The sequence below is a fragment of the Paenibacillus favisporus genome, from assembly GCF_040545415.1.
Lineage (GTDB): Bacteria > Bacillota > Bacilli > Paenibacillales > Paenibacillaceae > Paenibacillus_AQ > Paenibacillus_AQ favisporus.
Genome location: NZ_JBEPLV010000010.1, coordinates 57258 through 114928 on the forward strand (window position 1 = coordinate 57258; position 57671 = coordinate 114928).

At 54.7% G+C, this 57671-nt stretch carries 50 protein-coding genes and 1 riboswitch (2 of these 51 cut by a window edge); of the genes, 12 read left to right on the forward strand and 38 right to left on the reverse strand.

What is annotated here, in order from left to right:
- Window positions 1-382 carry the end of a virulence factor gene (locus ABID47_RS32235; protein ID WP_076176134.1) on the forward strand. 755 nt of this gene lie to the left of the window's left edge, so 382 of the gene's 1137 nt are visible here — the last part of the coding sequence; its start codon lies off the left edge, out of view; it ends in the stop codon at window positions 380-382.
- 131 nt (window positions 383-513) lie between these two features.
- Window positions 514-717: riboswitch (Lysine riboswitch) on the forward strand.
- 130 nt (window positions 718-847) lie between these two features.
- The gene (locus ABID47_RS32240) at window positions 848-2305 is read left to right on the forward strand and encodes an amino acid permease (protein ID WP_354503182.1); all 1458 of its coding nucleotides are present in this window, start codon (window positions 848-850) and stop codon (window positions 2303-2305) included.
- 162 nt (window positions 2306-2467) lie between these two features.
- Here the strand turns inward: ABID47_RS32240 and ABID47_RS32245 are convergent, their stop codons facing one another.
- Window positions 2468-3610: a transglutaminase domain-containing protein gene (locus ABID47_RS32245; protein ID WP_152400101.1), complete on the reverse strand. Its 1143-nt coding sequence runs from the start codon at window positions 3608-3610 to the stop codon at window positions 2468-2470.
- 263 nt (window positions 3611-3873) lie between these two features.
- Entirely contained in the window at window positions 3874-4524 is a 651-nt protein-coding gene (locus ABID47_RS32250; protein WP_435530692.1) for a bifunctional 4-hydroxy-2-oxoglutarate aldolase/2-dehydro-3-deoxy-phosphogluconate aldolase, read from the reverse strand.
- A gap of 269 nt (window positions 4525-4793) precedes the next feature.
- Here ABID47_RS32250 and ABID47_RS32255 point away from each other — a divergent pair, with 269 nt between their 5' ends.
- A complete protein-coding gene (locus ABID47_RS32255; protein ID WP_076176143.1) occupies window positions 4794-4991 on the forward strand; it encodes a hypothetical protein in 198 nt (65 codons plus the stop codon).
- Between the two features lie 258 nt (window positions 4992-5249).
- Here ABID47_RS32255 and ABID47_RS32260 read toward each other — a convergent pair whose 3' ends face one another.
- The 7 genes from ABID47_RS32260 to ABID47_RS32290 all read right to left on the reverse strand — a co-directional run bounded on the left by ABID47_RS32260 (window position 5250) and on the right by ABID47_RS32290 (window position 13593).
- Window positions 5250-5483 (reverse strand): glutaredoxin family protein, encoded by a 234-nt coding sequence (locus ABID47_RS32260; protein WP_089549838.1) that lies wholly within the window; start codon window positions 5481-5483, stop codon window positions 5250-5252.
- A gap of 85 nt (window positions 5484-5568) precedes the next feature.
- Window positions 5569-6510, reverse strand: a complete 942-nt coding sequence (gene trxB / locus ABID47_RS32265; protein ID WP_145142445.1) for a thioredoxin-disulfide reductase — start codon at window positions 6508-6510, stop codon at window positions 5569-5571.
- 278 nt (window positions 6511-6788) lie between these two features.
- Window positions 6789-8753: a heavy metal translocating P-type ATPase gene (locus tag ABID47_RS32270; protein WP_354503189.1), complete on the reverse strand. Its 1965-nt coding sequence runs from the start codon at window positions 8751-8753 to the stop codon at window positions 6789-6791.
- A gap of 354 nt (window positions 8754-9107) precedes the next feature.
- The gene (locus ABID47_RS32275) at window positions 9108-10409 is read right to left on the reverse strand and encodes a hypothetical protein (protein ID WP_354503192.1); all 1302 of its coding nucleotides are present in this window, start codon (window positions 10407-10409) and stop codon (window positions 9108-9110) included.
- A gap of 339 nt (window positions 10410-10748) precedes the next feature.
- Window positions 10749-12044, reverse strand: coding sequence for a homocysteine synthase (locus ABID47_RS32280; protein WP_354503195.1), 1296 nt, complete (start codon window positions 12042-12044; stop codon window positions 10749-10751).
- Window positions 12045-12253: 209 nt separating this feature from the next.
- Window positions 12254-12844, reverse strand: coding sequence for a permease (locus tag ABID47_RS32285; protein ID WP_354503197.1), 591 nt, complete (start codon window positions 12842-12844; stop codon window positions 12254-12256).
- A gap of 119 nt (window positions 12845-12963) precedes the next feature.
- The gene (locus ABID47_RS32290; protein ID WP_076176159.1) at window positions 12964-13593 is read right to left on the reverse strand and encodes a TetR/AcrR family transcriptional regulator; all 630 of its coding nucleotides are present in this window, start codon (window positions 13591-13593) and stop codon (window positions 12964-12966) included.
- 625 nt (window positions 13594-14218) lie between these two features.
- Here ABID47_RS32290 and ABID47_RS32295 point away from each other — a divergent pair.
- Window positions 14219-14674 (forward strand): MarR family winged helix-turn-helix transcriptional regulator, encoded by a 456-nt coding sequence (locus ABID47_RS32295; RefSeq protein ID WP_116234387.1) that lies wholly within the window; start codon window positions 14219-14221, stop codon window positions 14672-14674.
- A gap of 177 nt (window positions 14675-14851) precedes the next feature.
- Here the strand turns inward: ABID47_RS32295 and pruA are convergent, their stop codons facing one another.
- The 12 genes from pruA to ABID47_RS32355 form a co-directional block, all read right to left on the reverse strand.
- Window positions 14852-16423: an L-glutamate gamma-semialdehyde dehydrogenase gene (pruA, locus tag ABID47_RS32300; protein ID WP_354503200.1), complete on the reverse strand. Its 1572-nt coding sequence runs from the start codon at window positions 16421-16423 to the stop codon at window positions 14852-14854.
- Window positions 16424-16441: 18 nt separating this feature from the next.
- Entirely contained in the window at window positions 16442-17356 is a 915-nt protein-coding gene (locus ABID47_RS32305; protein WP_354503202.1) for a proline dehydrogenase, read from the reverse strand.
- An 18-nt stretch (window positions 17357-17374) separates the two neighbouring features.
- Entirely contained in the window at window positions 17375-18274 is a 900-nt protein-coding gene (gene rocF / locus ABID47_RS32310; protein ID WP_354503205.1) for an arginase, read from the reverse strand.
- 6 nt (window positions 18275-18280) lie between these two features.
- Window positions 18281-19486 (reverse strand): ornithine--oxo-acid transaminase, encoded by a 1206-nt coding sequence (gene rocD, locus ABID47_RS32315; protein WP_354503208.1) that lies wholly within the window; start codon window positions 19484-19486, stop codon window positions 18281-18283.
- 202 nt (window positions 19487-19688) lie between these two features.
- Window positions 19689-20015 (reverse strand): thioredoxin family protein, encoded by a 327-nt coding sequence (locus ABID47_RS32320; protein ID WP_076176171.1) that lies wholly within the window; start codon window positions 20013-20015, stop codon window positions 19689-19691.
- A 141-nt stretch (window positions 20016-20156) separates the two neighbouring features.
- Complete coding sequence (locus ABID47_RS32325; protein WP_354503210.1) at window positions 20157-20774, reverse strand: hypothetical protein; 618 nt, start codon at window positions 20772-20774, stop codon at window positions 20157-20159.
- A gap of 210 nt (window positions 20775-20984) precedes the next feature.
- Complete coding sequence (locus ABID47_RS32330; RefSeq protein ID WP_354503212.1) at window positions 20985-21581, reverse strand: YdeI/OmpD-associated family protein; 597 nt, start codon at window positions 21579-21581, stop codon at window positions 20985-20987.
- A 54-nt stretch (window positions 21582-21635) separates the two neighbouring features.
- Window positions 21636-22553 carry an aldo/keto reductase gene (locus ABID47_RS32335; RefSeq protein ID WP_354503214.1) on the reverse strand — a complete coding sequence of 306 codons (918 nt, stop codon included), beginning with the start codon at window positions 22551-22553 and terminating at the stop codon, window positions 21636-21638.
- 82 nt (window positions 22554-22635) lie between these two features.
- A complete protein-coding gene (locus ABID47_RS32340) occupies window positions 22636-23199 on the reverse strand; it encodes a class I SAM-dependent methyltransferase (protein WP_354503216.1) in 564 nt (187 codons plus the stop codon).
- A 376-nt stretch (window positions 23200-23575) separates the two neighbouring features.
- Window positions 23576-23779, reverse strand: coding sequence for a hypothetical protein (locus ABID47_RS32345; RefSeq protein WP_251679159.1), 204 nt, complete (start codon window positions 23777-23779; stop codon window positions 23576-23578).
- 250 nt (window positions 23780-24029) lie between these two features.
- Window positions 24030-24770: an SDR family NAD(P)-dependent oxidoreductase gene (locus tag ABID47_RS32350; RefSeq protein WP_354503219.1), complete on the reverse strand. Its 741-nt coding sequence runs from the start codon at window positions 24768-24770 to the stop codon at window positions 24030-24032.
- A gap of 67 nt (window positions 24771-24837) precedes the next feature.
- Window positions 24838-25221, reverse strand: coding sequence for a tautomerase family protein (locus tag ABID47_RS32355; RefSeq protein ID WP_354503222.1), 384 nt, complete (start codon window positions 25219-25221; stop codon window positions 24838-24840).
- A 138-nt stretch (window positions 25222-25359) separates the two neighbouring features.
- Here ABID47_RS32355 and ABID47_RS32360 point away from each other — a divergent pair, with 138 nt between their 5' ends.
- On the forward strand, window positions 25360-26283 hold the full coding sequence (locus ABID47_RS32360) for a LysR family transcriptional regulator (RefSeq protein WP_354503223.1): 924 nt from the start codon (window positions 25360-25362) through the stop codon (window positions 26281-26283).
- 79 nt (window positions 26284-26362) lie between these two features.
- Here ABID47_RS32360 and ABID47_RS32365 read toward each other — a convergent pair whose 3' ends face one another.
- Both ABID47_RS32365 and ABID47_RS32370 read right to left on the reverse strand, forming a co-directional pair.
- The gene (locus ABID47_RS32365) at window positions 26363-27085 is read right to left on the reverse strand and encodes an AAA family ATPase (RefSeq protein WP_354503225.1); all 723 of its coding nucleotides are present in this window, start codon (window positions 27083-27085) and stop codon (window positions 26363-26365) included.
- Between the two features lie 28 nt (window positions 27086-27113).
- Window positions 27114-28454, reverse strand: a complete 1341-nt coding sequence (locus tag ABID47_RS32370) for an aminotransferase-like domain-containing protein (RefSeq protein WP_354503227.1) — start codon at window positions 28452-28454, stop codon at window positions 27114-27116.
- Window positions 28455-28596: 142 nt separating this feature from the next.
- Here ABID47_RS32370 and ABID47_RS32375 point away from each other — a divergent pair, with 142 nt between their 5' ends.
- A complete protein-coding gene (locus ABID47_RS32375) occupies window positions 28597-29547 on the forward strand; it encodes a DMT family transporter (protein WP_354503229.1) in 951 nt (316 codons plus the stop codon).
- 262 nt (window positions 29548-29809) lie between these two features.
- Here ABID47_RS32375 and ABID47_RS32380 read toward each other — a convergent pair whose 3' ends face one another.
- From ABID47_RS32380 to ABID47_RS32395, 4 genes are all read right to left on the reverse strand, one after another.
- Window positions 29810-33058 (reverse strand): DEAD/DEAH box helicase, encoded by a 3249-nt coding sequence (locus ABID47_RS32380; protein WP_354503231.1) that lies wholly within the window; start codon window positions 33056-33058, stop codon window positions 29810-29812.
- Entirely contained in the window at window positions 33055-34686 is a 1632-nt protein-coding gene (locus ABID47_RS32385; RefSeq protein WP_354503233.1) for an SWIM zinc finger family protein, read from the reverse strand. Before ABID47_RS32385 ends, ABID47_RS32380 begins: the two co-directional genes overlap by 4 nt.
- A gap of 61 nt (window positions 34687-34747) precedes the next feature.
- Window positions 34748-35950 carry an MFS transporter gene (locus tag ABID47_RS32390; RefSeq protein WP_192717528.1) on the reverse strand — a complete coding sequence of 401 codons (1203 nt, stop codon included), beginning with the start codon at window positions 35948-35950 and terminating at the stop codon, window positions 34748-34750.
- A gap of 104 nt (window positions 35951-36054) precedes the next feature.
- Complete coding sequence (locus ABID47_RS32395; protein WP_244879526.1) at window positions 36055-36483, reverse strand: DnaJ family domain-containing protein; 429 nt, start codon at window positions 36481-36483, stop codon at window positions 36055-36057.
- A 203-nt stretch (window positions 36484-36686) separates the two neighbouring features.
- Here ABID47_RS32395 and ABID47_RS32400 point away from each other — a divergent pair, with 203 nt between their 5' ends.
- Window positions 36687-37547, forward strand: a complete 861-nt coding sequence (locus ABID47_RS32400; RefSeq protein ID WP_354503236.1) for a CPBP family intramembrane glutamic endopeptidase — start codon at window positions 36687-36689, stop codon at window positions 37545-37547.
- A gap of 124 nt (window positions 37548-37671) precedes the next feature.
- Here ABID47_RS32400 and ABID47_RS32405 read toward each other — a convergent pair whose 3' ends face one another.
- On the reverse strand, window positions 37672-39132 hold the full coding sequence (locus tag ABID47_RS32405) for an MFS transporter (RefSeq protein WP_354503238.1): 1461 nt from the start codon (window positions 39130-39132) through the stop codon (window positions 37672-37674).
- 174 nt (window positions 39133-39306) lie between these two features.
- On the opposite strand from ABID47_RS32405, the gene ABID47_RS32410 reads away from it, so the two are divergent.
- Entirely contained in the window at window positions 39307-39735 is a 429-nt protein-coding gene (locus tag ABID47_RS32410) for a MarR family winged helix-turn-helix transcriptional regulator (protein WP_089549820.1), read from the forward strand.
- 123 nt (window positions 39736-39858) lie between these two features.
- On the opposite strand, the gene ABID47_RS32415 is transcribed toward ABID47_RS32410, so the two are convergent.
- Together ABID47_RS32415 and ABID47_RS32420 are read right to left on the reverse strand one after the other, a co-directional pair.
- Window positions 39859-41577 carry an ABC transporter ATP-binding protein gene (locus ABID47_RS32415; RefSeq protein WP_354503241.1) on the reverse strand — a complete coding sequence of 573 codons (1719 nt, stop codon included), beginning with the start codon at window positions 41575-41577 and terminating at the stop codon, window positions 39859-39861.
- 28 nt (window positions 41578-41605) lie between these two features.
- Window positions 41606-41959, reverse strand: a complete 354-nt coding sequence (locus ABID47_RS32420; RefSeq protein ID WP_354503242.1) for a VOC family protein — start codon at window positions 41957-41959, stop codon at window positions 41606-41608.
- Between the two features lie 274 nt (window positions 41960-42233).
- On the opposite strand from ABID47_RS32420, the gene ABID47_RS32425 reads away from it, so the two are divergent.
- The 3 genes from ABID47_RS32425 (at window position 42234) to ABID47_RS32435 (ending at window position 45787) form a co-directional block, all read left to right on the forward strand.
- A complete protein-coding gene (locus tag ABID47_RS32425; RefSeq protein WP_354503244.1) occupies window positions 42234-43376 on the forward strand; it encodes a tyrosine-protein phosphatase in 1143 nt (380 codons plus the stop codon).
- Window positions 43377-43603: 227 nt separating this feature from the next.
- Complete coding sequence (locus ABID47_RS32430) at window positions 43604-44677, forward strand: SPFH domain-containing protein (protein ID WP_354503246.1); 1074 nt, start codon at window positions 43604-43606, stop codon at window positions 44675-44677.
- 12 nt (window positions 44678-44689) lie between these two features.
- The gene (locus tag ABID47_RS32435) at window positions 44690-45787 is read left to right on the forward strand and encodes a TFIIB-type zinc ribbon-containing protein (RefSeq protein WP_354503248.1); all 1098 of its coding nucleotides are present in this window, start codon (window positions 44690-44692) and stop codon (window positions 45785-45787) included.
- 106 nt (window positions 45788-45893) lie between these two features.
- On the opposite strand, the gene ABID47_RS32440 is transcribed toward ABID47_RS32435, so the two are convergent.
- Window positions 45894-46247, reverse strand: a complete 354-nt coding sequence (locus ABID47_RS32440) for a winged helix-turn-helix transcriptional regulator (RefSeq protein ID WP_354503250.1) — start codon at window positions 46245-46247, stop codon at window positions 45894-45896.
- Window positions 46248-46443: 196 nt separating this feature from the next.
- On the opposite strand from ABID47_RS32440, the gene ABID47_RS32445 reads away from it, so the two are divergent.
- Window positions 46444-47853, forward strand: a complete 1410-nt coding sequence (locus tag ABID47_RS32445; protein WP_354503252.1) for an MFS transporter — start codon at window positions 46444-46446, stop codon at window positions 47851-47853.
- A 100-nt stretch (window positions 47854-47953) separates the two neighbouring features.
- Here ABID47_RS32445 and ABID47_RS32450 read toward each other — a convergent pair whose 3' ends face one another.
- From ABID47_RS32450 to ABID47_RS32480, 7 genes are all read right to left on the reverse strand, one after another.
- Window positions 47954-48166, reverse strand: a complete 213-nt coding sequence (locus tag ABID47_RS32450) for a hypothetical protein (protein ID WP_354503254.1) — start codon at window positions 48164-48166, stop codon at window positions 47954-47956.
- 172 nt (window positions 48167-48338) lie between these two features.
- Window positions 48339-49487, reverse strand: a complete 1149-nt coding sequence (locus tag ABID47_RS32455) for a VanZ family protein (protein WP_354503256.1) — start codon at window positions 49485-49487, stop codon at window positions 48339-48341.
- Between the two features lie 282 nt (window positions 49488-49769).
- On the reverse strand, window positions 49770-51974 hold the full coding sequence (locus ABID47_RS32460) for a M1 family metallopeptidase (protein WP_354503258.1): 2205 nt from the start codon (window positions 51972-51974) through the stop codon (window positions 49770-49772).
- A 69-nt stretch (window positions 51975-52043) separates the two neighbouring features.
- The gene (locus ABID47_RS32465) at window positions 52044-52412 is read right to left on the reverse strand and encodes a YxeA family protein (RefSeq protein WP_354503261.1); all 369 of its coding nucleotides are present in this window, start codon (window positions 52410-52412) and stop codon (window positions 52044-52046) included.
- A gap of 968 nt (window positions 52413-53380) precedes the next feature.
- Window positions 53381-55213: a glutamine--fructose-6-phosphate transaminase (isomerizing) gene (glmS, locus tag ABID47_RS32470; RefSeq protein ID WP_116234366.1), complete on the reverse strand. Its 1833-nt coding sequence runs from the start codon at window positions 55211-55213 to the stop codon at window positions 53381-53383.
- A 602-nt stretch (window positions 55214-55815) separates the two neighbouring features.
- Window positions 55816-57156, reverse strand: coding sequence for a phosphoglucosamine mutase (glmM, locus tag ABID47_RS32475; protein WP_105445344.1), 1341 nt, complete (start codon window positions 57154-57156; stop codon window positions 55816-55818).
- A gap of 52 nt (window positions 57157-57208) precedes the next feature.
- Window positions 57209-57671 carry the end of a CdaR family protein gene (locus tag ABID47_RS32480; RefSeq protein WP_167527169.1) on the reverse strand. The gene runs 971 nt beyond the window's last position, so 463 of the gene's 1434 nt are visible here — the last part of the coding sequence; its start codon lies off the right edge, out of view; the stop codon is at window positions 57209-57211.

Consider the following 57671-nt stretch of genomic DNA (forward strand, 5'->3'; position numbering starts at 1 on the left):
GCAGACCCGCCGCCTGGCGGTCGTCTACCTCGGCGATCTGCGCACGCCGGAAGCGATGGAGCTGCTGTACGAGGCGCTGAAGGACAGTTCGCCGACTGTCCGCCGGACGGCGGGCGACACGCTGTCCGACATCGGCGACCCGGCGGCCACGCCGGCGATGCAGGCGACGCTGAAGGACAGCAGCAAGATCGTCCGCTGGCGTGCCGCCCGCTTCCTGTACGAAGTGGGGACGGAAGAAGCGCGCGATGCCCTGGAGGAAGCGGTGAACGACCCCGAGTTCGAAGTAAGTCTCCAGGCGCGGATGGCCTTGGAACGCATCGAATCCGGCGAGCAGGCGGCAGGCACCGTATGGCAGCAGATGGCCAAGCGGAGCCGCTCCTGAAAGCTGCAGGAAGCGGCTCTTCCGGAGTTCCAGCAATAACCATTGCCTTTTCCCGGCGTAATACGTTACTATGTTACGTGTTCAATACATCAATACAAGGAAATATGTAAAAGATAACCTCATCCGTCCAAAGGTGAGGTAGAGGTTGCGGAAGCGATGAGTAGCTGTTCCGAGGCGTAAGAGCCGCCGGTGACGGACAGTGAAGGGCGCCTTCCGCCGAAGTGTGCAAACCCGCTCTGCGGTTGGCATGCTGGGTCTGTTCTCCGAAAGGGACAGAACTGTCGCGGCGTTCCTTCCTCAGGAAGATCAAGGCGCCGTGATGAGCTATCTTTCATGGAAGCACGGGTGCGGAAGCCATAGCGTCATTTATCGGGACCGCGGGTACTTCATACCTGGGGTCCCTTTTGGTTGTTCCCCTTCCACTCCATGAAGTCATATTCATATTTGAAGGGATGATTTCTTTTTATGCGTTTAAAAACACCGGCAACGGCACTCAAACAGAGCCTGAAATCCCGGCACATGACGATGATCGCCCTCGGCGGCTCTATCGGCACCGGGCTCTTTCTGGCAAGCGGCAGCGCCATCTCCTCCTCCGGACCGGGCGGAGCGATTCTGGCCTATGCCGCCGTCGGCATCATGGTTTATTTTCTGATGACAAGCCTGGGGGAAATGGCTACCTACATGCCGGATTCCGGCTCGTTCAGCACCTACGGCACCCGCTTCGTCAGCCCGGCCTTCGGATTTGCCGTCGGCTGGAACTTCTGGTACAACTGGGCGATCACGATCGCGGCCGAGCTGTCCGCGGCGACGGTCATTATCAAATATTGGTTTCCGGACTCTCCCTCCTTTTTGTGGAGTCTGCTGTTTCTAGCCATTATGTTTGCCCTCAATATTCTATCAGCCAAGGGTTACGGCGAATCCGAATACTGGTTTGCCATTATTAAAATCGCGGTCGTCATTATTTTCCTGATTGTCGGCATTCTGATGATCTTCGGGATCATGGGGGGCAAGCCGGTCGGCTTCGAGAACTTCAACCTGGGAGGCAGCTCCTTCCATGGCGGATTCTTTGCTTTCGTCGGCGTCTTTATGGCGGCGGGCTTTTCATTCCAAGGAACCGAGCTGATCGGGGTGGCCGCAGGGGAGAGCGAAAATCCTCGCCAAAACGTGCCGCGCGCCATCAAGCAGGTATTTTGGCGGATCCTGATCTTCTACATTTTGGCGATCATCGTCATCGGCTTCCTGATTCCTTATACGAATCCGAACCTGCTGAAGACCGATCTGAACAATATCGGCGTCAGCCCGTTCACGCTGGTATTCCAAAAGGCGGGTCTGGCTTTTGCGGCGTCCGTCATGAACGCGGTCATTCTGAGCTCCGTGCTGTCGGCGGGCAACTCCGGCATGTATGCCTCCACCCGCGTGCTGTACGCCATGGCCAAGGACGGCCTGGCACCCAAATTTTTGAGCCGGCTGAACAGCCGCGGCGTTCCCGTGTACGCGCTCCTGATCACCACGGCGATCGGTATGCTGGCGTTTCTGGCCTCCCTGTTCGGCGACGGGGTCGTGTACAACTGGCTGCTGAACGCCTCCGGCATGTGCGGCTTTATCAACTGGCTCGGCATCGCCGTCTGCCACTACCGTTTCCGGCGGGCTTTCCTCGCCCAGGGACATTCTCTGGACGAGCTGCCCTACCGGGCGCGCTGGTTCCCGTTCGGACCGATCTTCGCCTTTATCCTGTGCATCATCGCGATCTTGGGACAGAACACCGGAGCGTTTACCGGCAGTAAAATCGACTGGTACGGCATTCTCGTGACGTACGTCAGCATTCCGCTGTTCCTGGCCGTTTGGTTCGGCTACAAGTGGAAAAAGAAAACCAAACTGACCCCGCTGGAGCAGTGCGACCTGACCACCCACGATCCGCGGTAACGTTAAAAAGGAGACTCACAGATGAACATGTGAGTCTCCTTTTTTTATGTGCTGATGGCTTTCGCCAAACACCAAAAAGCCCCCTCCTGCCAAGCTCCTGGGCTTCGCAGTGAGGGGGCTTTCTGCATTCCGGCGACCTTTGCCCGCCAATACAAGCTTTGCCTATTTCCAAGTGACGTAAATTCTCAAATCCTCCGTCTCATCCAGCGGGCTTTGCGTGTATGAGATCGAGCTCACCCCAAGCCGGTACAAATCCTGCAGGGCGCCGAGCAGCTGCTCCTTGTTCCCGTGGAACCGGAAGAGCAGCGAGTTCCCTCCCGCGGCGACTACCGGTTTGGCCCTGGCGCTGAGCTGGGCGGATGTCGATACGATCTGCGCCGGATCATACAACTGGTATTCGAGCTGTTCCTGCAGCTTCTGGTAAAACGCCAGATGGCTTCCTCCCTGCCGGATCAGGCCGGACAGCGTGTCGCGATACAAGGTCACTGCAGCAGGATAGGTTTTGGTCCATGCATGGTCCTTCCTCATCTGCGCGTCCGTGCGCAGGTAATAGCCCGTACCGACCTCGCCGGCCTTGTCCGGAGCGGGATCATCCCAGGTCGTGTCCAAGTGGTACCATTTGCCGTCAAGAAGCACCAGATTCCAGGCATGCAGCTGACTCACGCCCGTATCCCTCGGAGCGGCGGTGCCTTCCACAATTTTATTCGGAATTCCGGCTTCCTTCAGCATCTTGTACGTCAGCAGCGAATACCCCTGGCAGACCGTGCTGCCCGAGCTGAGTCCATCATAAGCGGTGTATTTCTGAAGGGTCATATCGTATTTCAAATGGAGTATCACCCAGTCATGGATCGCCTTGATCTTCTCATGGTCGTTCATGCCAGGCCGGATCAGGCTGCCGAGTACCGCCTTCACCCGCTGGTCGACGTAAGCCGTCTGCGCGGCCGTTTCCCGGTAGCGGAGCTGCACACTCACCGTTGCCGATTTCGAGCTGCCGCTGTAGGAGTAGCCATAGCTTTCGATCGTGTAATTGATGTAGGGATCGCTCTCCAGCGCCTGTTCGAGGGCGCTCTTCAGCTGGCTCTTGAGGGCTGACGTCTTGCCCTGGTACACAAACTGAATCTTCTCCAGGCGCTGATTCATGGCGGCCAACAGCTTCGCCTGAATCCCGTCCACAGTGGTGACCACATTCGCCGGTGAGGTCGCGGCCGCATATACCCTTTGCCAATCAATGCTCGGGGAAACGGCGGCGGCAACCACCGTTCCAAAGAGCAGCACCGAGACGAGCGAGAAGCGCTTTACAATCATATGGCCCCCTCCCTTCCTGACCATCATGCCGGTCCACACCTTTGCCGCTTTTGTCATCCCATGGCCGAACGAGCCCACCCGTACATGAAAATGGCCCTTCCAAATGACTCTATTCCAGCTATGGGCAAGTTATGACACAACCGCTTCTATGCTGTTTTGCGAACGGCTGCGGCGGCTTGTGACCGGCTAACGAACGATTCCATGCAGCACACCTGCTGCCCCCTGCTGCCTCCTGCTGGCTTAAAGCACCTCTTGCCGCTCCATTACTTGTCCGTTTCTGTTCGGGCAGCCGCCTGCACAAATGCCGCAGTCCGTTCCCGGACGGCCTCGACATTTCCCGACTCCAGCTCCGCCTTCGGCAGCAGCGAGCTGCCGATCCCGACCGCGCACGCCCCTGCTTCGAAATAATCGGCAATATTGCCGATCGTCACCCCGCCTGTAGCCATCAGGGGTATATGATTCAGCGGCGCACGGATCTCTTTCAAATAGCCAATTCCGAGGCTGCCCATCGGGAACAGCTTCACTGCGCTGGCACCGGCCTCATAAGCGGCCACAACCTCTGTCGGCGTCATGGCGCCAGGCCATACGTCGATGCCCTGCTCCAAAGCAAAGGAAATGACGGCTTGATCGACATTGGGCGAGATCAGAAACTGCGCTCCAGCCTGAACCGCCTCCTTGGCCATGGCCAGGTTCAATACGGTTCCGGCGCCTACATAGGCTCGTCCGTCGTATGCCGAGCGCCATCCTTCGATCATGTGCAGCGCCCCATCGGTATTGAGCGTGACTTCCATGAGCCGGACGCCTCCGGCGATCAGTCCCTCACCTGCCGTCCTGGCCTGATCCCGGGTGATCCCCCGGACGATCGCAACCATTCTGGCGGACAGCAGTTCTTGCAGTACCTGTGATGTATGCATGTGTTTCATTCCTTCCGAATCTATTTTTCTAAGTATATTCGGACTTTACAGGCGTTTTCCTTCCCGGACATGTCAATTCGGCAGGATCTCTCATACTTCCGTTTTTTTCGTCCTTTGCACAGGATTTGACGAAAAATCGACGTATTTTTCCCCCGAATCTACGGAAATGCAGGGCGGGTTTCGTATATAATAGGAATGTTGTATAGAAATGATTGTTTGTGGACGTTGGTAATCCTGATGATTTTACCTTAGGAATGGAGAGATTGTCCGTGACTTACGTGGATATTTCCAATATATCGGTCGAGGTATTCGTGACCGTGCTGCTGTTTCTGCTGATTATCGCCCCGCTGTTCAGCCTGGCCATTCTGCGTTTTTTTCAGGGCCGTCCCAAGGCCGGATTCACGCTCATCGCTACGGGCATTATCATCTACTTCGTGCTGCAGCTGGTCGGGAAGCTGTTCTTTTGACAGCGTTTTTAAAATGTAAAAAAGCCTAGGGATACCCCAGTGCGGCCCGGATCGCGGCCATTGGCGGTCATCCCTTATTTTTTGCGCCTACGAAAAAAAGGCCGCCCCGACGGCAGCATCTCTGCTCCAGGGGACGACCTCTAATTTAGCGGTTATAGATAGATTGAACTAAAGTATTGCATTAAATTCCCTGTTATAACAGTCCAATATGACATATAACTTTGATTTCTTTAGTTCATTCTATATAGTACGGACAGATTATTGTTGATTCAAAAACTTCTCGAACTGAGTCGTGTTCATACCCAGCACGCGGTTCTCGCCAATGACGGTCAAAGGAACGGCGCGAACGCCCATGTCCCAGACCTGCTGTGCATACTCATCGTTTTGCTCGATGTTACGTTCTTCGAACTCGATGCCCTTGTCGGCCAGGTATCCTTTCACCTGACGGCAGTGCGGGCAGTTGGTGCTGGTATATACAATCACTTTATCCATCGCTTTAGGTCACCTCATATTGTGAAAATGTCGTGTATGTCAACAGGCTCTTGCGCCGGCCTGATCGGTCCCAATCATGCATCCATTACAGAGCGACTGCGCTGTGCTCCAGACTTTCAATATACTTCTCGCAATCGATTGCTGCCATACATCCGCTGCCGGCTGCCGTAATGGCCTGTCTGTAGCGGGTGTCCTGAACGTCGCCGCAGGCGAAGACGCCAGGGATGTTCGTTTCGGTCGTTCCCGGCTGAACAACGATGTAGCCATTCTCGTCGAGCGTAATTTGGCCGCCCAAAAATCCGGTATTCGGGTGATGACCGATGGCAACGAACACACCGCTTGCTTCGATCAGTTCCTCTTCACCTGTCTCGTTGTTCAGTACTTTGAGGCCTTTCACGCCGCGCTCGTCAGCCACAACTTCGAGCGGAGTACGGTTAAGTGCCCATTCCACCTTCTCGTTGGCACGCACGCGGTCCTGCATGATCTTGGAGCCGCGCAGCTCAGTACGGCGGTGTACCAGCGTCACTTTGGACGCAAAGCGTGTCAGGAAGCCGGCTTCTTCAAGCGCGGAGTCGCCGCCGCCGACCACGATAATTTCTTTACCGCGAAAGAAAAATCCGTCGCAGGTCGCGCAGGTACTTACGCCACGTCCGACATTCTCCTGCTCCCCGGGAATGCCCAGGTATTTGGCGGTAGCACCAGTGGAAAGGATCAGCGTCTCGGTTTCGATCTGGCCGATGCCTTCCACGTCAAGCTTGAACGGACGTGCACCCAGTTCTACGTTGTTCACCCAGCCCGTGCGGAATTCAGCGCCGAAACGCTCCGCCTGCTTGCGCATATTATCCATCAGTTCCGGTCCCATCACGCCTTCAGGGAATCCCGGAAAGTTCTCAACTTCCGTTGTCGTTGTAAGCTGACCCCCAGGCTGCGGCCCTTCAATAATCAGCGGACTCATATTGGCCCGTGCCAAATAAATCGCTGCCGTCAATCCGGCAGGTCCTGTCCCGATAATTACGGATTTATACATAGGATCTCCCTCCAAGCTTCCCGTTCCCGGGCATCGTCCCTTAGCGGGTTCGTCCGGGATCTATTTATCATTTAATTTAAAATAATTATTATCTGATAATCATTATCATACATTTTTCATAAGATGTCAATAGATTAAGTATACATGCCTTTCACCTGAATTGTGAACAATTTAATTTTTACAAATCGTTTAACAATTTCCTTCCGCGCAAAAAAGGAACCTCCGACTCTCCTTCGGAGGTTCCTTCATATCTGAGCCGTTTCTGTCTCAATCCGTGCTTACCGCAGCAAACGGAGTCCGTTCAAAATGACAAGAATCGTGCTCCCCTCGTGGCCAACCACGCCGAACGGAAGGGCGATACCGGCGGCAAAGTTGCTGACCATCAGCAGCAAAATCACCGACACGGCGAACACCATGTTCTGCTTGACGATGCGCCGGGCGCGGCGGGCGAGCGTAATCGTTGAGGCAATCTCCTCAATGTTGTCGTTCATCAGAACGACATCCGCCACCTCGAGCGCGGTGCCGCTGCCGTTCATCCCCATACCCATGCCTACGGTGGCCGTAGCCAGTGCTGGCGCGTCATTCACGCCGTCCCCGACCATCACCACGTGGCCGTACTGCTCGCGCAGCCGTTTCACATGGTTGACCTTCTCTTCAGGCAGCAAATCGGCAAAGACGTAATCTACGCCAATGCTGCTGCCGATGGCGTTCGCCGTCAGGCTGTGATCGCCGGTCAGCATCGCGACCTTGACGCCGATCGACTGCAGCTGCTTCACGGCTGCGGCCGCCTGCGGGCGGATCACATCTGCGAGTGCGACCAGCCCGGCAATCCGCTCCCCGTCCAGAATCACGGACACGGTTTTGCCAGCCGCGTTCAGCTCCTGACGCTGCCGGAGCCATGCGGCATGTTCGCCGGACGGGTCGGCCTGATCCAGCATATCCGCCTTCCCGATGCGCCAGCGTCTGCCCTGAACCCAGCCTTCCATGCCCCAGCCGGTCAGCGAGGTGACCGATTCCGCTGAAGGCAGCATCGCTCCCTCCTCCTCGGCTTTCACCACGATAGCCTTGGCCAGCGGATGCTCGGACAGCTGTTCCACGGATGCGCAAATACCCAGAAGCTCCAGGCGGTCGTATCCGTCCGCCGGAATGAAATCCGTTACCTGCGGCGTTCCGAGCGTCAGCGTTCCTGTTTTGTCAAATGCGACCACGGACGTCAGCGCCATGTTCTCTACATGCGCACCGCCCTTGAACAGAATGCCCCGGCGTGCCCGGTTGGAGATAACGGACAGCATCGCCGGCATAATGGAAGACACCAGTGCGCACGGCGAAGCTACCACCAAAAACACCATCGCTTTATAAAAGGAAGTTCCAAAGCTCCAGCCCAGCACAAACGGAGTCAGGAAAATGAGGACCAGCGTCGCCGCCACCACGATGCGCGCATAAATGGCTTCAAACCGCTTCATGAAACGCTGTGAATCCGGAACCTCGGTCTCGGCTTCCTCCACAAGCTTTACGATTTTGGCGAAAACGGTGGACTCCGCCGAACGCGACACCTCCACGTACAGCACGCCTTCCCCGTTTAGCGTTCCGGCAAACACCTCGTCGCCCGCGGCTTTGTCGGCCGGGACCGATTCGCCGGTGATGGACGATTGGTTCACCGAGGAGTTCCCCTTTTGGATAATGCCGTCCGCCGGGATCAATTCACCCGGTTTGACCAGGACCAGGTCACCTATAGCCAGCTCACCGATCGGAACGAGCTTCATCTGCCCGTCCTGAATCCGCAGCGCGGTTTCCGGCTTCAGCGCCATCAGCGACGAAATATCCTTTTTGCTTCGTTCGGTAGTATAGCTTTCCAATGCTCCGCTCAGGGCGAAAATAAAGATGAGCATGGCGCCTTCGTTCCAGTAGCCGATGCTTGCGGCACCCAGCGCGGCAGCTACCATTAGCAGGTTGACGTCCAGATCGCGCTCGTGGATCAGCGTTTCGACCCCTTCCTTCGCTTTCAGCCAGCCGCCTGCGGCATAGGACAGAATATACAGCACGATCGATACGAAGGCCGGAGCGGACAGCCAGCTGGCCGCCCAGCCGCCCAGCATAAGCAGTCCGCTCGCCAGCGCCGCCTGCATTTCCGAATTGCGGATGAGCGAGCGTAGATCAAAGCGCCCTTTCTTTCCGGGACCTGGGCGGTTCAGATTGGCTTGACGCTGGATCGATTGAGCAGGAGCATTTCGTATGTTTTCCATGAGTGATCACCTTCCTAATGAGAATGAATAGCATTATTAGTCCCCTTAAAATGGCACATGCTGCTCCGGACTAGCCGGAGCAGCATGGTATGCGGATGGAACGGAACGCCTCTGACGAACCTTTCTTCCTTCGCGATTGTTGTTTTTAAATGAGAATGATAATCATTTTTGCGTCAATACAATAATTTTGTGTTAAGGAAACTTTTTGTTAATTACAGTATACGCGCCCTCCCATAAAAAGTAAACGGGTATGCTATTTTTCACGCAAAAAAATAGGCTTAATGAATCCGAAGCAGACCTTCCTGCCCCAGCAATCATTAAGCCTATTGATCATTTATCCTATAAAGTGCCGGCCTACGTTCTTCCCTGCGCAGACCTGCGCCTTTGTTCGTGCTGCCTTTCCAGGAGCTCCCACTGCGCTGCGGCGAGCCGCACGCCCGGCAGCTCGGAGGGAACCGTGCTGACCGCGTTCAGCCCCAAACGATAAACATAAGCGAGATCCGACGGTTTTACCGCCCCGGAGAGGCAGATCCGAATAGCCGGCTTCGTCCGGCGGATGCTGTATACCAGCTCCTCCAGCACGCTGTACGGAATGCCCGCACTGAGCACTTTTCCCCTCTCCTCTTCGCTGACCAGGTATTCCATCAGCCAGGCCCCTTCATGCTTCCCGTTGATCACGATGAAATCCGCGAACCTGGCGATTTCCGCAGCCGCCGTTTCGCGAACGTCCCAGTCCAGCATCGCTCCGACCCGGTATCTTAAGGATCTGCGCTGGTGACAAAGGGTTTCCTCGCCGACCCGATCGATAAAATCATGAATCCTATGAAAAGCCTCCCCGTCCTCCGGATAAGGAACCAGCAGTTCCAGACTGCAGTCGATCCTTTGCATTTGGCAGGACTGGGCGGCCCGAAACAGGGCTTCCAGCTGAATATCCCGGAGCATATCAATGTCCAGCTCCGCGTCGCCTTTCAGCTTACGGTAGTCTTTCAGGCGTCCGGACACGAGAGCCACCGTTAGCGGCGCTCCCTGCAGGCTGTGCAGGAGATTCACCAGATGCCCCTTCCACCGGTTCATCAGCCGCTCCTGAATTTCCCGTTCGCGGCTGTCATCTCCCGGATCCCGATTGAGCCACTCCGCATAAATTTCCTTCAGATGGCCGGTTCTCAGCCACTCTTCTTCCTGAAGCAGCACAAGACCGGCTGCTCCGTCCAGGCGTTCGTTTTGCCGGTACAGGTACGGAGCTTCCTCCGTATAAACCCGCAAACTGCGCATGGAATCACTCCAATCCAACAGCATTTCCGGGGTCGTGCCTTCCTCTGGCTTGGACCGGTATTCTTCCGCTTCCTGAAGGATTTCCCCAATCCGCTCGGAATCCGCGGACAGAAGCGCCTTCTCCCTTGTAATCGAGCCGATGGATGCAAGCTCTACCAGGGATGCGATCTCGGGAAGGGAGCCTGCCCTTGCGTAGTCTCCGGCATCTTCCAAGTGGGGGGCATCCGATTCCTGGCGGCCGTTCTCCTCTTCCCTGCCGGAACGCCGGTCACGAGCGGTCCCGCCCATTTGTCCACATGCCGGCTGGTGAACCGCTTCCACACCGCAAGGTGCGGGGCAGGAGCCGAATTGGCAGAAGCTGTTCTGACACCGTTCACCCTTCATTTTTGGCTGTCCACCCTCTCTTCAGAGATAAATGAGCTTCCACTTGCGTAAATTGCTATACAGAATGAACTCAAGAAATTCATGTTGAAAGGCTTGGATAAGCCGTTACAAAGAGGGTTTTCATTCGAAACTTGAGTTCAATCTATATACCCTACAGAATATTAGCCGAAAGGGCGAAATATACGGAATTTGCGCGGTTTCCCAAGGAAAGCCTGCGGGCGAGAGAGTCCCCATTGGGCAAGCTTACGATTCACAACACAAAAAGCCGCCTCAAACGAGGCGGCTGATCCGGATAAGGACGGGATTTAACTTCTATAGCTTTATATAGCTTTGGATGGCTTAAGCCTGCTGGCTGGCCTCAATGGCCTGCTCCAAATCGTGCAAAATATCGTCAATCGCTTCCGTACCGATCGACAGCCGCAGCATTTCCGGATTCACCCCGGCGGCCACCTGCTCCTCTTCCGACAGCTGCTGGTGCGTAGTGCTGGCCGGGTGGATGATCAGCGACTTCGAATCGCCGACATTGGCCAAGTGGGAGAACAGCTTCACGTTCTCGATCACCTTGCGGCCTGCTTCCGTGCCGCCCTTGATGCCGAACGTCAGAATCGCTCCCTGTCCCTTCGGCAGGTACTTCTTCGCCAGCTCATGCGAAGGGTGGCTTGCGAGCCCAGGGTAACTGACCCACTCTACCGCATCGTGGCTTTCCAGGAACTGCGCGACTTTCAGCGCATTTTCACTGTGCCGCTCCATCCGCAGGTGCAGCGTTTCCAGACCTTGAAGCAGCAGCCACGAGTTGAACGGGGAGATCGCCGATCCCAAATCCCGGAGCAGCTGTACGCGCGCCTTGATAATGTAGGCAATCGGGCCGACAGCTTCCGTATACACGACGCCGTGGTAGCTTGGATCCGGCTCGGTCAGCCCCGGGAACTTGCCGCTGGCTGCCCAGTCAAACTTGCCGCTGTCGACGATCACGCCGCCGATGGACGTGCCGTGGCCGCCGATGAACTTCGTTGCCGAGTGAACGATGACGTCGGCACCATGCTCAATCGGACGCAGCAGATAAGGGCTTGGGAATGTATTGTCCACGATCAGCGGGATGCCGTTCTCATGAGCGATGGCGGCAACGGCTTCCACATCAAGCACGTCACCTTTCGGGTTGCCGATCGTTTCGGCGTACAGCGCTTTCGTCTTATCCGTAATGGCCGCGCGGAAATTTTCCGGGTTGCTGGCATCGACAAAGTGCACTTTAATGCCCAGCTTCGCCAGCGTATTGGCAAATAAATTATAGGTTCCGCCGTACAGGGTAGAGGACGAGACGATCTCATCCCCGGCGCCGGCAATATTCAGGATGGAGAAGGTGATCGCCGCCTGCCCGGAGGAAACCGCCAACGCTCCGGCACCGCCTTCCAGGGCTGCAATACGCTGCTCAAATACGTCGGTGGTCGGGTTCATAATGCGGGTATAAATGTTGCCGAACTCCTTCAGAGCAAACAGGTTGGCGGCATGATCGCTGTCCTTGAATCCGTAAGACGTCGTTTGATAGAGCGGCACGGCACGCGAAAAAGTCGCAGGATCGATTTCCTGGCCTGCATGGACAGCGAGCGTTTCAATGGATAATGGGCGTTTCTCGGACATAGGTGGATCCTCCTTCATGTGACTGTGGAAAATGATTCCACACGCGAATTTTTTCATATTTTCTCATACTTTGTGAGGTTTGAAAAGAAGGAAATTATTATAAATCCGATAAAATTTATTGGAATTATATGTCCGAGAACGTGAGACCCAAACGCAGCGCATGGACAGGCTGCTCAAGAAAATCCAAATTTCAGCAAAAGTCCGGAAGATCAAATCCCGATCAGATCGGATATAAACGAGCCCATCAGCAGGACGGCCATGACCGCAGCAGCCCATACCGCTTTGGCAGGAAAGGCGCTTCCGGCGATTTCCGGCGCGTTCCGTGCCCTTAACCGCACTGACCGATAATACATGACCGCACCCACGGCAATAAGAAGAACCTCCAAAGCGCCGCTGATGAATGGCCATTTCCATAAGCCGAACCCCATCAGAGGCAATGAGCCCAGATTTCCCGGCAGAATCGGCATGTCACTCCGGTGCACCAGCAGATCGAGCAGCCAGTGGCTGAAGACCACGCCGCCGATAACCCCTGCACTTCGCTTTCCCCATAGCTTCCAGGCTCCAAGGCCGGCAAGCAGGGCGATGATCAGCGCACTGACCAGCGAATGCGTATAGTCTGCATGGATAACGGCTCCGCCGTATCCTCCACCATCCGTTTCCACGGTTGTCTCCATTCCCGTAAGCAGCAGCGGCACAAAAATGACGTCGAGCAATTGCGTGCCCAGCATGATCGCCCACAGCGGAGTTTTGGGACTTGCGGCTTTGGCCGCTGCGGCGAGTCCAAAATGGCCTGCGAACATCTTACTTCCCCTCCTTTTTCGTCGTCCGGCCGATTCGGGAATCAAGCCAGCCGCAAACCACCGTAAACAAAAGCATCAGAACGATAAAGCTCATCCATCAACCTCTCCTTTGCGGATCGTTATTTATCCGGCGCATGTTGTGCGCGGAAGCCCAGCAGCAAAACCTCGATCGCTTCACGAAACGTGGGAAGCAGACGCTCCATCAATTCCTCGGCCGATTCTTCGGACAGCTGATAGGTGCCCACAATGCCATGAAGCAGGTAAAAATAAATCCGGGTGGCCGACAGCAGCCGCTCGCTTCCCTCCGGTAAATCCAGACACTGCCGGACAGCCTGCATCAGCAGACGGAACATCCCGTTACGGACGCGGTTAATCTCAAGTTCGGGCTCCGCTTCGTCCACCCTTACGGAGCGTGCCTCAAAAAAGATGCGGTGCATATTGCGGTGAATCAAGCAAAAGCGGATAAAATCCAGGCTGATTTGCCTTAATGCTTCTTCCGGCTCCAGCTTTCCGGACACCTTTTCCTCAATCTGAAGCTGCAATTCCGTTAGCGCCGGTATGGACAGTTCATGGAGCAGCGCCTCCTTATCTTCAAAATAAATGTAGATCGCTGTATGGGAGCAGCCGGCTTCCTTGGCCACTTCCCTCATGGTGACGGCATCGTACCCTTTGGCCGCGAAAAGCCGGCCTGCCGCATTCAAAATGTCCTGCTTGGTTTGTTCGGATCGAACTTGCTTTTTTCTGGGCATCTGGGTGTTTGTTCCTTTCGGTCTTTTTTAACTAACCAACGGTTACTTAATCTGTATGTCATAAATATAACCAATGGTTACTTTTGAGTCAATCCTTTTTTTAGGAGATCAGAAAGGATAAGTTTCGGAGGAAGCTTCTGCTTCCTGATCTCGCAAGAAAAACTTCCTCTAGACGCGGTCTGTCTTCTTTGAAGGTACGCCGATAGACGTTTTTCTTACCCATTTTCGCTTCCCTTTTGTGCCTACCCCGGGCGCCTTGTTGAACTTGCAGGCAAAAAAAAGAGCAGCCGCGTTGCGGCTGCCATAAAAAAGGAATCCTGAGAGTTATAAAGAGAGTAATCGATGCCGAATTAAGCGAATGAATGGTTGCACATTCGGATCACATAATCCTATCGATTGATAAGTAAGAGCTTATTGGATATAAGCTTACTTTTAATAAGTGCATGAAAAAGTATATATCTTCCACAAGCGGTTTGTCAAGCACATACCGTCCCCATGGAACCCATCCGGTGAAAGTTGACGGTGTCTTAAAATCAAACTAACATGTCATTAGGACCAATTAAATGCATGAACGGACGTTTCGAGCCGAGCCGGCTTGTCCGTTGCCTCCAGGAGGGAGATTACTTTGCATTCTACATCTACAGAACTCGCGACCCGATATTTTGAATTGATGGACAGACTTCCAAGAATTATAGATTATGCCGGTCTGGTTCGCCAGGTGAAGCTAAGCACGACAGAATCGTTTATACTTCAATATTTGCAAAATAGCGGCAGCCAGCGCGGAACGGACATCGTCAAGGTCACCGGCCTGACCACCAGCGCCATTACGCAAATCTGCGACAAGCTGGAGCAGGAAGAGCTCATCGTGCGCAGCCGCAGCGAGCAGGACCGCCGGTTCGTTAACATCTCGATTACGGACAAAGGCTCTGCGCTGCTGAAAAAGCTGGCGGAAATGAGCGCCGTCCGCATCGTCGAGACACTGGGAAATTTGACGGACGAAGAAACCGAGCATCTGCTGGACACCATCCGTCAGCTTGGCGAGCTCATTCAGCTGCAGCGGAATGAGCGGCAGGCACAATGATTCCCCTCATCATCATGTGGATCCGAAGCGACGAGTTCGAACCCGAAGGGAAAGGGCTCTAGAAGCATTATACCTTTCGAGAACAAACCCAATAAAGCACCCTGAATTGCGGCGGCACGCCGACAAAACAGGGTGCTTTGTCAATATATCCAGGCATGACCCTGCCAAGGGGGACGCTCAAGGTAACTTGCGGGAGGTCACCTTCGCCTGGGTGAACAGCAGCAGGTAATCATGCCCTCCGGCTTTCGAGTCGGTCCCGGACATGTTGAAGCCGCCGAAGGGTTGACCGCCCACGAGCGCACCGGTACACTTGCGGTTGACATACAAGTTGCCGCAGTGCATGCGTTCCAGCGCAGCCGAGATCCGGTTCTCGTCCGTCGAAAAGAACGATCCGGTCAATCCGAACTCCGTATCGTTATAAATCTCGATGGCCTCCTCCCAATCCCGAGCAGGTACGACCGCCAGCACCGGTCCGAAGATCTCCTCCTGCATAATCCGTCCCTTGACCGGGACATCGGTAAAGATGGCCGGCCGGATATAATTCCCGGCTTCCCCGACCTGTTCCCCGCCGGTCACAAGACGCCCTTCTTCCCTGCCGATCCCAATGTACTCCAAAATTTTGTCCCGCGACTTCTCATCAATGACGGGTCCGACCGGCGCGTTATCCTCCGCAGGTCCCACCTCCAGCAGGTTGGTCAGCTCCGTCACGCGGGCAAGCACCTGATCGTAGACCGACTCGACGATGATCGCCCTCGACCCGGCGGAGCATTTCTGCCCCTGGTAGCCAAAGGCCGAGACCACGATGGCCTTCGCCGCTGCTTCCAGATCCGCCGTCTCGTCCACCACGATACCGTCTTTGCCGCCCATCTCGGCGACGACCCGCTTGATCCAGATCTGCCCCTCAGCCTGCTCCGCGGCCAGCTTGTTGATCCGGAGGCCGACCTCCTTCGAGCCCGTGAAGCTGATGAACCGGGTCTGCGGATGCGCCGTCAGGTAATCGCCGATGACGGCCCCGCTTCCCGGCACAAAGTTGATGACCCCGTCCGGGAATCCGGCTTCCTTCATCAGCTTGAAGAACTGGTAGGCGATAACGGACGTGTTCGATGCGGGCTTGAGCAGAACGGTGTTGCCGGTCACCACCGCGGCCGTCGTCATGCCGGCGCATATGGCCAGCGGAAAATTCCACGGCGGGATAATAATGCCGACGCCCAGGGGGATGTACTGCAGCCGGTTCTCTTCTCCCGGCACCCTTGGCAGCGGCTGGTGCAGCGACGTCTCGCTGAGCCGGACGGCTTCCCTGGCGTAATACTCCATAAAATCGATCGCTTCCGCCGTGTCCGCGTCGGCCTCGGCCCAGTTTTTACCGGCCTCGACGACCATCCAGGCGGAAAACTCGTGCTTGCGCTGGCGCAGCAGGGAAGCCGCCTTGAGCAGCAGCGCCGCCCGCTCAGTGGCCGTCGTTCTTTTCCAGGTGGCAAAAGACTTTTGCGCCTGCTGCATCGCCTGCTCCGCAAGGTCGGTACCGGCCTGGCTCATCCGGCCGACCACCTCCCGCACATGGCCGGGATTCCGCGAGACCAGCTCCTGCTCCGTGTATACCTCTTTTCCGCCGATCACGACAGGATAACGATGTCCCAGCTGCCCTTTCACGGCGGCCAAAGCTTTCAGAAATGCTTCGCGGTGCTCCGGCTGGTTAAAATCAGTGAAGGGCTCATTTTGAAATGCGGCGCTCCAGGCGAACGAGTTCATGGCTACCTCACTCCCTTTTTACTTAAAAGTATTTTTGAGCACAAACCAGACATTGGCCGGCCGTTCCGCCAACCTGCGCATGAAATACCCGAACCAGTCCACGCCGAACGGAACGTATACCCGGAACCGGTAGCCCTCCTCGACAAACTTCAGCTGCAGTTCCTCGCAGATGCCGTACAGCATCTGAAACTCAAAGCGGGAGCGCGGAATCCCCTCCTCCTCGATGAATCGTTTAGCCTCGTTGAGGATCCGCTCGTCATGGCTGGCGATCGCCGTGTAGCTGCCGGACTTCAGGTGCATCTTGATCAGGCGAATCAAATTGTCGTCCACGTCTTCCTTCCGGGGATACGCGACGCTTGCGGGCTCCTTATACGCCCCTTTCACCAGGCGTAGATTGACCCCTTGGGCGCCCAGTTCCTTCACATCCTCCTCCGACCGGTACAAATACGACTGGATGACGATACCCACGTTGTCATAACCGCCCCGCAGCTTCTTCAGCATGTCGATCGCCGGCTGGCAGTGGGCGTGGTCCTCCATGTCGATGCGCACGAACAGTCGGTAGCTCTGCGCCCTGGCCAAAATTCTCCGCATCAGCTCAAAGCACAGGTCCGGGCTCAGATCCAGACCGAGCGACGTCAGCTTGAGCGACAGGTTCGCCTGCACCTTGGACCGGTGGATCGCATCCAGCGTCTTGAGGCACATGTCGGCCGTCTCGCGCACTTCCTCCTCGCTGCTCGTGAACTCCCCCAGGTAATCGAGGGTGGCCATCCGCCCGCTGGCGTTCAGCTTGCGGACGGCGTCAATCGCATGCTCGATCGACTCGCCTGCAACGAAGCGCCTGGCCCCGAGCCGGAGTCCGTACCGTTTGGCCCAGCGGTTCGCCGCCCGGTTTTTGGCCAGCGTCAAAAACAAAGACTTCATGGCTTTCTCCAAGGAGACGCCTCCTTTCGCCTACAAAATCCGGCTGCCGAACAAGGAGCCGAGCAGCTCCACCGCCAGCTTCGAGGTCTGGTTGTTCCGGTCAAGGCTGGGATTGACCTCCACCATATCCGCGGACGTGATGAGGCCGGATTCGCTCATCAGCTCCATGGCCAAGTGGGCCTCGCGGTAGCTGAGCCCTCCGCGGACCGGCGTGCCCGTTCCGGGGGCCTCAAACGGATCGACGCTGTCGATGTCGAAGCTGACGTGCAGGCCGTCCGTGCCGGTCCCGGCGATCCGCAGCGCCTCCTGCACGACATGCTCGATGCCCAGCCGGTCGATCTCGTACATCGTGAAGCAGGTGATGCCCCGCGAGCGAATGAGTGTTTTCTCGTCCCGGTCCAGATCACGGGCACCGATGATGACGCAGTTCTCCGGCTTCAGTTGAACGGCGCCGGGCAGAATCTGCGTCAGCTTCAGCTGCGTTAAGCCGAGGGCGGCTGCCAGGGGAATGCCGTGCATGTTCCCGGATGGGCTGGTGATCTCGGTGTTCAGATCCGAATGGGCATCCACCCAGATGACGCCCATGTTCGGGTAATGCCGGCTGAGCCCGGCCAGCGAGCCCATGGCAATGCTGTGGTCCCCCCCAAGCATGAGGGGAATGCTCCCGGCTGACGCCGCCGACGCCGCCTCCCGCGCCAGCTGTGAGCAGACTGCCATGACCTGGTCCACATGCTTCATACGCGTGGTGGGATAGGGCGTCAGGCTGGAGGGCAGCTGGATTCTCCGCCCGGCGTCCACATCGTAGCCGAGCTGCTCCAGCTTTTTGACCAGACCGAACTTCAGAATGCTGTCCGGCCCTTGCTCGCTTCCCGGCCGTCCCGCCCCGTAACCGAACGGTACGCTGATAATCGAAATGGTTGGTTGCCCCATACGTTTTCACGCCCTCCCTTGACCGGTGAATACCTCCCGAATTCGGCTGAGCGCAAATTCTAGTTCTTCTTCGGACAGGATGAGCGGCGGCGCAAACCGGATCGTGGTATCATGGGTTTCCTTGCATAACAGGCCGATGCGGGCCAGCGCCTCACAATAAGGTCTTGCCGGCACAGACAGCTGCAGCCCAATCAGCAGGCCGCGCCCGCGGACCGAGACGATATCGGGATGGGAGATCGATGTAAGCTTTTTCATAAACAGGCGCCCAAGCGTTTCGGCACGCTCCGCCAGCTTCTCCTCCTCGAGCACATCCAGCGCAGCAGCTGCCACCGTGGAAGCCAGCGGATTGCCGCCAAAGGTCGAGCCGTGCGAACCCGGTTCAAACACGTCCATGATCTCCCGGTCTGCCGCGACGGCAGAAACGGGCAGCACGCCCCCGCCGAGGGCTTTGCCAAGAATGTACACATCCGGTACGACGCCCTCCCAATCGCAGGCAAAGCGGCGTCCCGTCCTTCCGAGCCCCGTCTGAATTTCGTCGGCCATCAGCAGCACCTGATGACGGCGGCACAGCTCCCGCACCTGGTTTAAATAGCCTTCAGGCGGCATCACGATCCCGGCTTCACCCTGAATCGGCTCCACGAGAAAAGCCGCCGTATTCGGCGTAATGGCCTGCTCCAGCGCGGAAGCATCGCCGTATGGGATGATCCGGAAGCCGGGTGTGAACGGCCCGAAATCCCGTTTATACGCCTCTTCGGAGGAGAATGAGGTGACGCTCAGCGTACGGCCGTGAAAATTTCCGGTACAGACGATGATCTCGGCTTGATTCTCCGGAATGCCCTTGATCCGGTAGCCCCACCGCCTTGCCATTTTCAGCGCGGTTTCCACCGCTTCGGCGCCCGTGTTCATCGCCAGAATCTTGTCCTTGCCGGTATATGCCGCCAGCTTGCTCACAAAGATGCCGAACGCCTCGCTCTGAAACGCCCGCGATGTAAGGGTCACCTTGCCGGCCTGTTCCTGCAGCGCCTGCATGATTTTGGGGTGCCTGTGACCGTGATTGAGGGCGGAATATGCGCTGAGCATATCCATATATCGATGTCCGTTCAAATCCTCAACCCATACGCCCTCCGCCTTATGAATGACGATCGGCAGCGGATAGTAATTGTTGGCGCTGTGCTCATCCATCATTTGCAGAATCTCGTCTGTCGTTGCCATGGCAGCACATCCTTCTCTTGGCATCATGTTCTCACCCTATGTGTATTGCTTTCCGTTTCATTTCATGTTTGTAAAAAATCCCGTAACGGCCGCATGCCAAATAACCCGCTGGGCGGGCTTTTCCAAAAGAAAAAGCACCCTCCGTCTTCACGTTCTACCGTGAATCGGGGGTGCTTGGCCGATGGCTTCGGTTCATTGTAATTTATTGCTTGGACTCCAGCGTTTGAAGGTATTCCGATACTTCACCAGGCGTTTTGGCGAATTTGCTGTGCAGATGGGCGATTTTCTTCCCGTCCTTGTACACGAGCAGACTTGGGATGCCGCGCACGTCGTTCTGGGAAGATACGTCCTCCAACTGCTCTACATCCAGTGCATAAAATTTCTTATCCGGATGTTTGGCCATAATGTCCGGCATAAATTTATCGAGCGTTTTGCAGTCCGGGCACCAGGTTGCATCGTATTTGATGACCGTGATGCCGTCCCCTTGAATCAGTTCGTTATATTGGGCTTCCGTTTGAATGCGTTCCATTATCCTATCCCCTTTGTCCATTAGTTGGTATACAGCGGTCCGGCAGGCTGCCGGACACCCGGCGATGTAAGTGTAACCAAAATCATTACAATTCAGCCGTTACCTGTATTGTATCCGTTTATGAACGATTTTGCAAAGGACTTACATGGAATGCATCTCATGTCCCGTTACCGGAACTTCTCCGGCAGGGACCGAATGGCTGAATATAGCTGCAGCGCAGAGGGTCACGACCGGCAGGATAATATACAGCATCCAAAAGGACAGCCGGATCGGCATCAGAGCGGGCACCTGTCCAGATCCTTCCGCCCGCTCTTCTTCGTCCGCAGCCTCCCGGGCCTTGTATTTCTGGTTATGAATCAAATACATGACCATGGCGGTCATCGCAATAAACAGCGCATCCATAATAAACAGCATGACGTCCCACCTTGCCCGGGGAATCATCTCGCCGAGCATAGCTCCGTGCAGTCCGCCCATGATCCCCCCGCCGATGCCCTCAATGACCGCCAGCAGATGGAGCGGCTTGCCGACCAAGTAGCCGATCGCAAAGCAAAACAGCACCGACAGACCGGTAGACAGCACGAGGTCGCCGGCAAACATCATGCCCAGGATGACCCCGATCGTCAAGTTGGAGATCAGCCCTGTCGTCATCGCCACCATGTTGCCGGTCATGTTCAAAAGATGCTGCCGGTGAATTTGGACATACCCGATACATACCGCCGTATACACCAAAACCATCACCACGCTAATATTTAACAGCATGAAGCAAAACCCGCCTTTCTGGATGCGGCTTTTCAGGTTTGGCCCCCCGCCCCTTCCGCCTTTTTTCGATGATTCAGCTATAAACAGCCTATTCGGAAGAGCACCGTAATATTCAGGAAGGAAAGTGCTGCAGCAGGTCAAGAAAGGGCGAAGCCCCCGTCGTTGACGGAGGCTTCGGCTGATCAAGGTGACTGAGGGCTGATGCACAATCTAAGGATATATTTTTTCGCCTTTTTCCAGCATGTCGATAAACTGGTCGATTCGTTTAGCCCTCGTTTCCGGCTTCTTGGCGCTTTGGACCCGGAATAAGACGGCGTATTTGTTGCGGCTGTCCAGCGTCGCAAAAAAGGCTGCCGCAGCCGGATGCTCCTCGAACTTCCGCTCCAGATCCTCGGGAATTTGCGACCGGCTCTGGGATGCATAAGCCTGCTCCCACTGGCCTTTTTGTTTGGCTTCCTCGATCGCCGCAAGACCGGCCGGCTTCATGCGGCCTTCTGTGACAAGGCGCTCAGCCTTCTCCTTGTTGATCTTGGACCAGATGCTCCTCGGCCCGCGCGGGCCGAACCGCTGAATCCAATACGTCTCGTCCCAGGCCTCCTTGCGGCTGTCGATCCAGCCGTAGCAGAGTGCAATCTCTAATGCTTCGTCATACGTGATGGATGGGATGCCGGATCCCTTCTTGGCCATCTGCAGCCGAATGCCGCGCGACTCGGCATGATGCGCCTCGAGCCACTCCTCCCATGCCTGCTGACTCTCAAAAAAGATCACGGGCAGTTCTTCCCGCCCGTCTCCTGTTTTACTGGACATAAGTCGGTCTACTCCTCCTTTAATCAGGAATGTGCCGAACGCCTGCTTCCCTGCTTATTTCCACGCCCGTGGATGCGTATCCTGGACCATATCGAGGTCCGCAGCGGCCGCATTGGCTTCGACCTGCTCCGGGCTCTTGCAGCCCGGGATTACGCAGTCCACGGCAGGGTTCTGCAGGCACCAGGCCAAAGCCCACTGCGCCATGCCCACGCCTTCGGGCACCTCGGTCCGCTGGATTTCCTCCACCTCGCGGAGGCGGGCATCGATGTTGTCGCGCTCATGCCGTTTGCGCACGTTATCCTGGAACACGGCGCCGGGCTTGTACTTGCCGCTTAGATAACCGCTGGCCAGCGGCACTCTCGCAAGCACGCCCAGATCCTGCTCGGTGCAGGACGGAAAGACGCGCTCTTCCGGTTTCCGATCGAGCCGGTTGTACACGACCTGAATCGCTTTGGCGTTGAGCTCGGTCGCCAGGGAAGTCTGCTCCAGGTTATCGTTGCTGCCGATGGAAATGCCGAGGTTGCGGATTTTCCCGGCCTGCACCTGCTTGTCCAGCAGTGTCCACAGATCGTCGTTGTGAAATACTTCATCCGAGCCCGAGTGGAACTGGTACAGGTCGATATAATCCGTTTGCAGCGCTTTCAAGGATTCATCCAGCTGGACGAGAACCTCATCTGCAGACCAGGCGTTTTCCCAATGATCATGCCAGCGGTGGCCAAATTTCGAAGCCACGACCCAGTCCTCGCGGCGGTCCCGCTTCAGAAAGTTTCCGATGAGGCTCTCGGACAGATGATGCGGACCATAGCATTCCGCCGTGTCGATCAGGTTGATGCCCAGATCCTTCGCCTTATGCAAAATGGCGTCCGCCTCCTGCTGGTTAAAGTCCTTCCCCCAGTCTCCCCCGAACTGCCATGTTCCTACACCGACCACCGATACCTTCAATTCCGTTTTTCCAAGCCGTCTGTATTTCATTCTCAAGCCACCTCTCCTGTGAATGGATTTGCATTTTTGGCGCTGCACAGCGTTGCACAGCTTCCCCTGGGCGATACACATGTTATTTTTGAAAAACGATGCTGTAATACTTGTCCGACCAAGGCTGCCTGCTGAGCACCTTGAGGCCAAGCTCCTCTCCCATGCGGGCCATGTCCGATGAGGAGATGCGGTGATCCGAAGGCGGTTCGCTGTCCGGGTAAGCCCATTCCACGCAGAGCGCCTTGCCTCCTTTTTTAAGAACGCGCTGCACTTCCTTCAATCCCTGCTCATGCGGCTCGGCAATATGCAGGATGAGGGACAGGATCATCACGTCCACGCTTTCTTCCTCTAGCGGAACCTGTTCTGCCGTTCCCTGAATCAGCCGAATATTCGAAACGCCCCGCTCTTCCGAACGGGTCTTCAGCATGTCCAGCATCTGCGGATGGGTATCCAGCGCATAGACCGTTCCGGAAGTTCGTGCCGCCGCCGGAAACGTGAAGTAACCGCTGCCTGCCCCTACATCCAGCAGGTCCTCGTGCCCGGACAACTCCAGAAGGTCCAGCAGCTTCTCCGGGGGAAGCTTCTCCAGGCGTTCCGGGCTCTCCAGCCGCGCGATCAGCGTCGGGTCGTACTCTTCTGCTGCCACTTGCTCATCCTCCTTGTCGGATATCCCCATATGAGGTATCACCCTTATTTTCTTCATCCTACCATTATCAGCCATAGAGACACAATCGCCTAACGGTGCATGCTCCGGAGAAAACTCCGGATCCCAAGCGTTCCCCCTGTGCAGGACTCAAGTAAAGCGTCCAAGGGATGGGTACCGACCCAGGTATGGATGCTCAGGCCGGGGAAATGAGATCGATTGAGATCGGCTGAAAAACTTCGGATCGGGCGGGTATTTCTAACGATGCAAAATTTTTGACATGCAAAGTATGCAGAGGATGCAGAGGATGCAAAGCAAAAAGGCAGCCAATTCAGGCTGCCACTTGGAAGTTACTCTTGGTCTGCAAGTATATCCTGTGCTAATCCGGTTCTCTCTCCGAATGCTGTACCGAATCACCGGTTTCTGCACTTTGCCGCTCCGAGTCACCGGTTCCCGCATCCTCCTGCTCTTCACACGGGAAGCATTTCAACGACTGGTCCTCCAGCACCACGCCATTCAAAAAACCGTTCTCGCAATAAATGTCCCTGCCGCAATCGCGGCATTTGCCGATCCATTCGCGCATAGGGCAATCCCTCCTGACCCCGCGGATTCTAACCGCGGCTGGTGTAATCCGTCTTTTCCAAGTGGGGCTAAGATCAGGTTACCTCGTTTGGAGTCCTTCACGCAACGGATATGCTGTGGATAGGCTGTGGATATGATGTAGATATGCTGTGGATACACTGTTGATTTGCTGTGTATATGATGTGGATATGTTGTACCGCTCGCCTGTATTACAACATCTGCCACCACTTCTGCCCGATGCGATGTCCTAATTACATCGTCTGCCCTGCATCCACCGTAATGACCTGCCCGGTCAGCGAATCCTGTTCGACCACGGCACAGATCATATGGGCGATATCTTCGGACGAAGAAATCCGGTTCAGCAGCAAGGAGCCTGCCAGCTGCTCCATCTGCTGCTCGCGCCCAGCCCACCATCGGGTGGCCACTGCACCCGGCGCGACACTGCTCACGCGAATCTCCGGGGCCAGCGCCCGGGCGAGCGAGCGGGTCAACCCATGCACCGCGGCCTTGGACACGGCATACGGCAGCGAAGAGCCGCTGCCCGTAATGCCGGCGATGCTCCCCAGGTTGACGATAACGCCTTGTTTTTGCTTTTTCATCTCGGCAGCTGCCGCCCTGGCGCAGTAGAACATCCCTTTCACGTTGACCTGGTAGAGCTCATCCCACGCTTCGTCGTTCACGGAATCCAGGTCATTCATGGCAATATACCGGGTAATGCTGGCGTTATTAATCAAAATATCGACCGAACCGAACTCGCTGGCGGCTCTGCCTACCATCGCCTGAACCTCTGCCTCTTTAGCTACATTTGCTTGGACCGCAACGGCTGTGCCGCCGCCCCCTTGAATGGTCCGCACCGTTTCCTCCGCGTCTTCCCGCGACCGGGAGTAATTGACGACGACGCGGGCTCCCCGCTTCGCCAGCTCGATTGACACCGCTTTTCCAATCCCTGTTCCTCCGCCTGTGACGATCGCTGTTTTATGCTGAATGTTCATGTGATCAGCTCTCCTTTCAATTGCCTTAATTGGGTCAGAAATTCATTGATGTCTTTCCGCAATCCAATCACGGGACCATCTGCGCGATGCCGTTGCCGAACGACCAGTTTTCCGCCGTATTTTCCGTTAAAATGATCATGACGTCCTGCGGCCGGATGCCCGCCGATTGCTGCAGCCTTTCTGCGATGGCGGCATACAGCGCCTTTTTCTTTGCGATCGTCCGCCCCTGCTTCAGCGTAATTTGTATAAATATCTGTCCGTCGGACCGTTCTACATTTAAGTAACTGCGGTCGTACAGCAGCTCCCCTGCCCCATGCCGGGTAATCACCTGAAAATAGTCGTCTTCCGGGACGTCGATCGTATCCACCATCGCCTGATGAATGGAGCAGCTGATCACAGCCAGTTCCTCCTCCGAGGGACCCTGCCCTAGGTCAATCCGTATAAATGGCATGTTCCATAACCTCCTGTAGCTTCGGTTTTCTTTCTGCCGGCAATCATATTGTAATTCCAGGGTTCATATTTGTATAATTGAATTAAATAAACGACGAATTCAAAAATATTGAACCGTACAGCAGGAGGCAAACATATCATGGACCTGAAAGCTGTCAAAACCTTTCACCGGATCGTCGCCCTTGGCGGATTTAACCGGGCGGCCGAAGAACTGAATTACGCCCAATCCACCGTCACGATGCAAATTCAGAAGCTCGAGTCGGAGCTCGGCGTCCGGTTGATCGAACGGGGCAAAACCTTTCAGCTCACCGAAGCGGGCCGCCTTTTTCACGAGCAGAGCGCACATATCGTCAAGGATGTGGAGCAGCTTCAAGGCACTATGAAGGAGCTGCTGTCGGGGGAAGCTGGCCATCTCCGTCTTGGCGTCGTAGAGCCCATTGCCAGCTACCGGCTGCCGGAGATCCTCGCTTCTTTTCTGCGCGATTACCCCAATATACGGGTATCCGTGACGATTGCCAGCTCGCCCCAGCTGAACGAACAGGTGCTGCGGGGAGATCTGGACATGGCGATTTGTTCTCCTCCCCAGCTTGGTGCCGGGCTTTATTATGAACCGCTGCTGACCGAACATTTTGTCGTCCTCATGCCGGAGGATCATCCGCTGGCTTCCAGGGAGCTCGTCACGCCCGCCGATTTTAGAGGGCATCGCCTGCTGATTACGCAAGCCGACTGCCCTTACCGCCGGAAGCTTGAAATGATCATGCAGGAGCCCGGAGGCCCGCCTATGGATGCGATGGAAATCGGCAGCATGGCTGCACTGAAATTTTACGTGCAGAGCGGATTGGGCGCTGCCCTCGTGCCGCTGACCGTCCTGCAACCTGCACCTGCCGGAACAGTAATCCGTCCTTTTAAAGGCAATGCCGTCAACATCACCTGCGGTTATGTGTGCCGGTCGGCTGAATACCCGCCGCGCCTGGCCGCCTCCAGGCTATATGAGGCTCTACAGCGGGGGCTGCCGCAGGCAGCGGCGGAGGAACCCTCCGAGGCAATCCGGCGGAATGCTTAAGTTTGATCCATGACAACAATCGAGCCAACGCAAAAAGCCCATTTCCTTGAAATGGGCTTTTAACATGGAATCATCCGCTTCAGTCCCCGTCCTCCTCCTCAAACAGCTCGCTCAGCACACGCTTCCGGTTTTCAAGAAAACGGCGGGTGATAATATAGTGCATCGTATCTTCATATTGAACCTCTTGGGGAGGATGAACGTCAAAATTGATGATATCCGCATCGGGATAGCCCAGCAGGATCGGCGAATGGGTCGCGATGATAAACTGGGCCTCTTTCTCCAAATCCTTGATCACCTTCAGCAGCGCCAGCTGCCGCGCCGGGGATAAGGCCGCTTCGGGCTCGTCCAGCAGGTAGATAGCCTTTTTACCGAACCGGTGCTTGAACAGCGACAGAAAGGCCTCCCCATGCGACTGCTCATGCAGAGATCGCCCTCCGTAATAGCGTAAGCTGGCAGGCATGGTGTCCAGATGGCTGGCAAAATGGTAAAACGTCTCCGCGCGCAGGAAAAAACCGTTCGTCACTTTGGGCATCCAGGACAGCCGGATATGGTCGCCAAGCGCTGATTGGGAAGCATCCACCTCATACGCGTTGTTTCTGCTCCCGCCGGCCGTATTGAATCCGCACCGGTCGGCGATTCCTTCCATCACCGTGGATTTGCCCGACCCGTTTTCCCCGACAAAAAAGGTGACGTTTCCCCGAAACGACAGGGACTCCAAATTCCGCAGCGCCGGAATGGAAAAGGGGTACTCGTTCCCCTTGGTATGTTCATTGCGCAGAATGGTCAAGCTTCGTAAAAACATCGGTCTTCTCCCTTCATCATGGATCGTCCTATCCGATCTCCCGAATCACCTGCTCAATGCCGGACTCGATGTCCGGCTCCTTGACGCTGGACACGTTCAGCTTGAGAAGCGGCTCTTTCACAAACGAATCAAGGTAACCCGCGTCTGCGGTTTCGACCCGAATGAACTTTTTCTGCAGCCGCTGGATCACCTGACGGGCACGGGCAGCATCCTCCAGCTTCAGATACGTGTGGACACCCAGCTGCCGGGCCGGCTGGTAAGTAAAATGAGACGATTGCGTACTCTCCGCATGCATCATGATCGTTTCATGCAGCAGGGCGGATCTTCGCCCATAGCAGCTGCGCATTTTTTTGCGGTGGCGCTCGAACATGCCGCTCTTGAGGTACAGCTCCAGGGCCGCCTGGGAGAGCATCGAGCTGTCGATATCCGCCAGTTTTTTGAATTGGTTGAAATCGTTCCACAGCGCTTCAGGGAGCACCGCCACACCGATCCGCAGGCCCGGAAATATGATCTTGGAATAACTCTTTAAATAGACGACATGCGCGGAGTCATCGTATGCATAGATTGGGTCCTCTTTGGCGTCCTGCTCCAGATCGGCCATGTAATCGTCCTCGATAATATAGACGTCGTACTGGGCCGCCAGACGGGCGATAGCTTTCTTTTGCGACCGGTTATAGGATCCGCCCAGCGGATTGTGGAAGCGTGGCACCGTATAGAACCACTTGATCTCCCTGGTCTTAAACATCCGTTCCAGCTCATCCAGATCGATGCCGTCGCCCGACCGCCGGATCCCTTCTGCTTCCATGCCGTACGTCCTCAGGTACTCCATCAGCAGCGGATAACACGGCTGTTCCACCAAAACCCGGTGCCTGCCGTTCGGAAACGGAATACGCGCCAGCAGCCCCAGCGACTGCTGCACCCCGGACGTAATGAAAATACCGCGCGGATCGGTGAACACCTGGTAAGAGGCCAATTGGCGCTGCATCTCGCGAATCAAGGACGGCAGCCCCTGAGGAGTTCCGTAAATGAACAAGTCGTTGCGGTACATATCGATCGCTTTATTGATACAATGCTGAAAATCCAGATACGGAAAAATATCCGGATCCGGCGCGGCTGCCGTAAAATCGATCCACCGGTTTCCCGGATTCTGCTTTTTTCCGGACCGCTTCATCACGTAATAACCGCTCTTGGGAGCGGCATAAATCAAATGCTTGTCCTGCAGCTCCTCCAGCGCGCGGATCACCGTGCTTTTGCTGCAATCATAACGCTTTGACAGTTCCCGGATGGAAGGCAGCCTGTCCCCTTCCCTGTAGCCGTCACCCGAGATTTGCAGTTCCAAATCGTTGATCAGCTCGGCGTATTTATACATCGCAACGCCTCCTCCCCCGCTCTTTTGTACCGGTACAGATGATGATTATTGATATTGTAGCACAGCCGCGTCCCCCGTAAAATGAAACCATCAACAGGACCGGTCCATAAAGCGCGCGCAGTGATTAGGGAGGTCTGACTATATGAATGCTTCTTCGAATAAAAAAGCGGTCGCGGCCGCGCTCATCAACGCTTTGATCATCGGATTGTCTTTTATTTTCGTCAAAATCGCGCTCAGCGTATCGGATCCGCTCGACACGCTTGCCCATCGCTTCACGCTGTCCTTTCTGGCGGCAACGCTGTTCGCCTTTCCCGGACGGGCCCGAATGAAGGAAGTCATGCCCCGGACAGCCGCGCTGCTTCCGCTGGCTCTTCTTTACCCTTCGCTGTTTTTTGCCTTACAGGCATTTGGACTGCTCTACGCCTCGTCTTCGGTGGCCGGGATCGTTCAGGCGGTCGTGCCGGTATTTACGATGATACTGGCTGCGATCTTCCTTAAAGAGCACACGACGTTTGCCCAAAAAATGTTCACCCTGGTTTCGGTGGCCGGTGTCATTCTGATCTTCGCCGTGCCCGGGATCAGCATCTCCTCCGCCAGCCTTGGCGGTGTTCTGCTGATTCTCCTGTCCGCCCTGTCCATGGCGGGATATAATACAGGCGCCCGGAGGATGACCAAAACCTGGCGTCCAAAGGATATGACCTACATCATCACCTTCTTCGGCTTTGTGTTTTTCAACGCCATATCAGTGATTAAGCATGTATCCCAAGGGACGCTCAGCCAGTATTTCACGCCGTTCCTGGAGCCTAAATTTCTTCTGGCCGTGCTGTACCTTGGCGTGTTGTCCTCCCTGGTGACTTCGTTTCTGACCAACTATGCCTTGTCCCGCATGGAGGCTTCCCGCGTCAGCGTCTTCGGCAGCCTCTCCACGGTCGTGACGATCGCCGGCGGCGTGCTGCTGCTGAACGAGCGTCTGGACTGGTACCACTGGGTGGGAGCTGTCCTGATTATCGGCGGCGTAATGGGTGTGAACCTGAAGCGGCGCCCGGGAGTGCGGGCGGATCAAAGCAAGCAGCTCGGGAGCTCCAAAGGATGACGTGTGTTGTGCTTTAACCTTAGTCGGCCACTTGGGCATGAAGGCAGACCAAAACAAAGCATGCAGCACAGGAATCAAGGATCATGCGTGTCAGGCACGCTAACAGCAAAAAAAACAGCTGCAATTTCCTGCAGCTGTTTTTCAATATGGATTATTTCATCGCGGATGATTTCATTTTTCTGAACGATGATTGCGCTGTTCTCGCACCCAAACTAATGATACATGTCTCCAGCTTCTCCCTCAGCTTCTCCCTTAGCTGTCCCTACCAGTCGCGCCGCAGCGTAAACAGGTCCTTCAGCGCTTCGGTCGACAGCTCGGTAATCCAGCTTTCCGTGCTGGAAATGACATTATCGCTGAGCTGCTGCTTGCTCTCCAGCATCTCGTCGATCCGCTCCTCCAGCGTGCCTAGTGAAATGAACTTGTGCACCTGCACGTCCTTGGTCTGGCCCATCCGGTAGGCCCGGTCCGTCGCCTGGTTCTCCACCGCCGGGTTCCACCAGCGGTCGAAGTGGAAGACGTGGTTGGCCGCAGTCAGGTTCAGACCGACGCCCCCCGCCTTGATCGACAGGATGAACACACCGGGCTGCTCGGCAGCCGGCAGCGACTGGGACTGGAACTGTTCGATCATCCGATCCCGAGCAGTCTTGGACGTGCTCCCGTTCAGATACAGCACCGGCTCCTGCAGCTCCTGACCCAGGACCCGCTGAAGGATCTGGCCCATGCCGATATACTGCGTAAAAATCAGGCAGCGGTCGCCCTCTTCCCGCAGCTCCTTGACCATGGCCAGCAGCCGTTCCAGCTTGGCCGAGCGGCTGATAAGCCGTTCGGTGTCGAGCTGGCCTCCTGAGGATTCAGCCGCTGTCCATGCAGCAGCCTCACGCTCTGGCGCCTTTGCTTCGGCAGAAGTTTCCGCGGCCAAGTCAACGGCATCAACCGTGCCAGCCGAAGCCCGCCGATCAACTATAACCGCTTCGCTGCCCTCAGCCTCCTGCTTTCCGGCAGTCTCCAGATCACCCGAAACTCCTGGAGCGTTTGAATCACTCAGCAGGACACTTGAGTCAGCCGCACCGTCCGAGCCTGCCGCTGCGCCCGTCGTACCAGATACCGCGGCCATATCCGCGGGATCCACAAAGTTGTCGACCGATTCCCCGGTCAGGAGCACCGGATGGTCGCAGACCTGCTTGAGCTGTGTCAGAGCCGACAGAATGGCCCCCTTCCGCTGAATGCCCTCCAGCTTCTGCACCCGGTTCATCAGGTCGTTGACCGTCTGATCGTAGAGGGCGCTCTGCTCGGCGGTCAGGTGGATATAGGTTTTCATCTCGTTCTTTTCCGGCAGCTCCAGCTGGATGTGCGGATCCTTCTTCTTCCGCCGCAGCATAAACGGCTTCACCAGCTTCTGCAGCTGCGCCGTCCGCTGCTCGTCCTGATCCCGCTCGATCGGCTGAATAAAGCGGACCTGGAAGCTGCGCAGGCTGCCCAAATATCCCGGGTTCATAAAATCGTACAGCGACCACAGCTCGGAAAGCCGGTTTTCGATCGGCGTTCCGGTCAGCGCGATCCGATGCCGGGCCGGAAAGCTGCGCACGGCGGCCGACTGCTTCGTCTGGGCGTTCTTGATGTTCTGCGCCTCGTCCAGGCACAGCGATTCCCAGGCGAACTCCTTCAGCAGGTCCTGGTCCAGCGTCGCGGTCGCGTACGAGGTCAGGACGACATCGGCCTCGCGTAGTTCTTCACGGAGCGCCGCCTCGCCCGACCGGCGGCTGCCGTAATGCAGCAGCACCTTCAGCGAAGGCGCAAAGCGGCTGATCTCCTTCTGCCAGTTGCCCAGCACCGAGGTCGGGCAGATCAGCAGCGAAGGCAGGCGCCGTTCTCCGGATGCGTCCGCCGTCTCCTTCAGATGCAGCAAATAGGTAATAAACTGGATGGTTTTCCCCAAGCCCATATCGTCAGCAAGACAGGCACCCAGCCCAAACCGGCGCAGAAACGCCAGCCAGGAAAACCCGTCGTACTGGTAAGAACGCAGCTCGGCCTGCAGCCCGGATGGAACGTCCAGCTTCGGCCAGGCCGACTTCTGGCTGAGCTGGTTCATCAGCGTCAGAAGATGCTCGTTCAGCTCCACCTCAAGCTCGATCCGAGCCGTTTCATCCGGATCTTCGTCCGCCTCTTCCTCCTCGCCGTCCTCCCGCTTCCGGGCGCCGGCATCCTCGTCCTTCCGCTGGAGATGCAGATGCAGAACGTCCTGAAGGGACAAGCCCTGCGAGCTGTCGACTCCTTCCATCATCTGGCCGATCTGCTTGATCAGGCTGGGGTCGAGCGTAATCCATTCGCCGCGGAAGCGAACCAGCCGCTCGTTGCGGGCGACCAGCTCCTTGAATTCATCCTCTGTAATCTGAAGGTCGCCGATCGACACCCGCCAGTCAAACTGAATGATCGAGTCCAGGCCGAACAGCGAGCTGCCCTGCCCTTTGGCGGCGGCCTCCTCGCCCTCGCCGGCCTTGACCTTGGCCCGCAGCTTCGGCTTCCGCCGGCTGGCGGCCTCCCACCACGCGGGCAGCAGCACCTGCCAGCCCGCATCCAGCAGACGGCGGCTGTCCGCCGTCAAAAACTGCCACGCCGCCGCGTCGGACAGCGGTTGGCCCAGCACGTCGCTGCGCTCCGCAGCCCGCACGCTCGCCGGCAGGCTGGCGCGCAGATGCTCCGCCCACCCGGCGGAGCGCTCGCGGATGTGGGCCGTCCAGACGTCCGGCCACACGCCGGATGCCTGTCCGTCCGCATCCAGACGGACAGGCACCAGCACCGACGGGTCCAGCTTGTCCTGCAGCACAAGCTGGAGGCGCCAGACGGGCTCGGCTTCGTCCGGCTCCAGCAGCTGCAGCACGGGCCGGAACGGCGCAGCGTCCGCTTTCCAGCCGATCGAGATGAGCCACGCCTGCTCGGTCAAGCCGGCGACGGCCCCCTCTCTCGTGAAGAGCATCGGATACTCGCGGCGCAGGTCGGAAGCCGTCGCTTCCGTTCCATAACATTCGCTGAATACCAGCGAAGAGAACGCGGCGCGCAGCCCCTCGGCGAACTCCGGTCCCAGGTCCCTGATCTCTTCCCGCGCGTCGGCATCCAGCCGGGATTCATCCCAGTTCCACTGAAGCTTGCCGGACTGAAACGCGGGCAGGCTCGGGTTGTACCGCTTCTCACGAACGCAGGACATCAGCGCAGGAGCGAGCCGGATCAACGTCTCCGTCCCTTCGTCTCCCGCCCACTGGATGTGGGCAAGCAGGTCCAGCTGGGCGAAGAACGCGATGACGTACTCGGCCGGCAGGATGACCAGCTCGATGTCCTGCACCTGCTGAACGTCCAGCTGTGTACCGTACAAAGTCTCTTCATGCCAGGCGAACAGCCTGTGCTTCAGGTCGATGCCGGGCACAGTCCGGCGCGTTGGCGTCGAGCCGTAGATGAGCGCGTCGCCGTACCCGCTGAGCCGGGTATGGATCGTGATGGTGTCGGTGTATGGAATCATGGGATCAACTTTCCTTTCCGAAGCTCTTCCTGAAGCGCGCGCAGCCGGCTGTGGCGGCTGGAAAACACGATGATGAATTCTTCCCAGCGCTCCTCCCGCTTCAATTTTTTGTACAGCTTGGCCAGACGCTTGAGCAGCTTAACCGCGGCTTTGTAGCCGGAGCGGTTCTTCAGGAGGACATGCCGCTCCACGCCTTGATGGTAGAAGGGCAGCAGCAGCTCAGGCGCCTGCTTCTCGATCGGCGCAAGCACGCTGACCCGGAACTCCAGCGGGTCCTTGCCGGAGCTGAGCTGCACGTCCATCCACAAGCGCCATTTTTCGTGAGCCAGCAGGTTATCTTCATAAACTTCCTTGGAATACGGCAGCATCCCGGCGAGAGTATGCCACATCGTCTCCTCCGCTTCGGGCACATGCTGGACAAAGGTATTCCAATAGGCGGCATATTCGTGCAGAGGCTCTTTCCGGTGATTGCTGAACAGAGGAGCCAGCCGCACCAGCCATTCCTGCAGGCGGGCCCAATCCTCCGAAGCGGACAGCTCGTCCAGAAAGGAGGTCAGGAATCCGTGCGGGATGATGGAAGCCTTGTCCGCTGCCTGCAGCCAGGACCAGGCTTGCCGGTCTTCCCCCATCAGGAACGCAATACGGGCCTGGGCGAGCATCCACGGCAGCCGGGAGAGCGTATCGCCCAGCTCCTCTTCGGCGCTTTGCAGTTTCCGCATCTCTTCCTCATGCATCCTGGTGTCTGTGACGTTCGGATGGATCCATTTCAGCCAGAACCGGTCATACACATCGAACAGATAACCTTGCTGCCCCGTTTCCGTCAGCATCTGCCGGCGCAGGTAGTTCAGCGTCTTGGTCACGCGCGGCCGCTGATCCGGCTCGGCGGCCAGATCGATCCCTTCGCCCAGCAGCTGCAGCACGCCTCCCCGCAGTTCATCCGCGGCCACCTGCACGTGGTACCCCAAAAATGCCGGAGACCGTCCGCCCGGCACAATGGGCTTAATCAGCTTGATCAGCATATACAGCCTGGCATGGAGCTGATACAGCTGCTCCAAGGCCGGAGTCAGGTCCGGCTTGACCGCGTTGATCGCATGTATGGCGTTTCGGGCATAGTGCGAGTTCTGGCTCGTAAATTCCAGCGGAGTGATGCACAGCTTGAAGAAGGCATGCCATTCGGAGAGGCTCATCTCCGCCAAATGGGCCGCCTTCTCCCTTAAAGCATCCGCCGCACTTCCCCGCTGCACAGGCCCGAGGTCTTCTTCAGCTTCCGTCTCCGGCAGATGGTGCTGGAGCCTGATGGTCGTATGCGCATTGACAATCGCATGCACGGACCTGCCCTGCCGGCTGACATACTCCAGGAGGGCGGCGATGGAATGCTTGCATCGTTCCCCGACCGGGCAGCTGCAGCGGCTGTCCTGAACCGACTCGGGATTCAGGTGGACACGGTAAGCCTCCCCGCCCTTCACCACAGCCTCAATTTCGCCATCCCCGCCGATCGACAGCTCCGTCACCCGGCCCTGTTTATAATATTGAAATCCGCGTTTGATCGTCAGGTCATTATAATACTCCGCAACGCTGCGGATCAGCTCTTGCCACTGTATATCGTTTAAAGTTTGGTTCACACTCATGATTGTTCATCGTCTCCTGAGAGAGCGTTAGGAAAAAGCGTGAGGAACCCCCACGCTTTCCCTACAGCAGTTCGTTTCTTTTTTTCAAATACCGGTACAGCACGAAGCTGACCGCCGAGCAGATCAGGGCGCATAAGCCGATAAACGAATATCCGGCCTGCAGTCCCCGGACCAGGCCTTCTGGGGTGCCGGCACCAAAGATATGCTTTACCCCGCTCGTGATGGCGCCGATCAGATAATTTCCGATCACGCTGCCGACCCCCATTAGGGTGACAGTGAAGGTGATGGCCGTATCGCTACCTTTAACGTAACGCTTGGCGATGACCGCCATGACGGTCGGATAAATCGGAGCAATGCCGATGCCTGCGGCCGCAAACAGGAACGCTCCCCCTTCCCCGCTGACAATGGCGGCGAACGTGCACAGCCCCGAGAAGCCGGAGAGGATCATCAGCGACAGAATAAAGCCGATCCGGTCCGTTACCGGGCCTAGGAAAAGGCGTGCCAGTGAGAAACACAGGAAAAAGATCGAGAGCATGCCCGAAGCTGCGGTCTGGTCCCAGTGATAGCTTTTCTCCAGAAAATTCACCAGCCAGCTGCCCACGGCCATTTCCGAAATGACCCCGAAGGTCAGCAGCAGCACGATCATCCACAAGGCCCGGTCCTTGGTCAGCATCCACAGCGAGATCCGGTCCTCCTGGACGGTGTCGTCGCCCGGAAACCGGCCGAGCAGCGCCGGGATCATCGGAATCACCGCCAGCGCAAGCATCACCATATACATCTCACGCCAGCCGAGCGTCACGCCCATGATTGAAACGGACATTAAACCCGAGGCGATCATCGGCGCCACGATCGAACTGAGCCCGTAGAAAAAGTGCGACAAGTTCATCATCGTCCCGGTATTGCGCACGAAAATCCGCGCTCCCAGAATCGCCAGGCCGATTTCCAGCATGCCGTTGCCGATGTACATGAAAAAATAGGACGCCGAAAACAGAGGATATGTTCGCGATAATAAGATGAAGACGCCCGAGAGAACCATCGACCCGAACGAGATCATGCTGACCCATTTGATCCCGATCTTGCGGGTAATATACCCTGTGAAGGAACAGGCCAGCAGATACCCGAGCGAATTGAGCGAGAGCAGGGTTCCAAGCTGCTGCTCGTCGAGTCCGAAATCCGCCTGGATGCGGGGAATCGCCGGACCCTTGATATTTTCCGAAAACCCAAAAATGATGAACCCGATAAAAACGGTCGCCAGCTGCAGCATATAGTTGCGGCCGGCCGGCTTGGCCGTTTTCACGTCGTTCAATTCCGCCTGTGTCTGCAATGATAAATCTCCTTAATCATAAATTAGATAGACGCTTTATAGCATTAAACCCATTTGGGATAGGCATTCTCCAAATTCGCTCTGGACACCAGCCCCTTCTGCAGCATCGGGTGCGGCACGATCCGGTTATACGTTCTGATTTTGTCGTTAACCGCTTCGAGTTCGGCCCGAAGCTCGTGATCCGAGCGGGGGTTGTCAGCCAGACGCTTCAAATCCGCGGCGATTTCCTTCCGCAGCTCGGCCCAAGGAGGCTGATAATTGTTTTTCTTCAAAATGCTGCTGAACACATCTTCGTCGTCGATCTTATGCGGCTTGCCTTTGCCGGGCAGATCATCAAACCCGCCCCGCTTCGCAAAATCGTCAATAGCCGATTCCACCAGCCCGTACCGCGTGGACATGTTCTGGTAGCGGTCTTCCGCTTCGGCCTTTTCGTCTTGATCTTTGGCTTCTTTGTTCTGATCTTCCCGTTCCACCCCAGTCACCTCTCCTTATGCCAGGATCGCCGATCCGTTATTTGCAGCCTATCGCATATCGTATAACCCCATTGTAGCATACCCCGGTCTTCCCTCTGCATGTCGTATTTCGAAAAGGCTGCAAATGATCACCAGAGCTTTATAAATTCTTGATAATTGCCTCTTACCATAACATTAACAACCAACAAGAGAGGAAGTTATTCATGAAAATAACATCTGTTCGCTCCGCGGCGGCATTCAGTGTGACTGTGCTGCTGCTCACCCTGCTGGCCAATCTGTCCGGAAGCATGAATCTCGTCGCCATCAGCCAGCTTGCTCCAATGATCACCGTGCTGCTGATGCTGATCTTTGTATCCGGAAGAAAAGATTCTCTCCGTTCATCGGGGCTCGGCACGTTTGGCGGTTTCCGCTGGTATTTTGCCGCCATCTTGTCCATCGTCCCGATTGGAATCGGGTTTCTTGCCGCGTGGTCTTTCGGGATCGTCCAACTGCCGTCGGCTGAATTCCTGAGCCAGGGCACCGCCCGCTTCACCGTTTCCGAATATGCCTGGTATATTACCAAAAGCTCCTGGGCTCCTCAGATGCTGATCAGCATGCTGATCTTTTCCTTCGGAGAGGAAATCGGCTGGCGCGGCTATCTGCAGCCCAAGCTGACGGAGGCTTACAGCATTCGAAAGTCCATTCTGATCACCGCCGCCGTGTGGGCCTGCTTCCATTATCCTTTTTATCTGAACCAATACAATACGGACGGGAATGTGTGGATCAACCTGGTGCTGTTCACCGTCATGATCTTTCCGTTATCCGTGTTTATGGGCTGGATCCGCTGGCGCAGCCGCAGTATCTGGCCGGTCGTTCTCATTCATATGGTCATCAATTTGTCGCGGAGCTGGCTGGAGCAGTTGTTCTTCGATAAAGCTTCGGGCTGGTCTTACGTGGCCGGGGAGAGCGGGATCATCACTATTGCGGTATGGGCGGCCTGCGCGGCTGTAATCTGGATCAAGCTTGGAAAAAGCAACCGGGCTAAAAAAGCATCCAGTGAGCTGTCCGAGGTTAACGCAGGGTAATGCGGAGTAAAGCGGGACCCATTTTGCTGAAGTTTTGGTTGCGCTATTTCTTATACCTTAAAAAAACAACCGTCCTTTTTCGGACGGTTGTTTTCTGCATTAGACTGGCTTTTCATATTAAAAATTAAGCCTTTACCTCCCGGCGCTTCCCCGCCTTCGCCCGGTACATGCGCCAGCCCGTCAGGGCGGCGGCCACCAGGCAGATGCAGGCTGACGTGCTGAACACCGCGTGCATGCCGCTTAAGAAAATGTCGGGATGACCCGGCACCAGCCCGGTCACCCGCCGGCCGGCGCTGAGGCTCATGACATGAAACAAAATCGTCGTTGCGACAGTGATGCCGACGACCATGCCCACGTTCCGCACCAAGGAGTTGACGCTTCCGGCCGATCCGAGCTGCGTGCGCGGCACTTGGGACATGACGAGTGAGTTGTTCGGCGACTGAAACAGGCCGCTGCCGATGCCGAGCATGGCGATCCACAGCCCGACGAGCACGAGGCTGCTTCCTTCATGCAGCCAGGCCAAGCCGAATTGGGCGATTACCATCACGACCAAGCCGGCAAAGGTGAGAAGCTCCGTGCCGATTTTATCCGACAAAGCGCCGCTCACCGGCGCCACGATGACCATGCAGATCGGGAAGAGCATGAGCAGAAATCCCGCGGCAAACGGCGACAGATTCAGTATGTTCTGGGCGTAAAACGGCGCGATGATGTTGAAGCAGAAATTGGCCGTAAAGACGAGAAAGCCGCACAGAATGCTGATGGAGAAGAGCGGATTTTTAAACAGCGACAGATCCAGCAGCGCGTCCTTGCGAACCGCTTCGGTGCGAAGGAAGATAACCAACGCCACCAGTGCGACGGCAAGAGCGAGCAGAATCCAGACGTTGCCGTATCCGGCCTGCTGGCCGAGCAGCAGTCCTGCGAACAAGGTGATGATAAATACCGCGAACAGCGAGCTTCCCGGCACGTCGATCTTGGCCTTGACCCGGATCAAATCCGCCGGCAGCACCTTCCATCCCATGATGATCGCGATCAAACCGATCGGTACGTTAACCCAGAAAATGTACTCCCATCCGAGCGATGAAATGATGATGCCGCCTAAGGAAGGCCCGGCAATGCTCCCTAGGGAGACGAACGTGCCGATCAGCCCCAGCGCTCTCCCCCGCTCCTTCGCCGGGAAAATATCGGTCAGAATCCCCTGGCTGTTCGCCATCGTCATCGACGCTCCAAGCGCCTGAATGACCCGGGAGACGATGAGGAACGGCAGCGTTGTGCTAAACCCGCACAGCAGCGATCCGATAATGAAAATGATCGTGCCGATTTTAAAAATACGAATCTTGCCTGCGATATCCCCCAGTTTTCCGAAGAAAAGAATGACCGCGCAGATCGCCATCAGGTACCCCGTCGTCACCCATTCGATCTGGGCAATCGGCAGTCCCATCTGTTTGGACAGCACCGGCAGGGCGATGTTGACGATGCTTCCATCCAGTGTGGACATAAATGTAAATAAATTCAGAACAATGAGGATGATCCAGCGCTTCTTCTGGATATTCGCATCCTCTTGGTACGTCCGCTGTATTGAACTCATGTGGTACCTCCTGCTCCTGTTCATCATTATTAGTTGCACGCGCAACTAATTGGCAGTAACAGTGTACCTTATATTAGTTGCGCTTGCAACCATTTTGAGATAAAATATTTGCTGAACTTGAGTTTATCGTTCCCGTTGTCCCTCCACTTCATGATGAAAGAAGGTGCCGATGTAATGCCAGATAAAGAACCGATTGGCAAGCTGATCTCTTACATCCATCGCCAGAACCAGAAAAGGCTCGCCAAGGAACTGGCTCCTTACGGCATCGGCGGCGGCGGACAGCACAGCTTCCTGAAGGCCATCCTGCATCAACCGGGAATTACGCAGGAACAGCTGACCCAGCAGTTGAAATTCGACAAGGCCACCACGGCCCGTTCCATTAAACAGCTGGAGGCGTCAGGTTATATCGAGCGCAAGCCGGACCCGGATGACCGGCGTTCCCAGCTGCTGTTTCCCACCTCCAAAGCCAAGGAAGTACAGCCTCAGCTGCATGCGATCCTGGATGAATCCAACCGGACTCTAGCCCGGTATCTGACCCCGGAGGAGCATGATCAGCTGATCTCGCTGCTGCACAAAGTCAGCTTGGCCCAAAAAGATGAATAAAGTAAAGGAGCCCCACTGGAATCGTGGAGCTCCTTTTTGATGATTAAGGAAGGTATCCGCTTCGGAGGATTGGCTTCCTTATATCGCAAGCAATGCCTCGGCTAATTGCGGTTCAATCCGATATTACGAATGCTGCAACTGGGCCAGGTGCAGCCGGCTGTATATGCCGCCGGCGGCAATCAGCTCCTGGTGCATGCCCTCCTCGGCAATACCCTGTTCATTCACGACCATAATCCGGTCCGCGTTGCGGATCGTCGTCAGCCGGTGAGCGATGACCAGCGTCGTGCGCCCCTGCGATAGCTCGGTCAGCGCCTGCTGAATGGCGGCTTCCGTCTCGGTGTCGAGCGCCGACGTTGCCTCGTCCAGGATCAGGATCGGCGGGTTCTTCAGGAACATCCGGGCGATCGATAAGCGCTGCTTTTGTCCGCCCGACAGCTTCACACCCCGCTCGCCGATGACCGTATCCATGCCCTCCGGCATGGAGCGGATCACTTCGGCCAGCGATGCGCGCTCCGCCGCCTTCCAAATTTCCTCATCGGTGGCATTCAAATTGCCGTATGCGATATTTTCCTTCACCGTGCCGGAGAACAGGAACACGTCCTGCTGCACGATGCCGATGTGCCGCCGCAGCGAATCCAGCTTGATGTCCCGGATATCGATGCCGTCGATCGTAATCCGTCCCCCATCCAGCTCATAGAAGCGCGGCAGCAGGCTGCAGATCGTCGTTTTCCCCGCTCCGGAAGGACCGACGAACGCGACGGTCTCCCCCGCCCGGATCGACAGATCGATGTTGTTCAGGATCGGTTTGGCCGGATCATAACCGAAGGTGACGCCTTCGTAACGGATATTGCCTACAACCCGATCCAGTTCCACTGCATCCGGAGCGTCCGCAATATCCGGCTCGGTATCCATGATTTCCAAATACCGCCGAAAGCCCGCGATGCCTTTCGGGTAGCTTTCGATGACCGCATTGATCTTTTCGATCGGACGGAAAAAGACGTTGGACAGCAGCAGGAACGCCATGAACTCGCCCAGCTCGATCCGTCCGCTGAGGAAAAACCAGGCGCCGCACAGCATTACGAACACGGTGACGAGCCGCATCATCATGTAGGTGACCGACATGCTTTTCGCCATCGTCTTATAAGCCATCAGCTTGGTCTGGCGGAAGTTCTGGTTGTCGACGTCAAACAGCTTTTTCTCATGCTCCTCATTGGCAAAGGACTGCACGACGCGGATTCCGCCAACGTTGTCCTCGATCCGGGCGTTGAAATTCCCCACGTTCCCGAACAGCCGCCGGTACGTCGTGGTCATTCGGCCCCCGAAGTGGATGATCACCCAGGCCATAACCGGGATAATGATAAAGGTCAACAGCGCCAGCTCCATGTTAATGGAAGCCATCAGCGCAAAGGAGCCGATCAGCGTCATGACCGCAATAAAGACATCCTCCGGCCCGTGGTGGGCCACCTCGCCGACGTCGTTCAGATCATTGGTGATCCGCCCGACCAAATGCCCGGTTTTATGATTGTCGAAGAAACGGAACGAGAGCTTCTGGATATGGTCGAACAGCTTTTTACGCATATCCGTTTCAATGTTGATGCCCAGCATATGACCCCAGTAGGTCACGATATACTGCAGCACCATATTGAGCCCGTAAATGGCCAGCAGCGCCAGACAGGCGACGACGATGATCGCCCAGTCCTTGCTGGGCAGCAGGTTATCGATAAAATGGCTGACGGCCAGCGGAAAGGCCAGCTCCAGCAGCCCGGCGAACACCGCGCACACGAAATCAAGGATAAACAGCCCCTTATAAGGCTTGTAGTACGCGAAAAACCTTCGAATCATGGATGTATCACACTTCCTTGTTGATATTTTACGGCTTGTGGGCCAGGATATTGATCAGTTTCCCAAAAGGATCCCGTACATAGAAGCGGCGCACGCCCCACGGCTCATCCACCGGACCGTATTCGATCTGAAAGCCCGCCTGCTTCATGCGGTTCAGAGCTTCGTCGACGTCATCCACTTCGATCGACAGGTCCGGCACCGGGGTGCCCGAGCCCCCTTCCGATGCGACGCTGACCTGAACATCCATACGGGCATCGGTCCCATAGGTGGCGATCCAACCGTGGTCCATCCACTTCTCCAAACCGAGCACGTCCTCGTAAAAAGTGCGGGCGGCCGCCAGATCCTCCGTATAAATGTTCGTGACAATCCGTTTTACTTTCATCTCCATCCCCCCTGTTCCTTTTACTTCCAAGTAACTATTCGACACTGGTCGGGGACCCCCTCCCTGTATGCCGAATTTCTTCTGTTCTGACCCACATCCGTCAGCGTTCTGTCACATGGTTCGTTTAAATCTGACACCTTTATCGTCATTTATGTAAATACTGACACAATTTTACCTTCCGCTGATGTTCGGATAACATGATGCCAACACTTCTCCCCCATCATAAAGAGGACAACATGCATTTTTCCAAGACCAGAGGGGGAGAACAACGACAATGATGAAAAAAACGATTCTGCTGGGCACGGCCCTGCTGCTTTCAGCTGCGCCGCTGTCGGCAGTTATGGCCAGCGCAGCTGCACCTGCGGGCAAAGCGCCCGCGTCCGGTATTCAAGCCAAGGCCAAGCAGGGCAGCTTTACCGGGGCTGCCGTGGAACGGGCCAAAGACGGTACACTGACGCTGCACTGGCAGACCACCGCCAATCTGGGACCGGTTAAAGTTTACTGGAGCCAGAGTCCGGACAGCGGCTGGAAGGAGGTCGCCCGCACCTACGCATCGTTTGGCGGACTGCGAACGAAGGATCCGAATCCGGGCAGCCGGGTTTACTTTAAAGTGAAGGCAGCGAGCGGTGCCGCCATCACAACAGCCGAGCGCCTGCTGCCGCTCCAGGGCACCACCAACTTCCGCGATCTCGGCGGCTACAAAACAACGGACGGCAAAACGGTCAAATGGGGCAAGCTGTTCCGCTCGGATGAACTCGCCGGCCTGACGGCAAGCGACATCGCCTATTTGCAGAAGAGCGGCCTGAAGACGATCGTGGACTATCGCACGGACGATGAAGTGAAATCCAAGCCCGATCCAGTGATTCCCGGCGCTGCCTATGTCCGCAATCCGGTCTTCGGCCAATCCGGCAGCGGCACCGACATCATGAGCTTCATGGCGAGCGGTGAGTTCGACAAAATGGGCAAGCCCGGCGACGTGCTGACCGCCGCCAACCGCGACATGGTCGACTCCCCTTCGGCTTACGTGAAATTGTTCGATATGATGCTGGATCCGGCATCCGCGGCGCTCGTACAGCACTGCACCGCTGGTAAAGACCGCACCGGCCTCGGATCGGCATTGATGCTGCTCGCGCTCGGCGTTCCGAAAGAAACCGTAGTGCAGGATTTCCTGCTCAGCAACAAGTACCGCGAAGCGTACAACAAGGCGGCGGTGGACGCCATGGTGAAGCAGTTTAATCTGACGGACGAGAATGCGATTGAAGTCATCAAAGCGTTAATGGACGTCCGCCCGGAATATATCAATGCCGCTTTCGACGAAATGGCCAAGAAATACGGCTCGATCCAGGGCTTCCTGGAAAAAGGCTTGGGGCTAAGCAAAGACGAGCAGGCGAAGCTGAAGCGGATGTATCTCGAATAGCCGCATTTCCCGGTTTTTCCGGATGCGAACATAAAGACGACCTGTATGGGTGAAGCCATACCGGTCGTTCTTTTTTTAGAGATAAAAATTTGTAAACTTCAGCTATCATCCTCGACATATTTTGTCCAATGGTGGCGTATGGTGCTGAACCTTCGTCGATTCGTTGAGACGGACAAACCGGAATCACGTATAATGGAGATAACTGGAATAAAGATGGAGGTTGAACGATGGGTTTGTTTTCTTTTATTAAAGGACAATTTATCGAAGTTATTGAATGGACGGACAACACCAATGAAATCGTGCACCAGTTTCCGGTCTACGACAAAGCGATCAAAATGGGTGCGAGGCTGACGGTGCGGGAATCGCAGGCCGCGATTTTTCTGAACGAGGGCCAGATCGCCGATGTGTTCGGCCCAGGCACTTATACCTTAAGCACGCAGAACATGCCGGTTCTGACGGCGTTAAAGTCATGGAAATATGCATTCAATTCACCGTTTAAAGCAGATGTGTATTTTGTAAACACGCGAAACTTCACGGACCAAAAATGGGGAACGACCAACCCCATCATTATGCGGGATCCTGAATTCGGAGCCATCCGGATGCGGGGATTCGGCAGCTACGCGTTCCGCGTACAAGACCCGGCATTGTTTCTTAAGGAAATCTTCGGGACCCAGTCCTCATTTGGTTCGGATCAAATCGGCGGTTATCTCAAGTCGGTGATCGTTTCCGGTGTGAGCGACCTGATTGGCGAGGCCAAAATTCCGATCATGGATATTGCGGTGCAGTACGACGAGCTGAGCTCCGCCCTCCGGACCAAGCTGGAGCCGATTTTCAATGGCATGGGTCTGTCCCTGTCGGGATTTTTTATCGAAAACATCTCCTTGCCGGAAGAAGTCGAAAAGATGATCGACCGGAAATCATCCATGAGCATTGCCGGCAATCTCGATCAGTACATGAAGTTTCAGGCCGCCGAATCGCTCCGCGATGCAGCCATCAATCCCGACAGCGGGCTTGCTGGCGCCGGGGCAAGCCTCGGGGCGGGCATGGCCATGGGGCAGATGTTTAATCAAGCGATGAAGCCTTCAGCGGACGCTGTGGAGCCCCAGTCTGCCGCGCCTTCCCATTCGGCGTCTCCCGTTGATACCGAGCCCTGCGCCCAATGCGGACACGGGCTCAAAGCCTCCGAGAAATTTTGTCCGGAATGCGGTACGCCGCGGCCGGAGAAAAAATTTTGCACAGAGTGTGGGGGCAGCTTGAGCAGCACGATGAAGTTCTGTCCGAGCTGCGGCAATAAAGTGTAGAGGAGAGCGCTTATGTCCGTCGAAGCACCGATCCGTTTCCCCTGCTCGGGGTGCGGGGCGCAAATGATTTTTGATACCGAAACCCAGCAGATGAAATGCACGTATTGCGGAAGCCTGGCTCCCATTGAACAGCCCCGTTATCCGTCCGAGCCCACCGAATATGAGCTGGATTTTGCGGATGAACAAGACCAGGCCTTGAAAGACTGGGGGACCGAGCAGCAGGCGTTCCAATGCGAGAACTGCGGGGCCCAGATGCTCCTGCCTGCCGCGCAGACGGCGGCTCTATGCGCATTTTGCGGTTCCCCCAAGGTACTGCCCCAAGGGGATCCGGACAGCATACGGCCCGAATCCATCATCCCCTTTCACATCTCGAAGGATGAGGCGAACGCCCTGTTCCTGAAGTGGAAGAAGAAAAAATGGTTCGTGCCGGGCGCTTTCAAAAAGCAGCAGACCCGCTCGACGGTTTCCGGCATTTATGTCCCCTTCTGGACCTTTGATGCCCAGACCGATTCCGACTATTCGGCAGAGGTTGGTACCTATCATTACCGCACGGAGACGCGTACCCGGACTGTTGACGGGAAAACAGAGACGTACGAGGAGCAGGTTCGGTACACCGTGTGGCACTGGACTTCCGGCTCTTACGAGCGATTTTTCAACGATGTGCTTGTTCCTGCTTCCAAACAGCACGACACCCGCCTGATGGAGCAGTTTGACGATTTCAGCCTGGAGGACCTTCGGCCATACAAGCCTGAATATTTAAGCGGTTTTGTGGCGGAAAGGTACACCGTGCCCCTGCGTGAAGGTTGGAGCGACGCGGTATCCCGAATGGACGACAGCCTGGAAGATTCGATACGCCGGCAAATCGGCGGGGACGAACTGCGCAACCTCAGCATCGATACCCAATACTCCGAGCAGACCTACAAGCATATCCTGCTGCCGCTTTGGAATGCCTCTTACACGTACAAGGAGAAGGTTTATCGGTATATGGTCAACGGGGAGACGGGCAGCATCAGCGGCAAAGTTCCGCGCAGCGGATGGAAAATTACGTTTTTCACCCTTTTCTGTGTGCTTGTGGTCGCCGCCATTATTTTGTATTTTTATCAATCCTAAATGTGTCTGTTGGTCGGATTCATAACAATCGCAAATCATAAAATAGAATAAAAAAAGAGTTCAGCCTGGTTGCTGAGCTCTTTTTTTATTTTCTTCGCGGCTTACATCACATGTTCAAGCTTGCCTGGTTCTCGGTTGATCCCTGGATGTACAGCTCCCCCCACTTGCACATCACATCGATGACCGGCCGGAGGGATTGGCCCAGTTCGCTCAATTCGTAAACGACTTTCGGCGGGACTTGGTTGTATACCGTCCGGATGATGACCCCATCCTCCTCCAACTCTCTAAGCTGTTGAGTCAGCATTTTTTGCGTGATGCCCGGGGTCAATTTTTTCAACTCGCTCGTTCGTTTCGCTCCATAAGTTAAATGGCATAAAATGAGCGTTTTCCATTTTCCCCCGATGACTTCCAGGGTCGCTTCTATAGGTATATTAAAAGCTTGCGGCATACTCGTTTTCATGGCACTTTTTCCCCCGATCAAAATAGGTACTTTTTGGTTCCTATATTACCTTTTGGTGAAAATGACACAAAAAAGTGCGTACTTCTGTTCCTCGATTATATGATACATAATCTCCTTGTGCCAATAAGGAAATCGGCAGACCCGATCGAGCCGGTTCCGAAATGGATGATTATTCATAATGAGGAGGACATATCGAATGAAGGCAAACGGTCAAACGTCACAAAGTTCCGGCAAGCTTTCCTGGGGCTTATTGTTTGTTTTGTGCGGCGCCATTTTTCTGGAAGGGATCGACGTGTCGATGATGGGCGTGGCTCTGCCCTCGATCCGTGCTGAACTGGGCATGTCGACCGGTTCGCTGCAATGGGTAGTCAGCGCCTATGTACTGGGGTATGGCGGCTTCATGCTGCTGGGAGGCCGGGCAGCCGACCTGTTCGGGCGCCGAAAAATGTTTCTGCTATGGCTCACCGTTTTCTTTGCTTTCTCCGGGCTAGGCGGATTATCGACCGAAGGCTGGATGCTGATCACCGCCCGGTTTGTTACAGGCATTAGCGCAGCATTCATGACTCCGGCCGGCTTATCCATCATCACGACAAGCTTTGCGGAGGGAACCGCACGTAACAAGGCATTGCTCGTTTATGCCGGGACAGCAGCAGCCGGGTTTTCACTCGGTCTTGTGGTCGGCGGCATCTTAAGTGAGATCAGCTGGCGGTGGGTTTTCTTCGGTCCCGTCCTATTAGCGTTGGTGATTCTTCTAGCCGCGATTCGCCTCATACCGGCCTCTGGTCGGCCGGAGGCCTCCTCCAAAGGCTTCGATCTGGCTGGAGCAGTCAGCGTCACAGCGGCCATGCTGCTTCTGGTTTACGGTGTCGTGGAATCCTCCAACCTGGGCTGGAGCTGGACCGCCGGAATCCTGGCCTGCAGTGCCCTGCTTTTCGGTCTCTTCGCAACGATTGAACGACGCTCGGCTTCCCCCTTGGTACGCCTTGGCATATTTTCTGCCAGCTCACTCGTGCGGGCAAACCTGGGTGCCATGTTGTTTGCCGGCTCTTTTTTCGGGTTCCAATTCGTGACGGTGCTCTACCTCCAAGAACTGCGCGGCTGGTCATCCCTTGAAACGGGTCTTGCCTTGCTCGCTGTTGGTGTCGATTCCATACTAGCACCTACCCTGACCCCCAAGCTGGTAAACCGTTTCGGCAATATTCCGGTGATTTTCGGCGGGTTCTGCCTCGCTGCGTTAGCCTACGCCCTTTTTCTTCCCATCGGTTTGGACTGGACCTATGCAGCAATGTTCCCGACGATGATCCTGACGGGCCTCGCCTTTTCGCTGACTTACGGACCTTTAACCATCGCCGCCACGGACGGAATAGCGGAAGAAGAGCAGGGGCTCGCCAGCGGGTTATTGAATACCTCCTTCCAGTTTGGCGCCGCACTCGGTTTGGCGGTTGTGACCGCCGTGCAGATTGGCGCTACAGGTTTGGACAACTCACCGCAAGCGATGCTCGATGGCTACCGTACAGCGATGATGGTTCCGATTGCCGCTTCCCTTCTCGGGATTGGCATCACCGCCCTCGGCTTTCGTAAACGCTCTCCGGTAGTGAACAGTTAAATATTAAGAAGCTCCGTCCGCTGGATAAAGCTAATAAAAGAAACCAAGGGCAGATTCCAGCTCTTGGTTTCTTTTTTACAGATAACACACATCCATCTTTTTAATCTTCGACCTTTATCAGTTCTGCTTTGACAATATGATATTTGCTCAATACAATTTTTCTTCCGTCGGGATCTTCCACGGCAACCAGATGTGCTGCGATACCAGAAAGGTTCCATTCCAGCGAACCTTCAATTCGAATGTTTTCAAGCACTTCACCGTTTGATAATGTAATATGGTAGAAATGAAACCTTTTATCGTCCTTCTTATTCAAAATGCAGGCCTCCTCCTCTTGTAATCCCAATGATCAGCGTGTTATGTATTTCTTCGTTTACAGAAAAATATCCTTTATCATGATCCTTTGCAATTATGGATCCCTAGGATTTTGCAAGCTTATCAACTGGTTTATTTAACGCATTCAGGAGTGGCATCAGTTATTTAGGAGCCTAAGCACGCTTGATTTTCCTTGGTACTAAATCCGCTACATAGTCAAAGTAAAAGTTCCGTCTCCCTCTTTTAAATAAGATGAATATAGTATGGATCAATATTACGGCCCACATCATGATGAGAAATGCGAATATAAATATAGTGATCCATGCGTGATAGGGATTAAGAGTTATATCTAACTCAACATCAGAAAATATATTTAGGACCCATGATAGTGCCAAAGGTAAATATAGCGCAAAGGACCTTTTCAGCATGGACTGCCACGGGGGGGCTTCTCCATCAACGTGAATTAGTTTAAAACGCAGTATATTGGTTCCAATTGTTTTTCCCTCCCAAATACATGGAACTACAAAGAACAGAATAAAAAAGCAAGTTGTTGTATAAACAAATTGTGCGAATCCACTTGTTGTAAAAAATCCAACTGTAAGGTTCCAACTAATCTTTATCAATAGATAATCTATAAATACAGCAAGCAATTGTAACAAAGGAGGTACAAGGGGGTTTTCTTGCATTTTTTCTCCCTTAGCAATAAGGCTCTTTCGAGATGGAAATAGAGCAAGCAGGACAGGAGCAATGACGAATCCAAACAAAGCACCCGTACTATTTAATATAAGATCATCCACATCAAAGATACGATAGGGGCAATTATAGATCCCATAAATACCTGTTAATTGTGTTGTCTCATAAAAAAGTGATAACGCAAACCCAAAACCAAGTGCTCTCTTCCAAAATCGTTTTTGTTGGAAAAAATACCTTAGATAAACGCCTAGTGGCAGCAACAATAGGAAATTGAATACCGCCTGTAAAAATGCACTTTGCGTCAGTAATCTAACATAGGTGGATGGCTGTGACCAAACAACTGAACTACTATTAATCATATCCCTAACGAAATTAAACGGGACAAGCGTATAATGCACCGTATCAGGTGATTGAAGGGCACAAGTATTGCGAGTAGCTGGGAGAGGCAGTAGAACTAAAAATAAAGCCGTTAACATATAAAAAGCAAAGGAATAAGCCACTATTGAAGCCCAAAGACTCAAATAACCATATTTTCTGTAACTATAAACTAACCAAGGGATAATAAGAAAAAAGCTAAATGCACTAAATAAAATAAATGCGATTTTTATTGGAATTAAATATACAGACATATTGGTACCTCTTTATTAAAAAGACTTTAGATCTTCTGCAATATCATACATATTTCCTTTTTTAATTATGTCCTTGTAGATGCCCTTCGATTCGTAATGCACCCGGTTGTTTATCCTTATCGTTCACGATCAGTATTTTCTGATTTAGCGGCAATCGGTTCGACCTCCTTTCTGCAAGCAGAAAAAAAAGACCGGCAGCTAAAACCGCCGGTCTTCAGTCATCATCTTCCCCGCCCTTTCATTACTATAACCATATATTGAAACGGGCCAGAGACTCTATTATTATTCTTCGCCGAAAAATTTCGCGATCGGGTTAGTGATCTTTTTATCTGTTGCGACGTGGCCTGTTTTGTTCAAAACGTAATACTGATAAAAGTCGGTGCTAAAGTTGAGTGCTTTCAGCATTTGCTCCGCAAACGGCTCGACCGCGTTGTCGCTCAGGGCGTCACCGTTCCAGAAAAAATGCAGCAGCAGTCGATTTTGATTATAGGGATGTTTGACGACATAAGCGCCTGAAGAAGCTGTTTGGTTCATCCGGCTTTTCCAGTCGAAGCCGATGGCCTTCGATTTCTGTATGATGCCGGGTTTAAGCGCCTGGATGAGTCCGTTTGTTTTGGCGCTGCCGATGGCGATGATATTGCTGGTTCCGAGCTGCTTTTTCAGCCTTTTCTTGAGTGTTTGCCGATCGGAAATGACCTCGTATGGAATGCCCATGATCCCAAGCGTCCCTTCAAGCTGTGTCAAGATCGTCTGCTGCTGCTTTTTCGCTTTGCTGCCAGCCTGATCACTCATCACGATCGTCAGCGGTTCGCCCTGCAGTGCCTTATCCATGATGCGGCTCATCGTTTCCGCCGGAAGATTCGGAATTTGGGACAGGGAAGAACGGTAAGAGGTTTTAAACTGTTCACGCCAATAAGCGGCTTCTTCCGCCTCAGACAATCGGTATTCGGGCATTAGAGCAAACTGCGGATCATGCAGCGCTTTGTCCATTTCCTTTCGCGCTTCTTCTCCTAGCGTATCCTGGATGGTGTGCAGCAACCCGCTGATCGTCGCGTTTTTGTGCGCGTACCGCTTGAAATATTCCTGTATGAACGCATCGAATTTGTCCTCGCCCACCATGCGGTACAGCTGGTAAATGGCCTGACGTCCTTTTTTATAAAAGACCGGGTTGGCCTCGTCCCCCGCTTCCGTATTGTTTGAGGCGATCGGCTTGTCTAAATAAGACCAATCATCGATTTGGATCGATTTGAACCCGTTCAGCTCATCGCCTTGTTTTTCGGCAAAATACACCATCGAAAAATCGGCAAACCCTTCGTCCAAAAACGACTCTTTCTCCGAATCGTTGCCAATCAAGGCATGGAACCATTGATGGGCAATCTCGTGCACGAATGTGGTATCATGCGCCGGATCGCTATTCGGCCGGATTTGCCCCATTTGGATGACCCGGGCAAACTCGACCGCCACACCCTCTACGTACGACTCCGCGATCCGGAACTCAGGGTAAGGATATTTCCCGTATTTTTCACTGAAAAATTGAATAGCCTTAAAAGCGGTGTCGATGTATTCATCCACGATTTTTTTCTTGTCCGGCATATTGTCGAAATAATAATATTCAATGGTCAAGCCGTCACGCGTTACGCTCTCAACCTTATAATTCGGACTGGCAAAAAAGGCATGCTCCCGGGTGTTGTCGGCAACGGCGGTAACGACTTTCCGGCCGGGCTCTTTCGGGTCCGCCTGCGTGGTGATCGTCCCCGGCATCAGCATTTGATAAGCTTCCGGCACGTTAATACGAACTTCGAAATCCGATGAATCGTAATAGTCGGTTTCAAAGGTCTTGCTGTACGGCTTGTTGTCCCACTCATGCTTTTTCTCGTCGTAGACCGACATGACCGGGAACCAATGTGCGCCATTGATGATGTCTTTGTAGTAGGACAGGCGCTGCATGCCGAAAGGAATTTTCACCTCAAAGCCGATTTCAACCGTCACCGCTTCCCCAGGCTTCAGCTCCTGCTTCAATTCAACGGTCAAAGCCTGATTGCTGTTTGAAAAAACCAAAGATTGTCCATCAGCTGCCGCGCTGCGAATGTAGATGCCGCCAAGAAAATCTTCCGACTTCTTCTGTGGATTTTCCTTTTGGATCTCTTCGTTGTTTTGCTCAAACATCGAAGTTTGGGTCGCTTTGGATCGGTTGGCGTCGGCAAACGTATGGAAGACGATCTTCCGCAGCGTATCTTTGGATATGTTCCGGTAGGTAACAGTTTCGCTCCCTTGGATACGCATATTTTTTTCGTCGAGTCTAGCGTCAATTCCGTACGCGACTTGGGCTTGGTCATGCGCCTGCGCAGCCACTACGGAATCCGCGGACGCCGCTGCCGGCGCGGCCAGAACATGACCGGCGCTTGCCAACGGGCAAGCTGCAAGCGTAAATGCGAGCGAATAAGCCAGTGTTTTTTGGGATACGGTGTTAAAAGCAGTTCTTTTCATCGGTTTCTCTCCCTTGATCCAAAAATAAGATTGATGTTTATTTGTGAAGCTCTCAGGTAGCGCAGGTACCTATTTCACGACAGTCTCCAGCTTCCGGCCTGCCTCCTCGGGCAGTTCCGCGGACTGCACCTCCTGGTAGGAGCTGACTTTATCCCCCTTCACATAGATCCGCAGGTATGCTTCATTGCGCAGTTCTTTGAATGCAGTAAAGGTCAGGCTTTTTTCCTTCCCGTTAGAATCAAAACCCTTCATGCTGTATTCGTAATTAACAACCTTCTCTCCATTGTCCAACTTCTCTTCCATTCTCTTTCCGTCTTGGGTAATCTGCACATAATATTGCTGTGCACCAAGGCGGTTCAAATTCATGTTTTGGAAGAATACAACGATTCCGACCAGACCGGTCAAAACGACGGCTAAAGCGATAATCCCCTTTTTCATTCCCGTTCACTCCTAAGTTGAATTTCTTGAATGCAATTTCAATCTTAAAGGCCGAATCTTACACCGTGTTAATCCCAACCTTACAGCAACCTTAAAAAAACCTGAGATCGCTAACCATAGCGTTTATATCCAGCCACTGAGGGAGCTAGAGAAACAGGAATACATCCTCTGGGAAAACGCGAGGTCGCGTACGCGGACCCTGATATTGATGCTGGCAGCGCTAGATTCAAAGCAGGAAAGCATGATAAGATCGCTCGCCTGTGCCAATCGCTGCCGGTTACATTCGTTATCTTTGACATCCTTCAGTTCAAAGGAAGGGACCTTCTTCGGCTACGGCTGATGGAGCGAAAAGTAATCCTTAGTGGGCCTCAGCTTGCTGAGTCCAGCATACGGAGTCGTGCCCTATATCTAAGGGGCTGGGGAGGATTTGTTTGACCAGATCATACGTTTCGGACAACTCGATTGCTACATATGGGGAGGAATCGAAGAGATACAAAGGCGGGATAGCTGCTTCAGGTGGTGTTTGCGAAGATTTCACAACGGTTAGCGAGTCTAGCTCTGCAGATGTAAGTTGACGGTCATAGGCCTCTAATTCTCAGTATCATGGACGGGTACAACAAGATTCTCAGATTGGCCGTAAGCCCGTTTTATGCCTCGTAAGAGGACCATTTGTATCCGAGGTATAACCTTTCCTTTGAAAGCGACAATAGGCTTTTGAAAGGCAGTTCAAGCCCTAAAGGCGGCATCTCCAACAAGGAAATCTGGTTTTACTCTTATTAAAACCTCTGATTTTTTTGATTAAACAAAAAAGGAGCTCAGACTAATCTGAGCTCCTTTGTAATTGCTTAAGAAGTTACAATCAATATTATTCGGTTGCATACTTCTTTTATCAGTTACAACGTTAATCCTTCAGTTACATATTTAATTTAACGCGTTCACGTGTCGTGTCGACAATCCTTTTACTACCCTTACTCCACCGTTACGCTTTTCGCCAAATTCCGCGGCTTGTCGACGTCGTTGCCTCTGGCAAGCGATGCGTAGTAGGACAGCAGCTGCAGCGGCACAACCGACAGAGCCGGCGTCAGCAGCGGCAGCGTCTTCGGAATCGCAAACGCCTGGTCTACCGACTTCAGCAGACCTGCGACATTTTCTTCATGGGTAATCGCCATGATGTCCGCGCCGCGTGCGTTCACTTCCTTGATGTTGCTGACCGTTTTCTCCAGAACGGCTTCCTGGGTTGCCAGGGCAATAACAGGAATGCCTTCCTCGATCAGCGCCAGCGTACCGTGCTTCAGTTCACCCGCTGCGTACGCTTCGGAGTGAATATAAGAGATTTCTTTCAATTTCAGCGAACCTTCCTGCGCTACCGCGTAGTCCAGTCCGCGACCGATAAAGAATAAGTGCTCATGCTTGGAAATATGCTCTGCATAGGCTTTAATGGCATCCGGCTTGGCCAGCATGCTTTCCACCTGCTCCGGCAGAGCCTGCATAGCAGCTACGATCTGAGCCACCGCTTCCGGCGTCTGCGTGCCGCGAACCTCGGCGAGGTACAGCGCCAGCAGATAGAACGCGATCAGCTGCGACGTATATGCCTTAGTGGACGCTACGGCAATTTCCGGGCCGGCCAGCGTCACGATGACGTCGTCGGCGTCACGGGCGATCGAGCTGCCTACCACGTTGGTGATGGCCAGTACGTGTGCGCCGTTTGCTTTGGCTTCACGCATCGCAGCGAGCGTATCCGCCGTTTCACCGGATTGGCTGACGACGATGACCAGCGTTTCCGGCGTTACGATTGGAGAGCGGTAACGGTATTCCGACGCAACGTCCGTCTCTACCGGAATGCGCACCAGCGATTCAATCGCGCTGCGTCCCACGAGACCTGCATGGTATGCTGTACCGCAGGCAATGATTTGAATGTTGCGGATATTTTTGATCTGATCGGCCGTCAGCTTCAGCTCTGGCAGAACTACCTTTTTACCCGACTCGTCAATCCGTCCACGCATCGTGTCGCGATAAGCTTTCGGCTGCTCATGGATCTCTTTCAGCATGAAATGCTCAAAGCCGCCTTTTTCCGCCGTCACTGCATCCCAGTCGACATGAATCATTTCCCGAGAAATAAAATTCCCCTCAATGGTCATCAATTCGACAGAATCCTGCGTCAATACGGCCATCTCACCGTCATTCAAAATATATACTTTACGCGTATATTGAAGAATTGCCGGAATATCCGATCCGATGAAGTTCTCTCCTTCGCCAATCCCGATAATCAGCGGGCTTGCTTGACGCACAGCCACGAGTTTATCCGGTTCGTACTCGGTCAATACACCGAGGGCAAAGGCGCCGCGCATATAACCGATGGCCTTCTGAACCGCTTTGACGATATCGCCGTCGTATTCGCGGGCAATCAGGTGGGAAATCACCTCTGTATCGGTTTCCGACACGAAATGATGTCCCTGGCTGATCAGCTCATCCTTCAGCTCCAGATAATTTTCGACAATGCCGTTGTGCACGACCGAAAATTTATGGCTGTTGTCCGTATGCGGATGAGAGTTCACGTCCGATGGCTTGCCATGAGTAGCCCAGCGCGTATGCCCGATGCCGGCACTTCCCACCAGCGGTGTTCCTTCCAGCTTGGACTCCAGATTGGCCAAACGTCCTTGAGCCTTGGCAATTTGCAGTCCCTGGTTGGTGAACACGGCAATACCCGCAGAATCGTACCCGCGGTACTCCAGCTTCTTCAGACCCTCGATCAATACCGCTTGCGTATCCTTATTACCAATATATCCGACAATACCACACATAGTTAATATCCTCCGTTCACTTCTTCGAATTGGGTTTTAGAAGAGTACGGGAGCATAAAGGTGCAGCATGGTGCCAGAATGTACAGGAAAACGAACATTGTATTCAGTTATACAAGGTGCATTCACGAATGTACATCCTAGCATCTCCGCATCTCTTATGCGCTTGCCCGCACACTCATGAAAAATGATCACTATTTTCTAACACCCACTGGAAACGTTGTGTGAACGGTCGCCCGTTCATTTTCCGTTTCGAGTTTACGGCTGTGGTGTATCACCGGGAGGTCCCCGCCGAACATTTCGAACACCTCCACCTCGTCAACTTGATGCTGCCGTGAATCCGAAGCGTCGTGCTCCTTCCGATTCTTCCCCGCGCAAGCTCAAGTTCTGGCGCTATTGTTGCTAACCTCACGACCCTCGCTTTCTGTTTCGTAATGACATTTACTAATTATATTCATGTCATCTCCGTTTTGCAATCGGGCTGATAGCCCCAAATCGCAAGCCCCCGTTATATACCCAGTAAAAAAGCCGGTGAAACCGCAATTCTAGTCTCACCGGCCTATGGCATTTATGCTTTATTTTATAAAAAAACCAACATTTACCTGCTATACTAGTTCCCGTTTCACCACATCGACGATTTGGGAGACGTACTGATCCAGGTCCTCCTTATTAGGACCTTCAGCCATGACGCGGATCAGCGATTCCGTGCCGGAAGGACGAACCAGTACCCGGCCGTTATCCCCAAGGATCCCCTCAACGGCTTGAATAGCATCCTTAATGGCCGCATTACCTTCATACTTGCTCTTGTCCTCTACCCGTACGTTTACCAACACCTGAGGGTACTTGCGCATCATCGTTCTCAGCTCGCTCAGCTTTTTGCCCGAAGCCTGAATCGTATCCACCAGCTGGATCGCGGTCAGAATGCCGTCACCGGTCGTATTGTAGTCCAAGAAAATAACATGGCCGGACTGCTCTCCGCCCAAGTTATAGCCGCCTTTACGCATTTCCTCCATCACATAACGGTCGCCGACAGCCGTCTTGGCCGTTTTCAGCGCCAGCTTCTCGGTCGCCTTATAAAAACCAATGTTGCTCATGACGGTCGATACGATCGTGCCGTTGTTCAGCTTACCCTGCTTGTTCATAGCGTCGCCGCAAATGCAGAGGATGAAATCGCCGTCGACTTCCTCGCCCTGATCGTCAATCGCGATCAGACGGTCCGCGTCGCCATCAAAGGCAAGACCCAGGTCGGCTTTGGCTTTCAGCACTTCTTCTCTCAGCTTTTCCGGGTGAGTGGATCCGCAGTGGTCATTGATGTTCAACCCGTTCGGCTCGGTGCCGATCGTAACCACTTCTGCGCCAAGTTCCTCAAACAGCTTAGGAGCCAGCTCGTAAGCGGCGCCGTTGGCACAGTCGAGTACGATCTTCAGCCCGTCAAAACTGTGGGAAATCGTCGTTTTCAAATACTCCAAATATTTATATTTCGATTCATTATCGACAATAACATTGCCCAGATCCTTGCCAATCGGACGCGGAAGCGTATCTTCGGCTGCGTCCATCAGCTCTTCGATTTTCAGTTCGGTCTCGTCGGACAGCTTGAAGCCATCCCCGCCGAAGAACTTAATGCCGTTATCTTCGACCGGATTGTGGGAAGCCGAAATCATAACGCCGGCGTCCGCCTTTAACAACCGTGTAATATACGCCACCGCTGGTGTAGAAACAACACCTACACGGATAACATGCGCCCCGATGGACAGCAGACCCGCAACCAGTGCCGATTCCAGCATAACTCCCGAAATCCGGGTATCCATTCCAATGACAACCGTAGGTTTCTCCACGTCCCCGGTCAACACATAACCGCCGCAGCGCCCAATGCTGTAAGCCATTTCGGCCGTCAGTTCTTTATTGGCAACACCGCGTACTCCATCAGTTCCAAAATATTTCCCCATAATTGATCTCCTTTTTGAGTGCATCTCTAGTTACTATATGTGTTCGTTCAGATCAGGGTGAGCCGGTATCTGTCTGTGGCTCCTGCCCTTCCGGCGGCGTGGTGTCGCCCGCCGTTCCATTGTTGTCTGTCTCATCCACGTTCGTCGAATCCGTCTCGGACCCTGAATTGCCGCCTGTTCCTTTATTGCTGTTGTCGGTTGTTCCCTTGCTGTTATCTTCAGGCTTCGAGTCCGGCTGGGTCGACGTTGCCGCAGCATTATCCTTGATCTCTATGGTGGCCGTTAGCGCATTTCCCTGATCCACCCGCGAAACATAGCGTGGGAGGACCACCTGCAGGTTCACCTGATGCGTACCGGGCTTCAGGTTACCAACGCTGGCGATGAGCTGAATGTCATCCTTTGTCAGGCTGTTCAGCAGTCCAGGGGCGCCGCTCAGCTTAAGCGACATGGTGCCGCTTGCCGGGCTCTTGATCGCGGCCTGCACGTCAGAGCCGGCCCCGCTGATCTTAATCGGA

Coding starts and splice junctions, on each gene's coding strand:
- ABID47_RS32460 (WP_354503258.1), bottom strand. CDS start 51,974: ATGAAAAGAACTGCTTTTAACACCGTATCCCAAAAAACACTGGCTTAT.
- ABID47_RS32350 (WP_354503219.1), bottom strand. CDS start 24,770: ATGAACATTCAGCATAAAACAGCGATCGTCACAGGCGGAGGAACAGGG.
- ABID47_RS32360 (WP_354503223.1), top strand. CDS start 25,360: ATGGACCTGAAAGCTGTCAAAACCTTTCACCGGATCGTCGCCCTTGGC.
- ABID47_RS32455 (WP_354503256.1), bottom strand. CDS start 49,487: ATGTCTGTATATTTAATTCCAATAAAAATCGCATTTATTTTATTTAGT.
- ABID47_RS32345 (WP_251679159.1), bottom strand. CDS start 23,779: ATGCGCGAATGGATCGGCAAATGCCGCGATTGCGGCAGGGACATTTAT.
- ABID47_RS32420 (WP_354503242.1), bottom strand. CDS start 41,959: ATGAAAGTAAAACGGATTGTCACGAACATTTATACGGAGGATCTGGCG.
- ABID47_RS32370 (WP_354503227.1), bottom strand. CDS start 28,454: ATGTATAAATACGCCGAGCTGATCAACGATTTGGAACTGCAAATCTCG.
- ABID47_RS32240 (WP_354503182.1), top strand. CDS start 848: ATGCGTTTAAAAACACCGGCAACGGCACTCAAACAGAGCCTGAAATCC.
- ABID47_RS32390 (WP_192717528.1), bottom strand. CDS start 35,950: ATGCTGCAGCTGGCGACCGTTTTTATCGGGTTCATCATTTTTGGGTTT.
- ABID47_RS32435 (WP_354503248.1), top strand. CDS start 44,690: ATGTCCGTCGAAGCACCGATCCGTTTCCCCTGCTCGGGGTGCGGGGCG.
- ABID47_RS32400 (WP_354503236.1), top strand. CDS start 36,687: ATGAAAATAACATCTGTTCGCTCCGCGGCGGCATTCAGTGTGACTGTG.
- ABID47_RS32250 (WP_435530692.1), bottom strand. CDS start 4,524: ATGCATACATCACAGGTACTGCAAGAACTGCTGTCCGCCAGAATGGTT.
- rocD (WP_354503208.1), bottom strand. CDS start 19,486: ATGGCAACGACAGACGAGATTCTGCAAATGATGGATGAGCACAGCGCC.
- trxB (WP_145142445.1), bottom strand. CDS start 6,510: ATGTATAAATCCGTAATTATCGGGACAGGACCTGCCGGATTGACGGCA.
- ABID47_RS32425 (WP_354503244.1), top strand. CDS start 42,234: ATGATGAAAAAAACGATTCTGCTGGGCACGGCCCTGCTGCTTTCAGCT.
- ABID47_RS32375 (WP_354503229.1), top strand. CDS start 28,597: ATGAATGCTTCTTCGAATAAAAAAGCGGTCGCGGCCGCGCTCATCAAC.
- ABID47_RS32430 (WP_354503246.1), top strand. CDS start 43,604: ATGGGTTTGTTTTCTTTTATTAAAGGACAATTTATCGAAGTTATTGAA.
- ABID47_RS32290 (WP_076176159.1), bottom strand. CDS start 13,593: ATGCCCAGAAAAAAGCAAGTTCGATCCGAACAAACCAAGCAGGACATT.
- ABID47_RS32325 (WP_354503210.1), bottom strand. CDS start 20,774: ATGCTGTTAAATATTAGCGTGGTGATGGTTTTGGTGTATACGGCGGTA.
- ABID47_RS32465 (WP_354503261.1), bottom strand. CDS start 52,412: ATGAAAAAGGGGATTATCGCTTTAGCCGTCGTTTTGACCGGTCTGGTC.
- ABID47_RS32440 (WP_354503250.1), bottom strand. CDS start 46,247: ATGAAAACGAGTATGCCGCAAGCTTTTAATATACCTATAGAAGCGACC.
- ABID47_RS32285 (WP_354503197.1), bottom strand. CDS start 12,844: ATGTTCGCAGGCCATTTTGGACTCGCCGCAGCGGCCAAAGCCGCAAGT.
- ABID47_RS32330 (WP_354503212.1), bottom strand. CDS start 21,581: ATGTCCAGTAAAACAGGAGACGGGCGGGAAGAACTGCCCGTGATCTTT.
- ABID47_RS32415 (WP_354503241.1), bottom strand. CDS start 41,577: ATGATTCGAAGGTTTTTCGCGTACTACAAGCCTTATAAGGGGCTGTTT.
- ABID47_RS32410 (WP_089549820.1), top strand. CDS start 39,307: ATGCCAGATAAAGAACCGATTGGCAAGCTGATCTCTTACATCCATCGC.
- glmM (WP_105445344.1), bottom strand. CDS start 57,156: ATGGGGAAATATTTTGGAACTGATGGAGTACGCGGTGTTGCCAATAAA.
- ABID47_RS32245 (WP_152400101.1), bottom strand. CDS start 3,610: ATGATTGTAAAGCGCTTCTCGCTCGTCTCGGTGCTGCTCTTTGGAACG.
- ABID47_RS32335 (WP_354503214.1), bottom strand. CDS start 22,553: ATGAAATACAGACGGCTTGGAAAAACGGAATTGAAGGTATCGGTGGTC.
- ABID47_RS32280 (WP_354503195.1), bottom strand. CDS start 12,044: ATGTCCGAGAAACGCCCATTATCCATTGAAACGCTCGCTGTCCATGCA.
- ABID47_RS32405 (WP_354503238.1), bottom strand. CDS start 39,132: ATGAGTTCAATACAGCGGACGTACCAAGAGGATGCGAATATCCAGAAG.
- ABID47_RS32270 (WP_354503189.1), bottom strand. CDS start 8,753: ATGGAAAACATACGAAATGCTCCTGCTCAATCGATCCAGCGTCAAGCC.
- glmS (WP_116234366.1), bottom strand. CDS start 55,213: ATGTGTGGTATTGTCGGATATATTGGTAATAAGGATACGCAAGCGGTA.
- ABID47_RS32385 (WP_354503233.1), bottom strand. CDS start 34,686: ATGAGTGTGAACCAAACTTTAAACGATATACAGTGGCAAGAGCTGATC.
- rocF (WP_354503205.1), bottom strand. CDS start 18,274: ATGGGGCAACCAACCATTTCGATTATCAGCGTACCGTTCGGTTACGGG.
- ABID47_RS32355 (WP_354503222.1), bottom strand. CDS start 25,221: ATGCCATTTATACGGATTGACCTAGGGCAGGGTCCCTCGGAGGAGGAA.
- ABID47_RS32365 (WP_354503225.1), bottom strand. CDS start 27,085: ATGTTTTTACGAAGCTTGACCATTCTGCGCAATGAACATACCAAGGGG.
- ABID47_RS32320 (WP_076176171.1), bottom strand. CDS start 20,015: ATGGAACGCATTCAAACGGAAGCCCAATATAACGAACTGATTCAAGGG.
- pruA (WP_354503200.1), bottom strand. CDS start 16,423: ATGAACTCGTTCGCCTGGAGCGCCGCATTTCAAAATGAGCCCTTCACT.
- ABID47_RS32380 (WP_354503231.1), bottom strand. CDS start 33,058: ATGATTCCATACACCGACACCATCACGATCCATACCCGGCTCAGCGGG.
- ABID47_RS32275 (WP_354503192.1), bottom strand. CDS start 10,409: ATGAAGGGTGAACGGTGTCAGAACAGCTTCTGCCAATTCGGCTCCTGC.
- ABID47_RS32445 (WP_354503252.1), top strand. CDS start 46,444: ATGAAGGCAAACGGTCAAACGTCACAAAGTTCCGGCAAGCTTTCCTGG.
- ABID47_RS32260 (WP_089549838.1), bottom strand. CDS start 5,483: ATGGATAAAGTGATTGTATATACCAGCACCAACTGCCCGCACTGCCGT.